The sequence below is a fragment of the Lactobacillus sp. ESL0261 genome, assembly GCF_003693025.1.
Classification (GTDB): Bacteria; Bacillota; Bacilli; order Lactobacillales; family Lactobacillaceae; genus Lactobacillus; species Lactobacillus kullabergensis.
The window spans coordinates 1-57671 of record NZ_REHN01000012.1 but is presented as its reverse complement, the minus strand read 5'-3'; the positions used below and the strand labels follow the sequence as shown (position 1 = coordinate 57671).

56 protein-coding genes, 1 pseudogene and 1 riboswitch (1 of these 58 running past the window's edge) are annotated in these 57671 nt (G+C 35.2%); of the genes and pseudogenes, 51 read left to right on the top strand and 6 right to left on the bottom strand.

Annotated elements, in window-relative coordinates:
* Together F5ESL0261_RS08185 and murQ are read left to right on the top strand one after the other, a co-directional pair.
* On the top strand, window positions 1-1493 hold the 3' portion of the coding sequence (locus F5ESL0261_RS08185; protein WP_122052850.1) for a glucose PTS transporter subunit IIA. 472 nt of this gene lie to the left of the window's left edge; 1493 of the gene's 1965 nt are visible here — the last part of the coding sequence; its start codon lies beyond the left edge, outside the window; its stop codon occupies window positions 1491-1493.
* Window positions 1494-1507: 14 nt separating this feature from the next.
* The gene (gene murQ, locus F5ESL0261_RS08180) at window positions 1508-2407 is read left to right on the top strand and encodes an N-acetylmuramic acid 6-phosphate etherase (protein WP_122052849.1); all 900 of its coding nucleotides are present in this window, start codon (window positions 1508-1510) and stop codon (window positions 2405-2407) included.
* A 214-nt stretch (window positions 2408-2621) separates the two neighbouring features.
* Here murQ and F5ESL0261_RS08175 read toward each other — a convergent pair whose 3' ends face one another.
* Together F5ESL0261_RS08175 and F5ESL0261_RS08170 are read right to left on the bottom strand one after the other, a co-directional pair.
* Entirely contained in the window at window positions 2622-3908 is a 1287-nt protein-coding gene (locus F5ESL0261_RS08175; RefSeq protein ID WP_046332549.1) for a PTS sugar transporter subunit IIC, read from the bottom strand.
* 15 nt (window positions 3909-3923) lie between these two features.
* Window positions 3924-5312, bottom strand: coding sequence for a glycoside hydrolase family 1 protein (locus tag F5ESL0261_RS08170; RefSeq protein WP_122052848.1), 1389 nt, complete (start codon window positions 5310-5312; stop codon window positions 3924-3926).
* 75 nt (window positions 5313-5387) lie between these two features.
* A riboswitch (purine riboswitch) is annotated at window positions 5388-5486 on the bottom strand.
* Between the two features lie 366 nt (window positions 5487-5852).
* Between F5ESL0261_RS08170 and F5ESL0261_RS08165 the strand changes: the two genes are divergently transcribed.
* From F5ESL0261_RS08165 to F5ESL0261_RS08120, 10 genes are all read left to right on the top strand, one after another.
* On the top strand, window positions 5853-6824 hold the full coding sequence (locus tag F5ESL0261_RS08165; protein WP_046332547.1) for a ribose-phosphate diphosphokinase: 972 nt from the start codon (window positions 5853-5855) through the stop codon (window positions 6822-6824).
* Window positions 6825-6988: 164 nt separating this feature from the next.
* Window positions 6989-8590, top strand: a complete 1602-nt coding sequence (locus tag F5ESL0261_RS08160; RefSeq protein WP_122052847.1) for an ABC transporter ATP-binding protein — start codon at window positions 6989-6991, stop codon at window positions 8588-8590.
* Entirely contained in the window at window positions 8580-10163 is a 1584-nt protein-coding gene (locus tag F5ESL0261_RS08155) for an ABC transporter ATP-binding protein (RefSeq protein ID WP_122052846.1), read from the top strand. Before F5ESL0261_RS08160 ends, F5ESL0261_RS08155 begins: the two co-directional genes overlap by 11 nt.
* Before the next feature lie 25 nt (window positions 10164-10188).
* Window positions 10189-11793, top strand: coding sequence for an ABC transporter ATP-binding protein (locus F5ESL0261_RS08150; RefSeq protein ID WP_122052845.1), 1605 nt, complete (start codon window positions 10189-10191; stop codon window positions 11791-11793).
* 153 nt (window positions 11794-11946) lie between these two features.
* The gene (locus tag F5ESL0261_RS08145) at window positions 11947-14490 is read left to right on the top strand and encodes a sigma 54-interacting transcriptional regulator (RefSeq protein ID WP_158595211.1); all 2544 of its coding nucleotides are present in this window, start codon (window positions 11947-11949) and stop codon (window positions 14488-14490) included.
* 135 nt (window positions 14491-14625) lie between these two features.
* Window positions 14626-15408, top strand: coding sequence for a ChbG/HpnK family deacetylase (locus F5ESL0261_RS08140; protein ID WP_158595210.1), 783 nt, complete (start codon window positions 14626-14628; stop codon window positions 15406-15408).
* A complete protein-coding gene (locus F5ESL0261_RS08135; RefSeq protein WP_046332541.1) occupies window positions 15408-15824 on the top strand; it encodes a PTS sugar transporter subunit IIA in 417 nt (138 codons plus the stop codon). Before F5ESL0261_RS08140 ends, F5ESL0261_RS08135 begins: the two co-directional genes overlap by 1 nt.
* A gap of 16 nt (window positions 15825-15840) precedes the next feature.
* On the top strand, window positions 15841-16338 hold the full coding sequence (locus tag F5ESL0261_RS08130; protein WP_045928547.1) for a PTS sugar transporter subunit IIB: 498 nt from the start codon (window positions 15841-15843) through the stop codon (window positions 16336-16338).
* Between the two features lie 2 nt (window positions 16339-16340).
* The gene (locus tag F5ESL0261_RS08125) at window positions 16341-17147 is read left to right on the top strand and encodes a PTS sugar transporter subunit IIC (RefSeq protein ID WP_122052842.1); all 807 of its coding nucleotides are present in this window, start codon (window positions 16341-16343) and stop codon (window positions 17145-17147) included.
* Window positions 17147-17959 (top strand): PTS system mannose/fructose/sorbose family transporter subunit IID, encoded by an 813-nt coding sequence (locus F5ESL0261_RS08120; RefSeq protein WP_045928545.1) that lies wholly within the window; start codon window positions 17147-17149, stop codon window positions 17957-17959. The genes F5ESL0261_RS08125 and F5ESL0261_RS08120 overlap by 1 nt, the downstream gene beginning before the upstream one ends.
* Before the next feature lie 62 nt (window positions 17960-18021).
* Here the strand turns inward: F5ESL0261_RS08120 and F5ESL0261_RS08115 are convergent, their stop codons facing one another.
* Window positions 18022-18735: a GntR family transcriptional regulator gene (locus tag F5ESL0261_RS08115; protein WP_122052841.1), complete on the bottom strand. Its 714-nt coding sequence runs from the start codon at window positions 18733-18735 to the stop codon at window positions 18022-18024.
* 288 nt (window positions 18736-19023) lie between these two features.
* Here F5ESL0261_RS08115 and F5ESL0261_RS08110 point away from each other — a divergent pair, with 288 nt between their 5' ends.
* Genes F5ESL0261_RS08110 through F5ESL0261_RS08085 form a run of 6 tightly spaced genes read left to right on the top strand, consistent with a single transcriptional unit; the run spans window position 19024 to window position 23251 of the window.
* Window positions 19024-19431, top strand: a complete 408-nt coding sequence (locus F5ESL0261_RS08110; RefSeq protein WP_046332537.1) for a PTS sugar transporter subunit IIA — start codon at window positions 19024-19026, stop codon at window positions 19429-19431.
* Window positions 19424-19912 (top strand): PTS sugar transporter subunit IIB, encoded by a 489-nt coding sequence (locus F5ESL0261_RS08105; RefSeq protein WP_045928542.1) that lies wholly within the window; start codon window positions 19424-19426, stop codon window positions 19910-19912. Before F5ESL0261_RS08110 ends, F5ESL0261_RS08105 begins: the two co-directional genes overlap by 8 nt.
* A gap of 19 nt (window positions 19913-19931) precedes the next feature.
* Window positions 19932-20678 (top strand): PTS sugar transporter subunit IIC, encoded by a 747-nt coding sequence (locus F5ESL0261_RS08100; RefSeq protein ID WP_052697106.1) that lies wholly within the window; start codon window positions 19932-19934, stop codon window positions 20676-20678.
* Entirely contained in the window at window positions 20678-21508 is an 831-nt protein-coding gene (locus F5ESL0261_RS08095; RefSeq protein ID WP_122052840.1) for a PTS system mannose/fructose/sorbose family transporter subunit IID, read from the top strand. The genes F5ESL0261_RS08100 and F5ESL0261_RS08095 overlap by 1 nt, the downstream gene beginning before the upstream one ends.
* A gap of 9 nt (window positions 21509-21517) precedes the next feature.
* The gene (locus F5ESL0261_RS08090) at window positions 21518-22150 is read left to right on the top strand and encodes a hypothetical protein (protein ID WP_122052839.1); all 633 of its coding nucleotides are present in this window, start codon (window positions 21518-21520) and stop codon (window positions 22148-22150) included.
* Between the two features lie 3 nt (window positions 22151-22153).
* A complete protein-coding gene (locus F5ESL0261_RS08085; protein WP_122052838.1) occupies window positions 22154-23251 on the top strand; it encodes an SIS domain-containing protein in 1098 nt (365 codons plus the stop codon).
* A gap of 74 nt (window positions 23252-23325) precedes the next feature.
* Here F5ESL0261_RS08085 and F5ESL0261_RS08080 read toward each other — a convergent pair whose 3' ends face one another.
* Window positions 23326-24150, bottom strand: a complete 825-nt coding sequence (locus F5ESL0261_RS08080) for a MurR/RpiR family transcriptional regulator (RefSeq protein WP_052726897.1) — start codon at window positions 24148-24150, stop codon at window positions 23326-23328.
* A gap of 212 nt (window positions 24151-24362) precedes the next feature.
* Between F5ESL0261_RS08080 and F5ESL0261_RS08075 the strand changes: the two genes are divergently transcribed.
* From F5ESL0261_RS08075 to F5ESL0261_RS08055, 5 genes are read left to right on the top strand one after another with little or no spacing between them, the layout of a single operon-like run.
* Complete coding sequence (locus F5ESL0261_RS08075; protein WP_122052837.1) at window positions 24363-25421, top strand: SIS domain-containing protein; 1059 nt, start codon at window positions 24363-24365, stop codon at window positions 25419-25421.
* Between the two features lie 2 nt (window positions 25422-25423).
* Window positions 25424-25858 (top strand): PTS sugar transporter subunit IIA, encoded by a 435-nt coding sequence (locus tag F5ESL0261_RS08070; RefSeq protein WP_122052836.1) that lies wholly within the window; start codon window positions 25424-25426, stop codon window positions 25856-25858.
* 22 nt (window positions 25859-25880) lie between these two features.
* A complete protein-coding gene (locus tag F5ESL0261_RS08065) occupies window positions 25881-26339 on the top strand; it encodes a PTS sugar transporter subunit IIB (RefSeq protein WP_046332531.1) in 459 nt (152 codons plus the stop codon).
* A gap of 17 nt (window positions 26340-26356) precedes the next feature.
* Complete coding sequence (locus F5ESL0261_RS08060) at window positions 26357-27148, top strand: PTS sugar transporter subunit IIC (protein WP_052697104.1); 792 nt, start codon at window positions 26357-26359, stop codon at window positions 27146-27148.
* Window positions 27138-27965 (top strand): PTS system mannose/fructose/sorbose family transporter subunit IID, encoded by an 828-nt coding sequence (locus tag F5ESL0261_RS08055; RefSeq protein WP_045928534.1) that lies wholly within the window; start codon window positions 27138-27140, stop codon window positions 27963-27965. Before F5ESL0261_RS08060 ends, F5ESL0261_RS08055 begins: the two co-directional genes overlap by 11 nt.
* Before the next feature lie 182 nt (window positions 27966-28147).
* Here the strand turns inward: F5ESL0261_RS08055 and F5ESL0261_RS08050 are convergent, their stop codons facing one another.
* Window positions 28148-29506, bottom strand: a complete 1359-nt coding sequence (locus tag F5ESL0261_RS08050) for an HD domain-containing protein (protein ID WP_122052835.1) — start codon at window positions 29504-29506, stop codon at window positions 28148-28150.
* Window positions 29507-29696: 190 nt separating this feature from the next.
* On the opposite strand from F5ESL0261_RS08050, the gene F5ESL0261_RS08045 reads away from it, so the two are divergent.
* Both F5ESL0261_RS08045 and F5ESL0261_RS08040 read left to right on the top strand, forming a co-directional pair.
* On the top strand, window positions 29697-30527 hold the full coding sequence (locus F5ESL0261_RS08045) for a helix-turn-helix domain-containing protein (protein ID WP_122052834.1): 831 nt from the start codon (window positions 29697-29699) through the stop codon (window positions 30525-30527).
* Window positions 30528-30868: 341 nt separating this feature from the next.
* Complete coding sequence (locus F5ESL0261_RS08040; protein WP_122052833.1) at window positions 30869-32701, top strand: FAD-binding protein; 1833 nt, start codon at window positions 30869-30871, stop codon at window positions 32699-32701.
* A 92-nt stretch (window positions 32702-32793) separates the two neighbouring features.
* Here the strand turns inward: F5ESL0261_RS08040 and F5ESL0261_RS08035 are convergent, their stop codons facing one another.
* Window positions 32794-33558 carry a biotin--[acetyl-CoA-carboxylase] ligase gene (locus F5ESL0261_RS08035; RefSeq protein ID WP_122052832.1) on the bottom strand — a complete coding sequence of 255 codons (765 nt, stop codon included), beginning with the start codon at window positions 33556-33558 and terminating at the stop codon, window positions 32794-32796.
* Between the two features lie 319 nt (window positions 33559-33877).
* Here F5ESL0261_RS08035 and F5ESL0261_RS08030 point away from each other — a divergent pair, with 319 nt between their 5' ends.
* The 26 genes and pseudogenes from F5ESL0261_RS08030 to F5ESL0261_RS07910 form a co-directional block, all read left to right on the top strand.
* Window positions 33878-34351, top strand: coding sequence for a MarR family winged helix-turn-helix transcriptional regulator (locus F5ESL0261_RS08030; RefSeq protein WP_122052831.1), 474 nt, complete (start codon window positions 33878-33880; stop codon window positions 34349-34351).
* A complete protein-coding gene (locus F5ESL0261_RS08025) occupies window positions 34351-35322 on the top strand; it encodes a beta-ketoacyl-ACP synthase III (protein WP_370448915.1) in 972 nt (323 codons plus the stop codon). The genes F5ESL0261_RS08030 and F5ESL0261_RS08025 overlap by 1 nt, the downstream gene beginning before the upstream one ends.
* A gap of 37 nt (window positions 35323-35359) precedes the next feature.
* Window positions 35360-35608 carry an acyl carrier protein gene (locus F5ESL0261_RS08020; RefSeq protein ID WP_122052829.1) on the top strand — a complete coding sequence of 83 codons (249 nt, stop codon included), beginning with the start codon at window positions 35360-35362 and terminating at the stop codon, window positions 35606-35608.
* 3 nt (window positions 35609-35611) lie between these two features.
* Window positions 35612-36574 carry an enoyl-[acyl-carrier-protein] reductase FabK gene (fabK, locus tag F5ESL0261_RS08015; protein ID WP_122052828.1) on the top strand — a complete coding sequence of 321 codons (963 nt, stop codon included), beginning with the start codon at window positions 35612-35614 and terminating at the stop codon, window positions 36572-36574.
* Window positions 36571-37503: an ACP S-malonyltransferase gene (locus F5ESL0261_RS08010; protein WP_122052827.1), complete on the top strand. Its 933-nt coding sequence runs from the start codon at window positions 36571-36573 to the stop codon at window positions 37501-37503. Before fabK ends, F5ESL0261_RS08010 begins: the two co-directional genes overlap by 4 nt.
* Window positions 37500-38234, top strand: a complete 735-nt coding sequence (gene fabG / locus F5ESL0261_RS08005; RefSeq protein ID WP_122052826.1) for a 3-oxoacyl-[acyl-carrier-protein] reductase — start codon at window positions 37500-37502, stop codon at window positions 38232-38234. Before F5ESL0261_RS08010 ends, fabG begins: the two co-directional genes overlap by 4 nt.
* Before the next feature lie 10 nt (window positions 38235-38244).
* On the top strand, window positions 38245-39477 hold the full coding sequence (gene fabF / locus F5ESL0261_RS08000; RefSeq protein WP_122052825.1) for a beta-ketoacyl-ACP synthase II: 1233 nt from the start codon (window positions 38245-38247) through the stop codon (window positions 39475-39477).
* On the top strand, window positions 39478-39939 hold the full coding sequence (accB, locus tag F5ESL0261_RS07995; RefSeq protein WP_122052824.1) for an acetyl-CoA carboxylase biotin carboxyl carrier protein: 462 nt from the start codon (window positions 39478-39480) through the stop codon (window positions 39937-39939). It abuts the gene before it with no gap.
* Window positions 39940-39950: 11 nt separating this feature from the next.
* On the top strand, window positions 39951-40397 hold the full coding sequence (fabZ, locus tag F5ESL0261_RS07990) for a 3-hydroxyacyl-ACP dehydratase FabZ (protein WP_122052823.1): 447 nt from the start codon (window positions 39951-39953) through the stop codon (window positions 40395-40397).
* Window positions 40398-40408: 11 nt separating this feature from the next.
* Window positions 40409-41806, top strand: a complete 1398-nt coding sequence (locus F5ESL0261_RS07985) for an acetyl/propionyl/methylcrotonyl-CoA carboxylase subunit alpha (protein WP_122052822.1) — start codon at window positions 40409-40411, stop codon at window positions 41804-41806.
* Window positions 41796-42650, top strand: a complete 855-nt coding sequence (locus tag F5ESL0261_RS07980; protein WP_122052821.1) for an acetyl-CoA carboxylase carboxyltransferase subunit beta — start codon at window positions 41796-41798, stop codon at window positions 42648-42650. The genes F5ESL0261_RS07985 and F5ESL0261_RS07980 overlap by 11 nt, the downstream gene beginning before the upstream one ends.
* The gene (accA, locus tag F5ESL0261_RS07975; protein WP_122052820.1) at window positions 42640-43410 is read left to right on the top strand and encodes a carboxyltransferase subunit alpha; all 771 of its coding nucleotides are present in this window, start codon (window positions 42640-42642) and stop codon (window positions 43408-43410) included. Before F5ESL0261_RS07980 ends, accA begins: the two co-directional genes overlap by 11 nt.
* A 102-nt stretch (window positions 43411-43512) precedes the next feature.
* Window positions 43513-44127 carry a hypothetical protein gene (locus F5ESL0261_RS10215; protein ID WP_233560915.1) on the top strand — a complete coding sequence of 205 codons (615 nt, stop codon included), beginning with the start codon at window positions 43513-43515 and terminating at the stop codon, window positions 44125-44127.
* Between the two features lie 48 nt (window positions 44128-44175).
* Entirely contained in the window at window positions 44176-44703 is a 528-nt protein-coding gene (locus tag F5ESL0261_RS10210) for an MFS transporter (protein WP_233560914.1), read from the top strand.
* 121 nt (window positions 44704-44824) lie between these two features.
* A complete protein-coding gene (locus F5ESL0261_RS07965) occupies window positions 44825-45229 on the top strand; it encodes a DUF1934 domain-containing protein (protein ID WP_122052819.1) in 405 nt (134 codons plus the stop codon).
* 46 nt (window positions 45230-45275) lie between these two features.
* A complete protein-coding gene (rpoE, locus tag F5ESL0261_RS07960) occupies window positions 45276-45830 on the top strand; it encodes a DNA-directed RNA polymerase subunit delta (RefSeq protein ID WP_122052818.1) in 555 nt (184 codons plus the stop codon).
* Window positions 45831-45955: 125 nt separating this feature from the next.
* The gene (locus tag F5ESL0261_RS07955; RefSeq protein ID WP_109586668.1) at window positions 45956-47575 is read left to right on the top strand and encodes a CTP synthase; all 1620 of its coding nucleotides are present in this window, start codon (window positions 45956-45958) and stop codon (window positions 47573-47575) included.
* A gap of 129 nt (window positions 47576-47704) precedes the next feature.
* Window positions 47705-48979, top strand: coding sequence for a UDP-N-acetylglucosamine 1-carboxyvinyltransferase (locus tag F5ESL0261_RS07950; RefSeq protein WP_122052817.1), 1275 nt, complete (start codon window positions 47705-47707; stop codon window positions 48977-48979).
* A gap of 305 nt (window positions 48980-49284) precedes the next feature.
* Entirely contained in the window at window positions 49285-52023 is a 2739-nt protein-coding gene (locus F5ESL0261_RS07945; RefSeq protein WP_122052816.1) for a sigma 54-interacting transcriptional regulator, read from the top strand.
* A 146-nt stretch (window positions 52024-52169) separates the two neighbouring features.
* Window positions 52170-52946: a PTS sugar transporter subunit IIC gene (locus F5ESL0261_RS07940; protein ID WP_045928514.1), complete on the top strand. Its 777-nt coding sequence runs from the start codon at window positions 52170-52172 to the stop codon at window positions 52944-52946.
* Window positions 52933-53733 (top strand): PTS system mannose/fructose/sorbose family transporter subunit IID, encoded by an 801-nt coding sequence (locus F5ESL0261_RS07935; protein ID WP_122052815.1) that lies wholly within the window; start codon window positions 52933-52935, stop codon window positions 53731-53733. The genes F5ESL0261_RS07940 and F5ESL0261_RS07935 overlap by 14 nt, the downstream gene beginning before the upstream one ends.
* Before the next feature lie 20 nt (window positions 53734-53753).
* Window positions 53754-54230, top strand: coding sequence for a PTS sugar transporter subunit IIB (locus F5ESL0261_RS07930; protein WP_122052814.1), 477 nt, complete (start codon window positions 53754-53756; stop codon window positions 54228-54230).
* Window positions 54231-54257: 27 nt separating this feature from the next.
* Window positions 54258-54677 (top strand): PTS sugar transporter subunit IIA, encoded by a 420-nt coding sequence (locus tag F5ESL0261_RS07925; protein WP_122052813.1) that lies wholly within the window; start codon window positions 54258-54260, stop codon window positions 54675-54677.
* A gap of 54 nt (window positions 54678-54731) precedes the next feature.
* The gene (locus tag F5ESL0261_RS07920; RefSeq protein ID WP_122052812.1) at window positions 54732-56093 is read left to right on the top strand and encodes a glycoside hydrolase family 32 protein; all 1362 of its coding nucleotides are present in this window, start codon (window positions 54732-54734) and stop codon (window positions 56091-56093) included.
* A 10-nt stretch (window positions 56094-56103) separates the two neighbouring features.
* Window positions 56104-56976, top strand: a complete 873-nt coding sequence (scrK, locus tag F5ESL0261_RS07915; RefSeq protein WP_122052811.1) for a fructokinase ScrK — start codon at window positions 56104-56106, stop codon at window positions 56974-56976.
* 76 nt (window positions 56977-57052) lie between these two features.
* Window positions 57053-57671, top strand: a pseudogene (locus F5ESL0261_RS07910) (IS3 family transposase); the annotation flags it as partial.

Sequence of the window (57671 nt, the reverse complement as noted above, 5' to 3'; positions counted from 1 at the left end):
TTTTAAGAAATATGTTGACAGCCAAAATGCTGCCGGCAAGCTGGAACCTGGGCATCACCGTTTTAGGTGTGATTGCCAATGGACTATTTGCCTACTTAAATATCTATGTTGGTATTAATGCTGCTAAAGAATTCAAAGCTACACCTGGACTTGGTGGTATCATCGGTGGTGTAGTAATGCTGCCTGGTGTGGTAGCTCCTATGGTAATACCAAATATTTTTAATGGTCAGCCGTTAGCTGCCGGACAGGGTGGTATCATCGGAGTTTTACTTGCAGTATGGCTACTGTCATATGTTGAAAAATTCTTCCACAAATATATGGCTGATTCAGTTGATATCATCTTCACGCCATTTTTAACTTTATTAGTAATGGGTCTAATTACTATTTTTATCATTATGCCTTTTGCTGGTTGGGTTTCAAACTCACTCATTGGCGGAATTAACTGGGTCTTAAAGGTTGGTGGACCTGTTGCCGGTTTTATTTTAGGTGCAGTGTTCTTACCAATGGTTATGTTTGGCTTGCATCAAATTTTAACGCCAATTCATTTGCAAATGATTCAAAAGATGGGTTATACGCCGTTATTGCCTATTTTAGCAATGGCGGGTGCCGGACAAGTAGGTACTGCAATTGCTTTATGGGTTAAATGTCGTAAGAACAAAGAATTAACTAAACTAATTAAGGGGGCTTTGCCCGTCGGAATTTTAGGAGTAGGTGAGCCACTAATTTATGGTGTTTCTCTTCCTTTAGGTCGTCCCTTTATTACTGCATGTTTAGGTGGTGGTATTGGTGGTGCCGTTTTAGGAGCCTTCGGCAATGTCGGCTCAATCGCTATTGGTACATCTGGTATTGCTTTAATTCCGTTAATTGCCCACAATAAAGCATTAAATTATTGTATTGGTTTATTAGCGGCTTATATTGGCGGTTTTATTCTAACTTATTTCTTTGGTGTACCTAAGAGCGCTGTAGTTGCTAAAAATGAAGATGGCTCTTTTGTTAACCCCGAGAATAATGAAACAAGTCACGAAAGTGTTGAAGTTAATTTAGCCAGTCCTGTGAATGGTGAATTGGAAGAATTATCTGCAGTAAAAGATGATGTTTTTGCTCAAAAAATGCTGGGAGACGGCTTTGCTGTAATTCCTGATAATGATGGTAAAATTGTTGCTCCAGTTGATGGACGTATTTTAACAATTATGGATACGAAACATGCAATTACAATGGAATCGGATCAAGGTCCATTAGAATTAGTCTTGCATTTTGGAATTGACACTGTTGAATTAAAGGGTGCTCCATTTGAAATAAAAGTAAAAAGTGGACAGTATGTCAAACGCGGCGACGTTATTGGTCAAATGGATGTTCCAGCTGTCAAAGCTGCGGGTAAACCAACAGATATTATGGTCATGATTAACAATATGGAGGATGTCGCAAGTATTTCTCCTATTACTACAGGCCAGGTTACTGCCAATCAGATGGTTGCCACTGTAAAAACTAAATAACTAACGGATAGAAAATGAAAATTAAAAACTTAGAAACTGAAGCGCGAAATCCTGCAACAACGCACATTGATACGATGTCTACATTGGATATGGTCAAAACAATTAATGCTGAAGATCAAAAAGTAGCTCTTGCTGTAGCAGGAGAGAGCGATCAAATTGCTAAAGCAATTGATCAGGCTTCCACAAGATACTCTGCTGGAGGACGCTTAATCTATATTGGTGCTGGAACTAGTGGACGATTAGGTGTGCTTGATGCAGCTGAACTAGTTCCGACCTACGGTATTAAGCCAGAAAGAGCAATTGGCTTGATTGCAGGTGGCAAAAAAGCTATGTTTGCTGCTGTAGAGGGTGCAGAAGATTCCATCACAATGGGAGAAGCCGACCTGAAAAATCTTAAATTAACGGCAAATGACATTGTTATTGGCTTAGCTGCCAGTGGCCGAACTCCTTATGTTATTGGTGGGTTAAAATATGCCGCTAAAGTTCAAGCTCTAACTATAGCCGTAGCTTGTGTGCCAAATTCAGTGATAGGTCAAATCGCTGAAATTGCAATTAATGCTGTAGTTGGCCCTGAAGTGATAACTGGCTCAACTCGTATGAAAGCCGGTACTGCTCAAAAAATGATTTTAAATATGATCTCAACCGGTGTAATGATCAGACAAGGCAAAGTTTATCAAAATGTGATGGTTGATGTGCAACCGACTAATGATAAGTTAGTCGATCGTGCTTGCCGTATTATTAGTGAAACGGCAGCAATATCTCCTGCTAAGGCTCTGCGTTTCTTAAGAAAAGCTGGTAATGATGTTGCTCTTGCAATAATAATGGCTAAAACTGGTAAAAATAAACAGGAAGCTGCTCAATTGTTAACTGAACATCATGGTATTGTCAGTGAAGTTTTAGAGACTTCGAATTAAAATTTCGGTTAAGTGCTCCTTAATAATTAAACCTTTAATTATTAAGGAGCACTTTTTCTATACTAAATAATATAAAAAGAAAATCTTAATTATTAACTCAAGGAAAACATCTTTAAATAAAAAGAACTAATTTCGCTTGCATATTGGAAATTAGTCCTCAATAAAACTTAATAACTTTTTTTAATTGGATAAGAAATTAGCTCTAAACATGTTACTAACTGTTTTCTTCTTTTAATAAGCTTCTTTCGTAAATTTTCATGAATGGGTAATACATTAAGCCATCAATTACAATCAATAATATTACTAATATTGGAGCTCGCCAATCCATAGTTGATAAAAATGCTCCAATTGGCGCTGGCATTTGCCATGAAAATAGTGCAAATGTCTTTTTCACAAGTCCAAATGACATTGAAAGGTAGCTTAAGATAGCGTTAACCGTGGAAGTAAAAATAAAGGGAATGAAAAAGATTGGGTTTAGCATCAACGGGGTACCAAATATCATAGGCTCAGAAATTCCAAATAGTGCTGGAATCAAACCCACTCTACCCACTGTTTTTAGTTGCTTAGATTTTGAAAATGACATTATAATCGCTAAAGCTAAGACAGAACCGCAGCCACCGATAATAACAAAGTAAACCCAAAAAGGAGTAGTAAAAATTCTTGGCAGTGCTTTGCCTGCTAACTTAGCGCTAGCATTGATAGAGAGATTACCATCACGAATTGGTCCCAGAATACCAGCGAGAGCAGCATCGTGAATACCGAAAAACCAAAAGAGTTGTACTAAAATAGTTAAAAAGATTGTTGCTGGCAAGCTGTCTGCAACCTTAAAACTTGGTGATAAGAAGCTGTAAATGGCTTTAACTGCTGTAGTATGGTTTGCTTGACAAATTATAAAAATAATTGCGTCTACTGCTAAAATAACTAGTGCTGGAACAAATGAAGCAAAGCTTTCTGATAAAGCTGATGGTACTCCTTTAGGCATCTTAATTCGACCAAAATCGTGCTTACGCATGGCGTGGTACGCTTCCGTTGTTAGAATAGCAATCAAAATGGCAATGATAATTCCCCGGCCATCCCAATAGCTAATGTCTGCAAAATTTCCAGTAAAGCCGAGTTTTTTAGGATCAAAAACTAACATAAAAAATCCGGCTAAAGAAAACATGATAGGTGATAAAGGATTTTCTTTGTAATGCTGGCATAAAAAGTAGGTAATACCAACGCAAATAAAAACAGACATTGCGCTCATCGAAACGGAACTTAGCCAAGTAAGTATTAAAGCATTTTTTTGGGCAAAGTGAGCCCAAGCTATTAATAAGCCATTACTATGTTTGGTAACAGGTGGCGCAGCACCGATTATGACAAAAATTGAACCAAACAATGTGATTGGTAGAAGTGTCATAAAAGTATCTCTAATAGCTGCAAGATGACGTTGATTGGCCATTTTATTAGCAAATGGTGTAATGTGTTTATCCATCCAAGAAGTAATTTTTGTAGTTTCCATGTTCAATCTCCTACTTTAGTATTCCCTACGTTCAACCAATTTACCATTTGAATTAATAATTTTTTTGTACCAAAAGTAGGAAGCTTTTGGCTTACGCTTTAATGTTGAAAAATCAACGGCCACTAAGCCATAACGTTTTTCGACCCCGTTCATCCATGAATACAGATCAAATGGGGACCAGGTAAAGTAACCTCTGACATCAGCTCCTTTGTCTTGTGCATTCATCAAAGCATTTATATGATCATTCATAAAGGAAATGCGGTAGTCATCCTTGACTTCACTTACATTAATATTTTCATGAAAGCCAACACCATTTTCTGTCACATAGATAGGCAAATGATATTTTTGGTACGCACGAATTAAGCCATCCTCTAACCCTTTGGGATATATTTCAGTGTCCCATTCAGTGTATTCACTATTTGGATCCATTACCTGTTCAAACCAATTTTTTATTCTCATTTGAGTCGAGCCTTTTTTACCGGAATTATTAAATACCATTTTCGTTTCACCGGAGGTATATGGTTTTACTAATGTACGGGCGTAATAATTTAAACCTAAAAAATCAACTGTATTTTCCGCTATTGTTTTTAGAAGGTCTGGCTTCATGAAAGAAATATCATTAGTCTCACTAAGTTTAGCTAGCAAATCAATGGGGAAACTACCTAGTGCAGCGGTATCTAAAACCCAGTTGTTAGCATAATTATCAGCATTCCGCATAGCGATTTTAGTTTCAATCGTATCATCTATGCCATCAATTGGTGAATAACTATGAACAATACCTATTTGTCCCTGAAATTTTCCCTGACGAAATTTTTGAATAGCTAATGCACTGGCATACATCACGTTAAAGCCACAAGTGATCGTGTGTTGCAAATCATGTTCAGCCGGCGGATAGTTGCCAATCAAATAGCCATTGACAGTAAACCATTTGGGTTCGTTAAAAGTTGTCCAGAGTTTAACTTTATCGCCAAAAGCTTTAAAACAAACTTCAGCGTAGTGGGAAAAAGCACGGCTGGTATCAAGATTGAGCCAGCCACCAACCTCTTGCCAGTACTGTGGCAGATCCCAGTGATAAAGTGTCACAAAAGGCGTTATGCCATTTTTAAGGCAACAATTAATTAGTTTATTGTAAAACTCAATTCCTTTCGGATTAATGTCCCCGGCACGATTTTTGATAATGCGGGGCCAAGACAAAGAAAAACGGTATGCATTTTGACCACCATCCTTCATCATTTTGATATCTTCTTCAAAATGATGATAATGATCGCTAGCAACATCACCGTTTTCTAAATTATTTTCATGTAAATAATGATCCCACATGGATTCTGCCTTATCGTCAACATTCCAAGCTCCTTCGCACTGATAGGATGCTGTTGCGCCTCCCCAAAGGAAATTACTATTCATATTTGCCTCCACTTCATAAGTAAAACACAAAAAAGTCTTTTTCTAGTGCATAGAAAAAGACGAAAGAACGTAAAAGTTCTCTTTACCTTTATCTATAGTACGTAATTTACGGTTCACGTGTAGAAACTGCCGACCATATCTCGACATTATATAGATAGATTTTTGTTTACGTTTTGAATTTTAGCAAAGTAAAAGAACTTCTTCAATGCCTTTTTGATTCAGAAAAATAATATCAGCATGGCTAAATGGGCAATAAAGCAATATTCATATAGCTAAGATAAGTGATAAAATATTTTTAATTTACAAGCGCAAAAAATGCCTAAACGCTGAACTCGATGTGGATACTTTTTTCAGAATAGTAATCATTTTAATTTTAGTATTACTGAAGTTTACTTTAAAACTTCAGTAATTTACTACACAAACTAAGATTCAGGGCTTGAATGTCGTTCGTTAAAGTTGAATAATAATATAGGAAGTAACTTTTTCAGACAACTTTTGGTAAAATAATAAGTTGTTAACAATTTTAATACGGAGGAAATTATGTCTTATAAAGACAATATGATGTTGTTTGCCCTCAATTCCAATGTTCCGCTGGCGGAAAAAATTGCACAGCGGGTGGGGGTACCCCTGAGTAAGTCCAGTGTTCAACGCTTTAGCGATGGTGAAATTCAAATTAACATTGACGAATCTGTCCGGGGTAAAGATGTCTATTTGATTCAGTCAACCAGTGTACCGGTTAATGATAACCTAATGGAATTATTAATCATGATTGATGCTGTGCGCCGTGCCAGTGCTCAAACAATTAATATCGTGATTCCTTATTATGGTTATGCTCGCCAAGATCGTAAGACTAGACCACGTGAACCAATCACTGCTAAGTTAGTTGCTGATATGCTGCAAGAAGCTGGAGCTACCAGGGTCTTGTCACTTGATTTACATGCACCACAAATTCAAGGATTCTTTGATATCCCTGTTGACAACTTAATGGGTGCACCACTACTTGCTGATTACTTTTTGAGAAACAATTTGCAAAAAGATGCTGTTGTCGTTTCACCTGATCATGGTGGCGTAACGCGTGCCCGCAAGTTAGCAGAGTTCTTAAAGACGCCAATTGCCATTGTTGATAAACGCCGTCCTCGCGCGAATGTTTCTGAAGTAATGAATATCATTGGCAATGTCAAGGGTAAGCGTGCAATCATTATTGATGACATGATTGATACTGCGGGTACGATTACTCTAGCTGCCCAAGCTTTAATAGATGCTGGGGCAACTGAAGTTTATGCCAGTGCTACGCATGCAGTTTTATCAGGACCTGCTATTCAAAGATTGAATGATTCTCCGATTAAAAATCTGGTTCTAACTGATTCTATTAATCAACCAGTAGAAAAGAAATTGGAAAAAACTCTTCTGGTATCTGTTGGTCCGCTTATTGGGGATGCAATTAAATGCATTCAGAAGCATGAACCACTTAGTCCATTGTTTAACACCAGATATGAAAAAGATAAACATTAATTGAATACAGAATTTACTAAGATCTGCTTAACTTAAGCAGATCTTTTAGTTTGGCAGAATTACCACTTAGCTTGTTTTATTGACCCCTTAGTTAAATTCTATTGCATTTAAAATAAAATTAAAGTTTAATAAAAACATACCAAAGATGAAAGGATAAAAGAGCAATGTCACTTAAAAATCTTTTTAAAGCCAATATTTTTCGGGGTGTTTTTATTTTAATAATTTTCTTATGTTATGCCGTTTGTGGAACATTGGCAACATACCTTTTTAAATATGCGATCAATGATTTAACCAAAGGCAATTGGGATAGATTTGTATTTTGGTTAGTCATTGATTTTACTGTCTCAATCCTTACTGTTTTGTCCTTACCACTGGGAACCTTTTTATTTAATAAGCAAGTTCAAGAATGCTTACATAATATTCGTTCTCAAATAATGCGGCGGTATTACAATTCTGGCGGTTATAAGGTATCAGAAATACAAAATGAGTTAGGCAATAATCTCAAGATTTTAACAGACGATTATGCTACGCCTTGGATTCAAATTTGGACCAACTTGTTAAGTCTTATCTTCGCAATTGGTACATTGATAACTCTTCACTGGTCATTAATTTTATTTGTTGCTGTAGCGGCAATTATTGTGTTGACTCTACCTAAAATTATGACAAAAAAGTTATCTAATTCCACAGCCGCAGCAGCCAAGAAAAACGCACAGCTTTTAAATACAATTGAAAATTGGTTTTCTGGTTTAAGTGAATTGCGCAGATACAGTGCAAGTGGCCGATTAGATAGAGCGCTTGGTCAAGATAGTCGGAAACTGGCAGAAGCCAATGTTTATAGAAAAAAAGTACAAGGGATCTCGATTAGTATTAACGGCTTAGGTAATGCTATTGGTCAAATTGGGTCAAGTTTATTCAGTGGACTACTATTTTTTAATCATATAATCACTTTGGGTGATTGGTTTATAACAGGTAGCTTTGCTTCGACCATTTTTAATGGTCTCTGGGAAGTTATCAACGCAATGACGCAAATGAGATCAACCAAAAAGTTACGTCAGGAAATTGCTGATTTAACAAAACCAATACCTGAAAAAAAGCCTGGAACGGTTGTTTATGGTGTTGAATGTCACAATTTGAAAGTGCAATATCAAAATGGAGAAAGTATATCTTATCCTGATTTTACTATTAAGAAAGGCGATAAGGTCTTACTTTCAGGAGATTCAGGCACAGGTAAGTCAACTCTATTCAAAGTCCTGCTGGGACAACTTAAGCCCAAAACTGGTGAGGTCTACTTTACTGCTCAAGACGGGACTAAAATTCCGCCTCAGCAAGCTCGACTAGGTTACATAGCACAAGATGCAACGCTCTTTCCTGATACTATTGCAAATAATATTACGATGTTTAACAGTAAACTGGTTGGCAAACTAAAAGAAGCTGTCAAAAAAGTTCAATTAGTGCCAGATTTAGCCAAGTTTCCAAATCAAATTAATACAACGGTCGATTTAGATCAAGGCAATTTATCAGGTGGACAAAGACAAAAAGTAGTTTTAGCCAGGGCCGAAATTCATGATGAACCATTTTTATTACTTGATGAAGCAACTAGTGCAGTTGATAGTAAATCTACCAGTGAAATTATTGGCAATTTGCTCGATACCGATAAAACACTTTTAATGATTGCACATAACTTCAGTCCTGAACTGAAAAACAAGTTTGATTATCAAATAAATTTAAAATCAAATAAAAAATCAGGTAATCAAAATGACAATTAAAGAATTTTATAGGATAAATCCTTTACGCTTTATTTTTTTACTTTTAATCAATATTGGTTTATATGCACTGCCAATTCTTGGCACTGCATTCAGTATTATAGAAACTACGGCAATTCAACAAGGCAATTTTAAAATATTTTTAATTGTTAATGTATGTGCTTTTGTATGTTTAATGGCAGATTATCTACTGCAAGGGCTGTCACAATATATTTTGTCTCAGCAGGAAGAGCAATATAATGTTGCAATCAGGGATAAAACCACTAAACATTTTTATGCAGATCAAAAAGACCATGCAGTAGCACAAGTTCAAAACCGGTTAACGAATGATATAGTTCAAAGTCAGCAAAATTATATTACTCCTTTTTTTAGCTTAATTGGAGGAGTAGTCATTATAGTTTCTACCATTATATTATTGGTTTCATTACATTGGAGTTTGCTTGTTTCCATATCAATAATGGTACTAATCTCCTTAATTTTGCCAAAGCTGTTGGAGAAGCCCTTACAAAATTCAATGATTCAAGTTTCTAAGACCAACCAAAAATATCTAGATTGCTTGGAGAAATGGCTTAATGGACTTGCAGAAATACAACGCTATTTTAGTGGTGCAAAATTATTTAAGGTAACGAGTAAAGCTGCTAAAAATTTAGAAGATGCTAATGTTAAACAGAATGGTGTTATGCAACTACTAACCGTAATAAATGGCCTAGTATCGGCTATTTTCTCTTTGATTTTATTTTCATTAGCTGGTTATTTGTTTCAACAAAAACTAGTTGTGTTTGGTGCCATTACCGGAGTGGGCAACTGCCAATCATATTTGAGACAGGGAATTCAGATTATAGTAACCTCTTATGGGAAAATGAAGGGGTCCGAAACTCTAAATAAAGAAATTGCTAAAACAGCGACACCAGTAAAAAAGGTGAAAACTGCAAAAAAGGTAAGACCAGTCGCTATTAGCACTCACAATCTTAATTTAAAATTTCCCAATGGTGAAAGGTTGCAGTTTCCTGATATTAATATTGAACAAGGTGAAAAAATACTGTTGACTGGAGATTCAGGAGCTGGCAAATCAACATTGTTTAAACTTATTTTAGGACAAATCAAGCCAAGTTCTGGACAAATCATATTTAAAGATAAAGATGGTTCAAGGATTAATCCAGATATGAGTAAAATTGGCTATATTCCGCAAGACCCTGTGCTTTTTCCGGTAACTATTGCTGATAACATGACTATGTTTTCCGATAAATTAAAAAGTGTACTGCCACAATTAGTTGAAAAAGTTCAACTTGCTGGCGATATTGCCAAGTTTGATGATGGTTTAGAACAAAAAATCGATTTAAACAAATTGAATATTTCTGGTGGTCAAAGACAAAAGATTGTTCTAGTACGAGCTTTAGTCCATCAAAGTGAAATTTTTTTGATTGATGAAGGAACCAGTGCTATTGACCAGCAAGCGACAATGCAAATTTTGCGGGAAATCACATCGAGTTCTGCTACAGTAATCTTTATTGCACACAGCTTTAATGATCAAATGAAAGAAATGTTTGACAGAGAAATTCACTTAACGAAAACATAAAGCAATAAAAAGGAGGTAAGATATTATGACAATTAAGGACTTTTATAAGCAAAAACCTTTACGCTTCATGATACTAATTTTGATTACCGTTTTAGAGTGGACTTTACCAATTGTAACTACACAAATACTTATGCTTGAAACCACAGCAATTCAGCAACAGAAATTCCAACAGTTTTTAATTATAAATGTCATTTCATTTATGCCTTTCCTATTTCAATATATAATACAAGGACTGCATGCGTTCCTTCTATCAAAACAACAAGAGGAATTTAATTTTCATATCAGAAAAAGATCTGTATCTCACTTTTATGCGGATCAAAAAGAGCATTCTGTTGCCCAGATTCAAAATCGATTAACAAATGACCTGAATCAGAGCCAAGAAAATTATTTTGCACCATTTTTTAGTCTAATTGGTGGTTTTATTAATTTAGTATCTGTAGTTGTTCTGCTTATTTCATTACACTGGAGTTTACTTCTGACAATTATTTTGATGGTGGCTATTTCGTTAGTGTTACCAAAATTATTAGAAAAGCCACTACAAAATTCAATGACCAAGATATCAAAGAGTAATAATCAATATCTCGATTGCTTAGAAAAGTGGCTTAATGGCCTTGAAGAACTACAACGTTATTTTGCCGGAGGAAAACTATTTAAAGTAACTAATGATGCAGCTAAAGAGCTAGAAGATGCTTATGTCAAGCAAAATGGGGTTTCGCAATTACTAAGTATAATTAATGGATTGGTATCAGTTTCTTTTTCATTAATTTTATTCTTACTAGCGGGTTATTTGTTCCAAGCTAAAATAGTAGCATTTGGTGCAATCACTGGAGTAGGCAATTGTAATTTCTACTTAAGGCAAAGTATTCAAATCATAGTTAGTCGCTATGGACAAATAAAGGGCTCCAAAACTTTAAATCAGGAGATTGCTCAAACGGCTGCGCCAGTTAAAAAAGAGCAAGCTGAAGAAGTAGCAGCTCCAGCATCACTTAGTACCCATGATCTTAGTTTGCAATTTCCTAATGGTGAAAGCCTAATTTTTCCAGACATTAATATTAAGTCAGGTGAAAAAGTGCTTCTGACTGGTGATTCTGGAGCTGGGAAATCAACCTTGTTTAAACTCATTCTAGGAGAAATCAAACCAACTTCAGGGCAAATTATTTTTAAAGACAAAGATGGTGCTGTGGTTAACCCAGATATGAGTAAAATTGGCTATATTCCCCAAGATCCTGTACTTTTTCCGGTAAGTATTGCTGACAACATGACGATGTTTGTAGACAAATTAAAGAGCGCTTTACCGTCACTAGTTGAAAAAGTACAATTAGCAGGTGATATTGCCAAATTTGATGAAGGATTAAATCAAAAAATCGATTTGAACAAGTTAAATATCTCGGGAGGACAAAGACAAAAAATTGTTCTGGTGCGGGCTTTAGTTCATCAAAGTGAAATAATTTTGATTGATGAAGGAACTAGTGCGATTGATCAACAAGCGACCATGCAAATTTTGCATGAAGTGAAGTCCACTCCTGCTACCGTTATTTTTATCGCTCACAGTTTTAATGAACAAATGAAACAGCTATTCGACAGAGAAATTCATTTGGTCAAAAATGTTAATTCAAATAGCAAAAGGTAGATTATTATAAATGGCAAATCAGTATCTATTATTTCAATATTGATTTGCCTTTTTCTAGTATCTGTGTAATAGTGAATTCAATATCAATGAACATTCCAAAAATATAAATATTATTACCTGTATATGGTAGTTAAACATTTGAGGAGTGGTTACATGAGAACAATTGACAAAGTTTATCAGGTATTAGCGAATAATACTTCTAAAAAATATACAACAACACAAGTTGCTCAAGAGTTAGAACTAACAAGAGGAGATGTTAGTACTTATCTGACAAAATTATTTCAAAGAGGGAAAATTAATAAAACTGGCACCAGACCATTTTATTGGCAAGCAAAAAATGATAGCGGCAAATTTAAGAAAATGATAGGTGCTGATGGCAGTTTAAAAAAATTAATTGCCAAATGTCAGGAAACAATATTATATCCTCCTAATGGAATGCCACTTTTATTTACCGGTCCTAGTGGAGTAGGAAAATCTTTCCTAGCACGACTAATTTTTGAGGAAGCTAAAAGAAAAAAAGTTATTTCAGCAAAAGCAAAATTTGTGGTTTTAAATGCCGCTGATTATGCTAATAATGCGGAGATCTTATCTTCAGCTCTTTTCGGATATAAAAAAGGTGCGTTTACAGGTGCCGATCACGATAGTCTTGGGTTAGTTGATCAAGCTGATCAAGGCTATCTATTCTTAGACGAAGTGCATCGCTTAAATTTTGAAAGCCAAGAAAAATTATTTTCCTTGATGGATTCCGGTCAGTTTTATCCTTTAGGAGAGAACAAAAAGCCTCATCGAGTACAAGTTCGATTTTTATTTGCAACTACAGAAAATGTAGATAATATTCTTTTAAAAACTTTTCTACGGAGAATCCCGCTACAAATATACATGCCTAAATATATTGACAGGCCACTTAACGAACGTTTACAGATTGTATTACAAGCTTTTGTGAAAGAAGCTCAGACAGTACATCGGCAATTAAAAGTTGAACAAAATATATTAAATAAGCTTTTGCAAAAAGATCTTCCGGGTAATATTGGTTCAATTCAAAATGAAATTAAGCATCTTTGTGCCTCTGCTTTTGCCGAGAATCCTGTTGAAGACCCTATAATAATAGGTCAACCAAACGAAGCACTTCGCTTAATTTCTTCTGACTCAGATGTGATAAGTTTTGGACGAGATATAATCGATTTTGTACCAAAAATTAAAAAGGTAATTTCAGAGATTAAACTATTTCTGCAACAAGAAAAAACTGCTGCAGAAATAAATATTATGATTTTTGATATTCTAAATGATTGGTTTAAATTGACCTCAGTAAATAATGCGGGCAATTTGAAGCGAAACTTCATCCAAAAAATAGGCTCAAAATATGGTGTAAAGTTCGATGTTGCAAAAATTGATTGGCAAAAAAGCTCGCAGATAATCGAATTAATTACATTGGTTTATGATCAATTTGATGATGAATATGCTAGTTTGATTAATTTATTACGTATGAAATTTTCCCGCAGTATATATTTATTTAATCAGTTTATGCAATCTGTTTTGCTAGATAAAAAAATAAAAGATTTTACTTATATATTATTTTTTCCTTTATTTGGTTCAATTTCTCCCAAAATAGAGGAAATTAATTATAATGCAATTTTACTTGCACATGGGAAAAAGACCGCAACAAGCATCCAAGCAGTGGTGAATTCTCTTTGTGGTAATTATATTTTTGAAGCTTTTGACATGCCTATCGACAGCTCAATTAAGCAAATTAATAGCAAAGTTCAAGAATATTTAGATCAACAAGGAAAAAACACTGTCGGAACAATTGTTTTATTTGATATGGGCTCTTTGAATCAAATGTTTAAAGAAATCAAATCAATTTCAAACAAAGAACTTTTGGTTATAAATAATATCACGACTGCTATGGCTCTTGATGTGGGCTTGAGAATTCAGCAAAAACAAAAGTTCAAGGAGATTGCAAAGGCTAGTACAATATATGGAGAAACGACAGGTTCACAATATTATCAAGGCTTTTCAGATCAGAAAAATGTTATTGTTGCATGTATGTCTGGAGATGGCGTTTCTCGCGAAATCAAAAAAATCATGGACAATACATTGTCGGGTAAGTTAAAAATTATTACCGTTGATTATAAAAAATTACGTCATCTGCTTGATCAAGAAGATAGGCTCTTCTTTAGCAATACGGAATTCGTATTAACAACTACAGAAATTAGGAATAAAATTCCCATTGAGATTATTGATATATATGATGTTTTGGATAAAAGTGGTGCCTTGCATTTGACAACGCTTTTAGAAAATAGTGGTGAAAAATTAACCCAGATTAAAGTTATGATTGAACAATTCATACGATTTTTCTCAATTGCGGGAATACGTGAAAGATTACAAATTCTAAATCCAGACGTTGTAATTGAAGAAGTCCAGTATATTACTAAACGTTATGAAAAATATTATAATATTGAACTTGATGAAAAAACTCGATTAAATTTGTATACTCACATCTCATTAATGATTGAGAGAATGGTTTTAACAAAGAGAGAGTCTAAAGATCTCGTTAGTATTAATTCTGAAACTGAAAAAGAAAAAGAATTTTTCTCTATTTCAAAAAATATTTTTAAGAGTGTAGAAATTAAGTACAACATCATTATAGAAGATTATGAGATTAGCCTGATTTATCAATTATTGTCACCATTTATATAAAGGATAGTGCTGAATATAAGTTCAGCACTATCCTTTTTTTATGCTAAAAAAGGCTTTCTATCAAAGATGGCATAATTTTTGCTAATAGTTAAGTGTTCATTGATATTATCAACTTGAAGGATGTGTTTTATAAAAATGAAATTAATTATTAGGGCAGATGACTTTGGATTTTCTGAAGGAGTTAATTATGGAGAGCTTGCTGTCTTAAAAACAGGATTAGTCAAGAGCATTGGCTTAATGGTTAATATGCCGGGAACAAAACAAGCTTTGCATATAATTAATAAATTCCCAGAAGTATGTCTTGGGCTTCATGCAAATTTGGTGGTTGGCAGACCTAGTGCTGATCCTAATATTGTTGGGAGCCTATTACAGGAAAATGGTGATTTTATTAGCTCTAAGACATACCGCAGGTTATTAAAGGAAGGTAAGGAAGTCTTTACTGATGAAGCTGCTGTCAGAATTGAAGTCGAAGCACAAATTAGCAGATTTTATCAATTGACGGGAAAATTGCCTGAGTATATAGATACTCATGCTGTTCATTCTGATCATCTTTATTCTGTAGTCAGGAAGTTAGCTAAAAAATACAACATGGTATTTTTAGCAACTGATCCCAAATTTAGTGCAAATTTGTCTGCTAATCCTACAAGATTATCCAGTTCTGCTAGTTTTTATCAACAAGGTGGGAATCCAGATAATTGTATTAATCTGATCGGTAATGAGATGGTAAAAAATAAAAACAAATTTTCATATATTGTGATTCATCCTGGATATTTGGATGACATAGTTATGGCTAAATCTTCATTCACACAAATCAGAACTCATGATGTAGCAATGATAAAATCAAAAAATACTAAAAAATGGCTTGAAGATCATCAAGTGCAACTTCTTTCCCATAGAGCTTTGAAAGAGGTGAAATAATGACTAAGTTTTTGTTTGTGACACACGGTCATATGGCCACTGGAGTTAAAAGCACGTTGGAAATTATAACTGGAAATTGTTCTAAATTGACTGCAATAGATGCATATGTAGATTCAAAAAACGTTGTTGTAGCTGTCAAAGAGTATTTTGATCAGCTCCTAGATGATGAACAATTGATAATGTTAAGCGACATTGAAAATGGCAGTGCAAATCAGCTACTTTATAAGTATTTGTCCAGACCAAAAACATTTTTGATAACTGGAGTCAACTTACCACTGTTATTACAAATAATACTTAATGATAATCCAGAATTAACGGAAAATGATTTAAAGAAAGCTATCGATGAAGCTAAAAATTCCATTAAATTGTTCAAAGACTATGGTACTGATGATGACGATGAAGGCAGTTTTTTTTAGAAAGAGGTAGATCAAATTGATTAAATTTGTGAGATTGGATGAAAGACTAATTCATGGCCAAGTAGCTGTAAAGTGGATTAAGCAGTTTAATATTACTCATGTAATAGTAGCAAAAGATTCGCTAGTAAAAGATAACTTAATGAAAAAGACGCTCAAAATGGCAGCTCCTGAAGGAACTAAGGTAGCTGTTCAAAGTATTGCTGGTACTGCAAAGATGTTGCAAAATCCTAAAGCAGACAATGCCAACATAATGTTAATTGTTGATAATCCAGCGGATGCTTTAGAATTGATCAGACAAATTCCCCAAATAAAGGAAATAAACGTTGGCAATTATGGCAGGAACTCAATCAATCATGAACCTGATGAGCGAAAACAATTGACAAAAAATATTTATGTAAATGGTAAAGAACGCCGAGAATTTAAAAAATTAGTCGAAACTGGTAGATTTATTTATTTTCAAACTGTACCTGAGGATAAAAAAGAAGATTTAAAAGATATCTTGGGAGGAAAATAATTATGGAAGTATCAATTGCATTATTAGCTACGCTTTCCTATTTTATCGGGAATGCGATTGATCGTTGCATGGGTTGGCAAACATTTGAACGGCCAATAGTTGCTGGAACTTTAACTGGTATTCTATTAGGCGATCCTGAAACTGGAATTTTAATGGGAGCCTCATTAGAAGCTATTTTTATGGGGATGTCACCCATTGGTGGAGCAATCCCAGCGGATCCTTTTCCCACAGCTGTGATTTGTGTGGCATACACGATTGCCACAGGTTCAAAAATGGGTGTGGCAATTGGTTTATCAATACCGATTGGTGCTCTAATGCAGACTGTAAAAACGTTATGGGCTCCGGTTTTAGCTTCTATGTCAGCCTACTGGGAAAAGCTAGCTATAACAGGTAATGTTAAAAAGTTTAGAAGATTATCAATTCTGCAATCAATTTTTGGGGATCGTTTACCCATATTTTTTGTGTTATTTTTTAGTATTGCATTTGGAACGAAAGGTTTACAAAGTCTTTTCGCAATGCTTCCAGATTGGGTAATGAGAGGATTTACTGCTGGTGCTGGAATGATGACAGCAATTGGTTTTGCAATCTTAGTTAATATGATTTGGGATAATAAAATTGGTATTTTCTTAGTTTTTGGCTTTGTCTTAGCGAAGTACTTAAAACTTACAGCTCTGCCAATAGCAATCATAGTAGCTACAATTGCTATGGTTTATTTCTTGGTTATGAGTAATACTATTTCGAACAAAAAAGAAACTGTTGAGACTAAACCTGATGCTAAAAACGAAGATGAAGAGGAGGACTTTTTCTGATGAGTAAAATTAATGCACATGATAAAAAAGTTTTGAAAAAAATGTTTTGGGGTTCAGGTCTCGCTTTTTCTGGATTTAATGTTGTTAAAATGCAAGGTAATGGCTTTACTAATACTATGGGACCTGCTCTTGAGGATTTATTTCCTGATGATGCTAAGTCTCGTGGTGAGGCATTAGCGCGAGCCAATGGTGTATTTAATACTAATAATACAATGTTTGGTCTGTTGGGCGGATTAACTTATGCATTAGAGAAAGATCGAGTCAAGAATAATAATGTAACAACGGATACAATCGAAAGTTTAAAAGTATCATTAATGGGACCAACTGCAGCAGTTGGTGATTCATTCATTTTTAATTGCTTACGTGTAATAATTGCCGGGATTGCGATTAGTATTGCTAAAACGGGATCGATCTTCGGACCACTTTTATTTATTGTGTTATTTGGTGGATTGGAATTAATGATTCGTTGGTATTTATTAGTAGCCGGTTACCAGTATGGTACTACTTTTATTGATAAAGTATTTAATTCTGGATTGCTTAAAATAATTACAACTGCTTCATCAATGCTTGGCTTATCTATGGTAGGTGCAATGGTGGCTACCACAGTTAATGTTCCTTTAAGTTTATCATTTAAGTTTGGCAAAGAAACTTTAAAATTAAGTAGTATTTTTGATCAAATTATGCCAGGATTATTGTCTTTAATTCTTCTTTTTACAATTATGTATTTAATGAAAAAAGGTTTTAAACCAATGACATTGGTTTTGGGATTACTAGTGGTATCAATTGTTCTAGCCTTTTTAGGGATTTTTTAATTTTACAATATCTTATTATACAAAGTGCTTAGCTTTACGTATGGTCGTAAAGTTAAGCACTTTTATTGTTGAGCTTCATTAAAGCGGTAGGTATAAAGATCTGGATTGTAGTAAGAAATAAAAACTCCAAGCGGCACCCGTTGATCTTGTGAGGTAATAGTATCTGTATTTGCCAATGTCATTAATAAGAAATCAACATCTAAATTCAGCAATTTTTGTTGTTTTTTGGTTGCCTTGACAGCTTTGATTTCAACAAAATTTTGGATTACCGGTAATTTTAATTTCTTTAAATATGAATATAGAGAACCAGTTATAAGATTTAAATCTATATTCTTAATGAGATTTGCACAAATAAAATCCTGAGTTAGAGCAATTGGTTTGTTATCACCAGTTCTTAATCTCTCAGTATGATGAAATTTATCAATCGGTGTTGAAAATTCCCCTGCCGAAGGCACTTCGCTAGCATCAGCTAAGTTATAAGAAAGCAGGGTCGAACCAGGAGTCATTCTTTGTTGCTTAATGATATCACTAAGGCTGATGTTATCCGTAAGCAGACGTAAAACACTTTTTTCTTTTACAAATGTTCCTCGTCCAGCGATTCGAGTAACGTATCCCTGTTTTTCTAAATTTTTCATCGCTTTGTTAACGGTCATTCTGCTATAGCCGTATTTTTTACTAATTTGTATTTCAGGTGGCAACTTGTCTCCAGATTTAAGCGTACCCCTGTTAATTTTTTCTATGAAGTAGTCTTCTACTTTTTCATATTTAGATTTCACTTGTTTATCCTTAGTAATTTATATTTTTGAATTTATTTTTCTAATATTAATTATAGATAATTTGTATAGTTTTTAGCAAAATAAAAAATATTTTTTGCTTAAATGTATATACTTTAAATAAATTAATAAAGGTATAAATATTTTTCTTTGAAATTATCCTATTCTTAAAGGATTATAAACAAAAAATATAAAAAAGTACTTGTAAAAATGTATATACAGTAGTATATTTAACATAGTTTTAATGTTTACGCTAACATTTTAATCAAAAAAGTGAAAGGAAGAATGTAAATGAGTCAATTTATCATAGCTACTCATAGTTATTTAGCCGATGGCTATAAGAATTCAATTAATTTCTTTAATAGCACAATTACTAACGTTCATTTTATTAACGCATATGTTGATGAACAAAAAAATTTTGCAGAAGAATTAAAAAGTTTATTGGATAAATTTAAATCAGAGCAAGTAATAATTTTGACTGATATGCCGGGAGGAAGTGTTAATAAAGAAGCGCTCAATTTAATAAAAGATTATGACTGTAAAGTGGTTAGTGGCATTAACCTTTCACTAGTGTTGGAACTAGTAATGAATACAGATAATAAAATATCTGATGAGACTATTAAAACAGCTGTGGATCAGGCACGTAACCAAATTGTCTTTATAAATGATTTATTAAAAGGGGATGACCTAGATGATTAGTTTGTTGAGAGCTGATGATCGGCTTGTTCATGGTCTAGTTGCAGTATCTTGGACGAATCAATTGCATCCAGATATTTTATTAGTGGCTAACGACCATGCAGCAAATGATGCGATGACCAAGATGACAATGAAACTTGCTAAACCTGCTGGTGTTACTTTAGGAATTAAAGACTTAAAAACTTCTGCCAAAATTTTAAATAGTTCTAAATACGCCAATAAAAAAATCTTTGTTGTAACAATCAATGTACAAGACGCATTTGAATTGAAACAGCAGGTTTCTGGAATCAATAAAGTAAATATTGGAACAGCTGGAATTCACTATGAAAATGCAGTTTCTGTTTTGCCACAGATAAAAATGACTGCAGAAGAATTTAAATATGCCAAGCAATTGAACGATCAAGGAGTAGAAGTTTTTGCACAGGTAACTCCCACTGCTGAGAGTTTAAATTACTCAGGTATTGCAAAAGCTTTTAATAAATAATTTAAAGAGGAAGAAGATTATGATACAAGCATTTTTAGTTGCTCTGGTAGGAGCAACTGTTTATATGGAGAGTCGCCTTGGCGGTCAGCATATGTTGGATAGGCCAATCATAATAGGTCCTATTGTTGGATTAGTTATGGGGGACTTTACCACTGGCTTAATTTTAGGAGGACAACTTGAGCTAGTGTGGATGGGACTGGTTGGAATTGGAACTACAACTCCGCCGGATGTTGTAGTTGGTTCAGCTTTAGCTACAGCTTTGGCAATAAAGACAGGTACGAACTGGCAAACAACATTGACTCTGGCTATCCCAATAGCATTAATTGCACAGATTATTGCCATTGCAATAGGCAGTTTTAATGCAATTTTCACACATTATGCTGACAGACAAATAGAAAAGAAAAATTGGAAAGGAATTGCAATTGGACAATGGTCGGGAACAGCTATGTTGTTCTTATCTAAATTTGTACCAATAATTGTTGGCTATTTAGTTGGTGCACCGGTTATTAAGGTCATTGTGCGTTCAATTCCTAAAGTAATTCAAGATGGTTTAACTCAGTCAGGGAACTTACTTCCAGCATTGGGTATTGCTATGTTAATGCAACTTACATATGACAAAAAGTATGCACCATTTCTTTTCCTAGGATTTGGCTTGGTAGCATTTTTGAAAGTACCAATGATTGGTATAGCTTTATTCGGGCTGATAATTGCCTATGTTTACTATCAATTCAAACCTAGTGAAAATAATGAGGAGGACTTACTGTAATGGATAATTCAGTAACGCAAAAACCAGAAAAGAAATTAACTAAAAAGGATTTACGCAAAGTTATGTGGCGTCATTATCAGCTTCTTGGTTCTTTTAATTATGAAAGGCAAATGTCTCTAGGCTATGCTTGGGCAATGACCCCAGTTATTAAAAGACTATATGGCGATAATGAAGACGAAATGCAAAAAGGTTTTAAAAGGCACTTGGAATTTTTCAATTGCTCAACTTCGACTTCTCCCTTAATTTTGGGAATAAGTTGTGCTATGGAAGAACAGAATGCCAATTCTGAAGATTTTGACGCTAGTTCAATTAATTCTGTTAAAACTGCTTTGATGGGACCTTTAGCCGGAATTGGTGACTCAATGTTTTGGGGAACTCTTCGGGTAATTGCTGTCGGTGTAGGAGCACCTCTTGCAATTAAAGGGAGTATTTTAGGTCCAATTCTTTATTTCTTAATCAACGTAATACCAAGTGAATTGCTTCGCTGGTTCGGATTTAAATTAGCTTATGAAGGTGGTAACAAATTCCTTGCAGAAGCAAGTGAAAGTGGCACTCTGCAAAAATTAACAGAGGCAGCGAAAATTTTAGGTCTAGTGGTTGTTGGAGCGATGATTGCTTCAATGGTAATTATCAAAGTACCGTTAGTTATGAAATTTGGCGGGACTAAAATCGGTTTGCAAAAAACTTTAGATTCTCTAATGCCTGATTTACTGCCATTATTGCTAACCTTTGGTTGCTACGGATTATTGCAGAAGAAAGTTAACGGAACAGTGATCTTAATAGGGTTAATTATCTTGGAAATTTTAGCAGTTTCAGTTGGTTTATTATAAAAGCAAATCATGAAAAATATATTGATCGCATTGCTGCTATTTGCAGTCTTTATACTTGGCTGGCTTTCCGAAACCAGATTACGTAAAAAAATGTTAACCAAGTTATTGTCTTTTGAAAGAAAAGGACAAAAAAGCAAATATTTTCAATTGCTTGAAGCTCCAGTAGCAAAAATTTGCTTATCCGCTAGATCACGTGAACTTCTAAAGTTAGATTATTTCTTGACGTATGGAGATATAGCAAATGTTAAAAAGATTGTATCAAAATTTATCAAAAAGCCTTCTGATTTAACTAAGAATAATAACTTATTAATTCGATTAATGCGCAGTTATGTTCTTTTCTTAGAAAAAAACGATCAGAAATCCATACTTAAATTGGAAAACTATTTGAAAGTAAATTGTAAGACAGCAGAAATAGAGAAAGAAATAGATCAATTACATAGAGTTTACCTTGAACCAGATCAAAATTTACTGGCAGAATTAAATAATCAGCTCAAAGTTGCTAACGAACCACAACAGAAGTTAATAATTTATGATCGCTTAATTAAAGCAAGTGAGTCTCTGGGATTAAATAAGCAAGCCAAAGAATATTTATTAGAAATGAAAAAGGTTGCAAATAAAACAATTAAATTGGAGGAATTTTAGAATATGACTAAATTAACAATGATGGGACATATCAAAGATACAGCGAGAGTTTTACAAAGAGCTATCGATGAACGAAAAGATTATGGTCAAGACTTTAATGATTTTTGGCTAAAAAATAATTTTAAAAAAGTTATCTTTACTGGCTCTGGTACTTCATATAATGCTATGCGAGTAATACGCAACATTTTTGTTAAACTTCTTAAAGTTGAAGGCGTAGCAGTCGAACCAACAGTTTTTACTTATTCCGAAAGTATAAATCCCAGCAGTGTTTTTAGAAATAATCAGGTTTTAGTCGTAGGATTGTCTCAGCACGGTGACAGTATTTCTACTTGCGGAGCATTACAACATGCAGCAAAATGTGGTTTTTCAACACTAGGAATTTCAGAACAATTAGGATCAGCAATTACAAAAATTGCTGACCATTACGTTCATCTTGTTTGTGAAGAAGAACAAATCGGACCGGAAACAAGAGGCTATACAGAAACTTTACTTCAGTTTTATATGTTAGCTGTTGAGATTGCATACCAATCTCGTTTAATTGGAAAAGAAAAATATGATCAACTTGTTAACGACGCACAGGAATTGGTAAATAATTTTCCAACTGTTGTTAACGAAAGTGTAGCTTGGTATGAAAAGCAGCAAGAAGAGCTTGTTGAAATGCAAAAGGCTTCAATTGCAGGATTCGGTTATAACTTCCCGACAGCGCTTGAGGCTCGCTTGAAGTTTTTTGAAACTTTTGGTCGTCCCACAAGTGCATATGAGCAGGAAGAACAACTTCATGGTCCGCTTCGTGCTTATCATGATGATAACTTTATTTTTCTTATTGGAGGAAACAAGGGATCAGAATTTAAACGGATGATTGATATAGCAGCGTATTATCGCCGTGCGTATACTAAGCATGTCTTCGTTGTTTCAGGTGAAGATTTTGAAACTACCAGGAGAGACTTAAAATTAAGCGTTAAAACTTCTCCGCTATTATCTCCAATCATTTATGTAGTGCCATTCCAAGTTTTGTCTGCTAAGCTTTCTGAGAAAGTTGGGATAGATACAAGTGTTAGTCCAGTAACAGATAATTCAATTTCGGGTCACATGAACGTTTAGGTATAAAGTATTTTTAACACTTAATAAAAGGATTCAACTTCAGTTGAATCCTTTTTTATTGTGTTATATTTCGCTTAGTTTTGTGTGTATTTACAGTTAGCTAGATAATTTCTACTGAACATACAGGAATAGATAGTATTTAAAATGTATTCGATTGAAACATGTGAAGAAAAATTGGAAAAGCTGACTTTACTATTCTCTTTATTAGGAATTAAAAAAATTTGATCGGCTAAGGACGCCAAATGACTATGTTCATTACTTGTAATTGCTATAATTGGAGTTCTGTTAAGGAAAAATTTTTGTGCACATTCTAAAACTTTTTTTGTTTCGCCGCTATACGATAATATGATAGCTACGTCTTTTTTAGTTGAGAGATTTGTTAGCCTAATTTGGTCATCTTCTAACTGTGTCATTTTGATATAAAAATTTATTAACAGCAGCTTGGTTTTAAAATCACACAAACGAATATAGTTATCACCAACACCAACTGCAAAAACACTGTTTGCATTAATAATTTGATCAACTGCAGTTTGTAATTTAGAAGAAGAGAGCAAATTAAAGGTTGCTTTGATGGTTTCAATAGAAAGTTGGCTTATTTTTTTTGCTATTACCAGGTCAGTATCATTTTTTCTAAACGGCATATTAACATCAACGTTATTTATATCGTTGATTTCTTTATCTATGCATTGAATTAGGCTAATTTTAAAGTCCTTAAAGCCTTTGTAATTGCACTTTTTGCAGAACCTGATAATTGATGAGGTAGATGTATGTGTTGCCTGGGCTAGATTGTAAATGGACATATTAATTACTTGTTCTGGCTTTTCAATTATAAATTTGATAATTTCTTCATCATTATTAGTTGTATTTTTAATTCGAACTAAATCTTCTAAAGACTCCATAGTATTAATCCTCCGTTCAACAACGTAACAAAGTTTCAATAAATGCTTCAGTATCAAAAGATTATTGAAAACAAAGTTCCAATTTTCATAAAACGCTTTCAAACGTTTAGCTTATATTATAAAGTAAACATGAAGGTTGCAACTGAAAACTTTAATGATGAGTACTCAAGATCTTATAAAACATTACGGTTTTTACGAAAGGAATAAGAAGTATGAATGGTATTATTGAAAATTTAGAAGAAACACCAGAACAATTATTAAAACTTTTAGATGATAGTCAAAAATTATTTGAACATGTCGTTTCTCGTAAAATAAAAAAGATAATGATTACTGGCTCAGGTACCAGTTATCATTCTGGAGAACAAATGCAGCAATTAATGAGACAAAAAAGTGGTCTGCCGGTTGATGCATATTACCCATTTAAGTTAACAGATGAAATATTTAATGCACAAAAAGATAATTCACACACTTTATTTATAGGAGTTTCCCAAGAGGGAGGCAGCTTGACAACCTTTAATGCAATGAATATGGCTAAAAAACATGGCTGTATTATAGCGTCAATGTCAGGAACCGAAGATGCTTATATCAATAAAGTCGCCGACGAAAAGCTAACTGTCGCAGTGGGAAAGGAAACCGTAGGTCCAAAAACTAAAGGCTATTACACTACAAAATTAAATTTGCTTTTACTGTCAGAATATATTGGCATAGATAATGGTCATATATCTAGAAGTGATTTTGATGAAGATGTTAAGGAACTGAAAACCACATTAGAGCAATTCCCAAACTCATTGAAAAGAGCAATTAATTGGGTAGAAGAAAATAAAAAGGATCTAGCACATGCACATGATATCAGAATTAGTGGTCCTGCATCATTATATGGGGATGTATTAGAATCTACTTTAAAAATTCTGGAGGCGTGTCGGTTACCAATAACTGGATATGAATTTAATGAATTTATACATGGTGTTTACAATGCGATAAATAGTCAATCAACGCTTTTCTTCATTGATAACGGTTCAGAAGGGAAGTTAAACCGAATTATAAAAATTTTGAGTGAGTGGACTAATAAAATATACATTGTTGATGGCTCTAATGTTAGTGACCAGCAAAAGTTTGGTTATGATATTAAAGTTCCAAGACAATTTGAGACATTTATTTATCCTATTCTGTTTCAAGTCATAGCTGCTTTAGTACCCGGGGAAAATGGCATTGATCCTTGTATACCAAAAGATCCAGATTTTCATCAAAAAATGGGTAGTCAGGGTAATTAAACATGAATGATCCCAAAATTGAATATGTAATAGCTACTCATAGCAAGTTGGCTATAGGTTTATTATCTACAATAGAATTTATTGCAGGTAAGCAAAAAAATATAACTTGCTTTACAGCTTACGTGGATCATTGCCTTGATTTTGAAAATAAGATTGATGACTATATTTCAAACTCTAAGGCTGATTATATAATTATTACTACTGATATTTTTGGCGGCAGCGTGAATAACCATCTTTTAGAATTAACTAAAAGTGATGCCAGAATTCATCTGATTTGCGGTGTTAATTTGCCACTAATTTTGTCTTTGATAGTAAATGTTAAAGGAAAAGAAATAGATAATGAAATAAAAATATCTGTTAGTGAAGCACAAAAGGGAATAATTTATTGCAATGCTTTGGTTAACCAAAATGGTTCAAATGAGCTAGACGAATTTTGAAACACAAAGGAGCTGATATGTAATGATACAAATGGTTAGAGTCGATTACCGTTTACTGCATGGTCAGGTGGCTGTTTCTTGGACATCAAGCCTAGGTATAAACGCAATTTTATTAGTTAGTGAAACTTTGAAGAAAGATAAAATCAGAATGCAGAGTATAGCTTTAGCGAAACCCAGTGGGGTAAAGGTTGTTGCTAAATCAACTTCTGAAGCAATTGCTCAACTGAAAAGTGGAAAAACGGATAAGTATTCACTATTAATTATTTGTGAAACTGTTAAAATAGCGGAAAAAATTATTGAGTCAACTGGATTTAATAGTTTGAATTTAGGAAACGTACCTTTTAGAAAAGGCACGATGAAGTTTAGCAATAGTGTTTATTTAAATGATGAAGAAACAAAAATCTTAAAAGACATGAAGAATAAGGGAACAAATATTTTTTCACAAATGATACCTGATGATACAAAACATCAATTTAAATAGAGTGGATGGGGATAGAGTTGATTGTAAAAACAATATTAATTTTTTTGTTAACCTTTTTGGGTTACAGCGAATGGTTTTTGGGTACTAGTTATGTTCAAAGACCGATTGTACTTGGTCCATTAGTAGGATTAGCAATGGGAGATCTCACTTCAGGAATAATTATGGGGGCAACCCTTGAATTGGCCATGATTGGTTCAATTTCAGTTGGAGCTTATAATCCCCCAGATCCTGTTGCCGGTACAGTATTAGGAGTTGCCCTGGCGATTCAAAGTCATGCTAGTGTGGGTGCTGCGCTAACTATGGGTATTCCAATTGCAACCGTGATGTTGGCGTTGAATACAGCATTGGGACAACCAGTAATGCTGATTTTTATTCACAAATGTGATAGAGATGCGGCACAGGCAAATACGCGGAAATTTACAGTAGACATGTTAATTTCAGGATGGGCCCAAAGCTGGCCAGGTCTGGTTTTTATACCTTTAGCTTTTTATTTTGGTTCGGGCGCAGTTGAGAAGATGCTGAATTTCATACCTGATTTTGTACAATCAGGTATGAATATAGCGGCAGGAATACTACCTGCATTAGGTTTTGCAATGCTTCTGAAAATGATTGTAAACAAGAAAAATCTGTTGTTTTTCTTCTTTGGATTTTTCATTATTGCCTTTACAAAGTTTACTGTAACGGAAGTTGCAATATTTTCATTCATTATAGTTGCATTCATGTTATTTTACATCCCAGAGAATGAAGAGAATCTATCTAGTAAAGTAAGCAGTTCAGAAACGGATGGTGACGGTTTTGATGAATTTTAAACCACAATATAATAGAATAGTTAAAAAGAATGATTTGCAAAAAATCTTTTGGAGAAGCATACCATTAAACCATTCTTGGAATTATGAGAGAATGGCAAATGTGGGCTTTGCATGGGCACTAATGCCTCTATTGAAAAAATTATACCCGAAGAAAAAAGATTTTTCTCAAGCGTTAACACGCCATCTGGAACTATATAATGTAACGCAATATATATCAACTTTTCCTATGGGAATTGCAGCAGCAATGGAGGAAGAAAACTCACTGAATTCAGACTTTGATGAAAGCTCAATTTCAAACGTCAAAACCGCATTAATGGGTCCTCTTAGTGGAATTGGTGACAGCTTTTTCTGGGGAACAGTTCGTGTTATAGCTACTGGAATAAGTTTACCTTTGGCTTTACAAGGAAATGTTTTAGGACCAATTCTCTTCTTTCTAATTTTTAATTCAGTACATTACTTATTTAGATACTATGGAACTTTTTTAGGATATGGTTTAGGAACTAACGTAATTTCTGAAGTTGAGCAATCTGGTCTAATGGGAAAACTTACGAAATATGCTTCAATAGTAGGTATGATAGTTGTTGGCGCTATGACCATGGATATGGTAAAAGTTAAGTTTGTTTCTAAAATAGGTAGCACTAAAGCTGGTGGATCAACTGTTCAGTCACTACTTGATGGTATTTTTCCTGGTATTTCAGTGTTGATTGTTTTTGGCTTAACTTATTGGCTACTAAAAAAGAAATTAAATCCCCTATGGATCATGTTAATTATGCTGTTAGTCAGCATTGCAGGAGCTTATTTTAAAGTTCTAGGCTGATTAGCAAAAGATATCATTTTAAAATCTAGTCATAGAATTGTAAAAAATTAGTTCAAAATTAGTTATGTACTGTGCCCTAAGAGTTGTCCAACTTTTGGGAACACATCAGAATTGGAAACCTTTTTTAATCAATATAAACCCCGAATTGTTCAATTCGGGGTTTTCCTGTCTAATAATTTATTTTATTTTTTTGGCTTTCTCAAGTACCTTAAGGCACCATTTTTAACATAGCGCTGAAATTTTTGATATAACGGATCAAAAATCTGGGGCTCATCACTATTTGACATCATAATTTTAGGGAAGAAAAAGCGTTCATCGCCTTGCAATTTCCCATTCAATGAACGTACAAGAGGGCTTAAATGTGATAATTCAATTAATTGTCCATCGTCTTGCATGATTTCAATTTGACTGTTAGCATTTTTACCAGTTGGCTTATAAGCATCATAAGGTTCATCGAAAGCTGAATTGGTATCAGTGTAATAATTTGGATCAAACCCAGCTTGTTTGATTAAATCTTTTAATTTTGGCAACAGATTTTTGGTTTCTTGATTGATACATACACTGGCTAAAGGCTTTCTGAAGAGATAACGCATTGCTAAATCGGAGAGAATCGGATCATTAGCTTTTGTCCACATTGAAAAATTGGTTTCCATTACGCCATCATCTAGCTTCAAGTAATCATCAAGTGTCCAGTCATTAGCCAGAAATTTTGCTAAACTAGGAGTTACCGGCAAATTACCTTGCTTGTAAATGATTTTCGCTCTTTCAAGTAAATGCTGCAAAATAACTTCCATTGAGCGCCCGACTCTGTGGAAATAAACCTGTTGATACATTTGATAACGAGAAACAATGTAATCTTCAACGGCATGCATTCCTGCCATAGTAAAACAAATTCCCTCACTGTATGGACGAATTTCTTGCAAAATCCTGGATAAATCGAATTTCCCATAAGTAACCCCAGTGAAATAGGCATCGCGCTGCAGGTAGTCCATTCTGTCAGCGTCTGCTTGACTAGAGATCATTTTGACTACTTGTGGATTGGGATAAGTTTTGGCAATGACGCTTGCTACAAGACTCGGAAAATTCGGTGAAACTGTTTGCAAGACTTCGTTAACTTCGGTACTGGGGTCAGTGATAATCTTTTGCCCAATTTTTTCATGATTAGTGCCAAAAAGGTGTTCAAAGGTATGTGAATACGGACCATGTCCAATATCATGTAAGAGACCAGCACATTCTACTAAAAGCCTGTTGCTATCATCCCAAAGTCCATCGCCTGAACGTTGCGATGGGTATTTTTTTGCAAAAATATTACAAATTCTGCGGGTTAATTCATAAACTCCTAGATTATGCTCGAATCTAGTATGCGTTGCACCTGGAAAAACATAGGCAATAGGACCAAGTTGCTTAATCCTGCGCATTCTTTGAAATTCCTTGGTTTTCAGGATATCAAGTATAACTTTGTCTTCAATGTGGATGTATTCGTGAACTGGATCTCTTAAAACTACTTCTTTTTTAAGTTTAGTGTTATGAAAATTTGGCATGTCGAATCCCCTAAAGCTGTTATATTAAACTGTTATTAATAACTTAAATTATAACAAACTTAGACTCTTTAGTTTAACATCATTGTTCTTTTAGCTTATTTTATTAAAATTAAATAATAAGTTTTGCCAGCTTTATCAAATGTGCTCATAATTATGAAGTCATATATAGCATAAAAAGATAGGAGATTAAATGAACTATATAGGTAAAAAATTAAAAAGTTTACGTCAAGAATTAGGATTGACCCAAACAGAAATGGCAGCTGGTGTTATTTCTGTTTCATTTTACTCGAAGGTCGAAAGAGGACTAAATGATATTGGAGTAAATGACTTTTTAGACATTCTGCAAGAGCATAATGTTGATCCAAAAGATTTTTTTAATGACTTTAAAAGTAAAAAAGCAAATAAAGAAAAACTGGTTTCATTGGTAAATAGATTTGTTACTGTATCAACAGAAGATAATGAAAGTGAAATAAAAAATATAATTAAATCATTTGAGAAGATTAAACCTCAAACACCTTTCATTAAATTTATAATTTTATTAGCTCGGTTGATTGCAGAAACTCATAACGAAACTGCAATGAAAAAATTAACTAACAAACAAAGAAATACTATAAAAAATATTATTTTTAAAGAAAGCTACAACGATGACGAATATTATCGTATTTTACTAATTGCAAACTTGATTCAAGTATATAATGTGGATGAAGCAACTTTTTTTGTTAAAAGTATTTTAAGAAGATATCACGATATTACAAAAGTTGATAAAAAAACTGAGATTGCATTAAGTGTTTTACTAATTAATTACGTTGACTGGTGCTTCAAGAAGAAAGAATTCAAGTTATGCAAAGAATCATTAGATTATATAAAACAACTACCAGATGACATTGAATTAGCGTTCCCTAAGATATTAGGACTTTACTTTGATGAATTAATTCATGGAAATAAAGAAAAAGCTGAAGTTGTAAAAAAAGTTTTATATGAATCAGGATATAAAGTTATGGTAAAAAGAATGGAAAAATAATTTCAAATATGAAAACTTCCATACTACTGTCAATATAAGTTATAAAATAGATGTAATTATAAAGTTTAAAATTATATGAAAGGGGGGAATTACTATGACTGATCTTTTAAGGGGATTAATTATTATAATGCCTTATCCGTAAAGAAAAAATGAATAAAATTGAAAGTTAATTTCGTCGCAGTTTTGATGAAATTAGCTTTTTTTATTCTGCATTTTGCGAAATAGGATTTAAGTAAGGTTAAGAATTTTTTTAGATTATTTAGTTACCTTATTCACAAAGATACCATTATGAATTATAATTAAGTTGTCTATATCAGAGCTTTTTATATGGAGGCTTAATAATGAATAATGAACACAGTTTTAAATGGGATGCTGTTTATGATGTAATAGTTTTAGGATTTGGTGGAGCTGGTGCCACAGCTGCCAGGTTTGCGGCAGATAGCGGTGCTAAAGTTTTATTAGTCGACAGTGCTCCAGAAGGCCATGAGGGTGGTAATACACGCTATGCTGGCCAAATGGTAGGAGCCGGTACGGATTATGAAGCTTTAAAAAAGTACCATGAAAACTTAGCGGCACCTTTGCAACCAGATAAAGAACCCTTCCACAATTTAATTGAAGGAATGGCTAATATGAGTGACTATTTTGAAAAATATTTAGGTGTTAAACCAGTAAGCATGAAAAAATTGTTGGCTGGTACTCCTTCAACCAAATATGTGACTGAATATCCTGAATTGCCTTGTGCTGATTCGTATGATGATTACTTAGTTCATAATGGCACAAGTGATGCTGCCTTGTGGAAACTGTTACGTCAAAAAGTATTAGATCGTTCAGAAAAAATTACTGTTTGGTACAGCAGTCCAGCTAAACATTTAGTTCAAGATGGAGCTTCAAGAATTGTTTTAGGTGCTCAAATTGAACGAGATCATGTCTTACGCAACATTAAAGCAAATAACGGCGTGGTTTTGGCTGTCGGTGGTTTTGAAAATAATAAGGAAATGATCCAGACATTTTTGCAGTCTTCTTATTTGTCACCAATTGGCTCTCTGTACAATAAGGGTGATGGCATTAAAATGCTGGAAGAAGTAAATGCGCAGTTGTGGAATATGCGATCATTTGAATCTCTAGGTCAATTCCATGGTCTTTCACCAAGGCAAAAAGAAGGCATTCGGTCGACATATGCTTTAAATGTCTTTTGGTCAGAAATAGCAAAAGGCAGTGCAATCGTTGTTGGTGAAGATGGTAGTCGTTACTTCAATGAAGCAGAACTAAATCGGCATGGTCATATTTATAATCATGGTGATTGGGTAGTGCCATTGAATCAAAACCATCCGTATATGATTTTTGACCAGGAAAAATATGAAGAACTTCTAAATGAACCAGATGATGGTCTTAAAGTGCCTCATTTCTTGGATAATATTATTAAGGCTAATTCAATTGCTGATTTGGCTTCAGCAATTGGCAAGGATCCAGAAGTTTTGTCTCAAACAATTTCAGAGTTCAATTTTATGGCGCAACAAGGAAAAGACTATGCTTATCACCGCGATCCTGCTACTCTGCGTGCGTTTAGTCAAAATGGGCCATTTTATGCAATTGCCTTGAGACAAAATATGCTTAATACTCAAGGTGGCGGCCGGCGTGACGGTCATGCTCAAGTACTAGATCCAAATGGGACTCCAATCCCACATTTATTTGAGGCAGGAGAATTAGGTTCACCATTTGTTAATAAATATACTACTGGTGGTAATATTGCAGATTGTTTAATTTCTGGTAAAATCGCCGGCGAAAATGCTGCTGTTGCTAAACAGGATATGTCTAGAATCGGTACCGCGGATCTAAATAGTGCACCAATTAATGATAATTTTGTTGTTTCAAGTGATGAAGGCGATCAAAAATTCAAAGTTGGCCCTAATCAATATTTAGGATATAGTAATCAAGGCATGGGTGATGGCGTGGTTGTCAGAACCACCTTGGATGAATCAGGCAAGATTGCGGATGTCGAAATTTTGAAGCAAACTGAAAGTGATGACTACGGCTCAAAAGCGGTTAAAGAGTTACCTCAAAAAATGGTTGAGCAAAACACCTACGATGTCGATGCCGTTTCTGGAGCATCAGAAACCAGCAGAGCAATAAAAGAAGCTGTCAAAGACTCCCTGAGTAAAGCAAAGAAGAAGTAAAAGCTCTTTTTACTATACTAAAAGCTATAAACGATTATGAAATTTTAATAAGTATTTTTCAGAAGACGAAGAACTTCGTCTTTTTTTGTTTGCTAAAAATTTCGTACTTTTGTGACCTCGCCAGCATTAAAACTTTTTAAGCCTGCTGCAGTTTTTAAAACTAAATTTGCCTGCTGTGTTATATCTGTCACTTTTCCTAATACTCTTTGTTTGCCTAAAGTCAGGACAACATCATGATTCATTAATGCAAGCTTCTTTTTGTAATCAGGCAGAAAATTGACTTGATCAAATTGAGGAATAAATTCTAATAAATTTTCTGTAATTTGAGCGATAAATTGACAAATTTGCTTTTCACTGGGCATTTTTGTTAGTAAGTTGCCAGCCGTCTTTAATTCATTATGCAAATGATTTTGATAAAGATTACAGCCAATGCCAATAACCGCAACTTGGGGCTGTGGTACTTCAACCAGGATACCCGCTATTTTTTTACCTTTGAAAAGCAGATCATTCACCCATTTGAATTGAGTCTCTAAAAGAAATATTTCTTTAATGGCCAAATACAGTTCCCATGCAATACCAGTAGTTAATAATCCTTGATTCTGCCAGTTCAATTGCGGCACTTCGATAACTAGTGATAGATAAATGCCACCTTTTTGTGAAATAAAGTGCCGACTTTGTTTACCATAGCCAGATGTTTGTTCGTCACTTCCGTATAGCACGGGACCTGAATATCCCTTAGCTGCTAGTTTTTGTTTTGCATACAAGTTTGTGGAATCGATGCTTTCCCACCAATTAATTTCTAGTTGAAATTTGTTCAACAATATTTTGAGATATTCTTGTTTTTTTGAACTATTCATTAATAACCTATCCTTATACCTAATTAAATTTGTAAAAATACTTTGATATTCAAACTATTTATTTTTAGAGTTTTTTAAAAAATACTTGCCTTGATAAGGCAAATAAACTAATATTGCAAAAAGGAGTTTGACATTTAGTAAATAATACCATATCATACTCTAATAATTTATTTTGAATATAAAAGTATTTAAAGGAGATGCTAAATGTTGGTATAAAGCGAGATTATTTGAAATAAAAATTTAAATTATAGCTTTATATATATTTATAAATTAGTACCAAGAGTTTATTAGTACAGATTATAAAGTTGAGTAAGAGGTGATGCTATTGGAGACAAGTTTAAAACGCATCAATAATCTTTTGTCTACGGTTTATTCAGATATCATGAAAGTCGAAGAACGCGAATTACGTAAAAGCGAATTTAAAGACATTTCACTAAGAGAATTGCATGCGATCGACGCTATTACCATGTATGAACATAAGACTAGTTCCCAAGTCGCAAGGGAGTTGATGGTGACGGCAGGTTCGCTGTCAACAATGGTCAATAATTTGGTGCGAAAGGGCTATGTCATGCGAATAAATGGTGAAGATGACAGGAGGATAATCCGACTGGGCTTAACTAGTCGGGGACGTTTAATTTATCGGGCGCACGATTCATTTCACCGCCATATGGTAAAAAAGTTTATTGCAGGCTTTGATAATGAGCAGGTGGCCATTATTGAACGTGCTCTATTGAACCTGCGTGCTTTTCTTGAGTTTCCGGCCCGAATTGACAATAAAAGGAGCGAAAACTGATGAGCTTAAGAATTAGTCAAACTGCTCATTATGTTCCCTCTAAGGTAATTACCAATGATGACTTAGCGCAGATAATGACTACCTCAGATGAATGGATATCTTCAAGAACTGGTATCAAACAAAGGCATGTAGTTCAAAATGAACAAACTTCTGATTTGGCTTTAACTGTTGCTCAACTGCTTTTGCAAAGCGCGGATCTCAAACCTGAACAACTAGATTTTATTATTGTGGCAACTATGTCGCCTGATTATTTGACACCTTCAACAGCAGCAATTGTGCAGGGCAAACTGCACGCTGATCAGGCATTGGCATTTGATATTAATGCGGCGTGTTCTGGGTTTATCTATGCTTTAGCGATCGCGGATAAATTGCTAGCTGGCCCCTATCAACGAGGATTAGTTATCGGAGCAGAAGTTTTGTCCAAGTTGATAGATTGGCAAGAGCGCTCAACTGCTGTTCTCTTTGGGGATGGCAGTGGGGGAGTGTTAGTTGAAAAAAGTTCTCAAACAGAAGGAATAATTGCTGAAGATTTAGCAGCTTTTGGAAATCTGGGAGCAAAATTAACTGCCGGGTACCAACCTTTATGTTCACCCTATAGCTCGGATAACATTGCAAAACACAAGAAATACTTTGAGATGGACGGTAGAGCTGTTTATGACTTTGCTACTCATGAAGTACCTAATTCGATTAGGCGGGTTTTAGTTAAAGCAAACTGGAAAAAAGATGATGTGCAGTGGTTTTTGCTCCATCAAGCAAATGGACGCATTATATCTGCGATAGCAAAGCACCTAAATATTCCTGAAGAAAAATTTTTGGAAAATATTGCCAAATATGGCAATACTTCTGCTGCTAGTGTGCCAATACTGCTGGATGAAGCAGTTAATTCTGGCATCATTAAGCGCAATCAAAAACTGATTTTAAGCGGCTTTGGCGGTGGTCTGACGGCTGCCAGCATTGCCTTAAATTTTTAAAAACAATAAAGATAATTTATTTAGAAAGAGAAATCAAATGACTGAAGAAGAAATTTTTAACAAAGTAAAAGAAATTATCGTTGCACAAACCGGAGAAGACGAAAGTGCTGTCACAGCCCAATCAAAAATAAAAGAGGATTTAAATGCTGACAGTCTGGACGTGTTTGAAGTGATTAATGAATTAGAAGATGAATTTGACATCAAGATTGAAAGTGAAGAGGGTATTGAAACAGTTCAGGATTTAGTCGATTTTGTTAAAAAACAACTGGCAGCGAAAGAAGGTTAACAAATGGAATTAAGTCCATTTATGAAAGAACTGGGTCTTAAATACCCAATTTTTCAAGGAGGTATGGCCTGGGTTGCAGATGGCAAGCTGGCAGCTGCTGTTTCAAATGCTGGTGGCTTAGGAATTATTGGGTCGGGCAATGCACCTGGAAATGTAGTGGCTGATGAGATTGAATCAGCTAAATCACTGACAAAAAAGCCATTTGGTGTAAATGTGATGTTGCTTTCACCTTATGCAGATGAAGTGGTTAATGTTATTTTGGCAAATAAAGACAGTGTTGCAGTTGTGACTACTGGAGCTGGCAATCCGGCAAAATACATAGAAAAGTTAAAAGATGCTGGTATTAAAGTAATCCCAGTTGTTGGTTCCGTTGCCTTGGCCAGAATGATGGAACGTGTAGGTGTTGACGCTGTTGTGGCCGAAGGGATGGAATCAGGTGGTCATATCGGAAAATTAACAACAATGGCCCTGGTACCACAAGTTGTAGATGCAGTTAAAATTCCCGTAATTGCAGCTGGAGGAATAGGCGACGGTCGCGGTATGGCTGCTGCATTCATGTTGGGTGCTGAGGGCGTGCAAATGGGCACTCGCTTTTTAGTAGCAACTGAATCAAAGATACATCCTAATTATAAAAAAGCTGTTTTACATGCCAAAGATGCCAGTACCCTAGTTACTGGTGAATATGCAGGCCATCCTTCACGGGTTTTAAAAAATAAGATGGCTAAAACGTATATTGGAATTGAAAAGGAAGAGGCGTTAAAGCCGCATCCTGATTATGACAAGTTGGAAGAATTAGGAACCGGTAGTTTGCGAAGGGCGGTAATTGAAGGCGATTCTGAAACAGGATCTTTCATGGCAGGTGAAATCGCCGGCATGGTAAAAAAGGAACAAACTGCTGCTGAAATTTTGGCTGACGTATATAGTCAGGCGGATAAATTACTAAATGGGGGAAAGATAAGCAAATGATCTGTTTACTATTTAGTGGTCAGGGTGCTCAAAAAACCGGTCTGACTTATGATTTATACCAAACCGAACCGCACTACCGTAAAATCATTGCTAAAGCAAGCGATATATTGCAATTAGATCTCGCGGAATTATTATTTGATGCAGAAAAGGCAAATGAGCTGGCACAAACGCGTTATGCCCAACCTGCTATTTTGACAATGAGTTACGGTTTGTACCAAATTCTTTGCGAAAATGCTGATTTTAAAAAATTAGGTATCGGACTTAGCCTGGGGGAATATAGCGGTCTTGCTTGTGCCAATTACTTGGAATTCAATTCAGCACTTCGCTTAATAAAAAAGCGCGGTGAACTTATGCAAGAAGCAAGCAGTCAAAATCCCGGAGTTATGGTAGCAGTCATGAAGAGTTCTATAGCAAGCGTTGAATTAGCCATAAAGGATGCCCAAAAAAAAGGTCTGATTGGGATAGCAAATGTTAATACTCCTAATCAAATTGTTGTTGGTGGTGAAAAAGATGCAGTTCAAAATTTGCGTGAACAACTTGAAAAAGATGGTGCGCGTGTAGTTCCACTAAAAGTAAGCGGTGCTTTTCACACACCATTAATGAAATCAATTCAAGGAGCTTTGAAAACTGAATTGCAAAAAGTTGATTGGCATAATGGTACTTTCCCAATTTATAGCACTACGACCCAAAAAGAGTTTGCACCTGACAACCTTGTTTCGACTTTGACGGAGCAGCTAGTTTCGACTACCTATTTTGCAAAAACTTTGGCTCAGCATAGTCAAGATATAACTGCGGTTGTTGAATTAGGACCAGGTAAAACTTTACTTTCTTTTGCACGAAAGATTCTTAAAGGAGTTCCAACCTATCAAACAGATAGCGTGGCCAATATGCAAGAAACGATTTCTGCTTTAAAGGAGTTTAATTCATGAAGTTAAAAGATAGTGTGGTCTTGGTCACTGGTAGTTCACGCGGTATTGGCCTGGCAATTGCTCAAGCTTTTGCCAAACAGGGAGCAAAAATAGTTTTAAATGCCCGCAAACCAATTAGTTCAGAAGTCATCGACCAGTTTGAAAAAGATCATGTTGAAGTAATGGATATTAGCGCAGATGTTACCAAAGAAGAAGATGTGAAAGAAATGATTGCCAAAATTATCAATCATTTTGAACATCTAGATGTTGTGGTCAATAATGCCGGTATTGTCAAAGACGGACTGCTCAATCGCATGTCTAAAGCAGACTTTCTAAGTGTAGTTAACACCAATTTGATTGGCACCTTTAATGTCATTAAACAGTCACTGAGACCGATGTATAAGCAAAGAAAAGGCTGTTTTATTAACTTATCGAGTGTAGTTGGTTTAACAGGTAACATTGGTCAGGCTAATTATGCCGCTAGTAAAGCAGGAATTATTGGTTTAACTAAATCTGTTGCTAAAGAAGCAGCATTACGCAATTTGCGCTGTAACGCCATTGCTCCAGGAATGATTGACACACAAATGACTAGAAATCTTAGTGAAAAAATTCAGCAGCAATTACTTAAGGAAATTCCGCTGAAACGATTAGGCCAAATTGAAGAAATAGCACAAACCGCAGTTTTTTTAGCCCAAAATGACTATATTACTGGTCAGACAATAATGGTAGACGGCGGATTGACAATGCAGTAAGGAGTAAGTAATGACAAGAGTAGTAGTTACAGGTTTGGGTGCCTTAACACCTATTGGTAATGACGTTGCCAGTTTTGAAGCTGGGCTCAATAGTCAAAAAGTTGGTTTTGAGCCAATTACTTATTTTGATGCTGATTCAAGTGGGGTCACTCTGGCTGGGCAACTGGACAATTTTGACCCATTGCTTTTTTTAACTAAAAAAGATACTAAACGCATGGATGCATTCACACTATACGCTATGTATTCAACAGCACAAGCCATGGAACAAGCAGGAATTGATGAAAAAAATACCAATAGTGAACGTTTTGGCGTAATTTGGAGCACAGGAATTGGCGGACTAACTACCATCCAGGAACAAGTTATTAAATGGCACGAAAAAGGTCTGGATCGAGTATCGCCAATGTTTATTCCTACTTCAATTGCTAACATGGCAGCAGGCAATATTTCTATTCGCTATCATGCTCAAGGAATCAGTACTACAATTGTGACTGCCTGTGCTTCGAGTACAAATGCAATTGGTGAAGCTTTCAGACAGATAAAAGATGGCTATGCTGATGTCATGATTGCTGGTGGCTCAGAGGCCGCAATCAATGAAAGTGGAATAGCTGGTTTTGCTGCAATTTCAACATTGTCCACGACAACGGATCTTGAAAAAGCAAGTATTCCCTTTGATCAAAATCGTAACGGTTTTGTGATGGGAGAAGGTTCAGGTTCTCTTGTTTTAGAATCGCTAGAACATGCTCAAAGTCGTGGCGCACATATTTTAGGTGAAATTGTCGGTTATGGGACTAGTTCCGATGCACACCATATTACATCTCCTGATCCTAGTGGCAGCCAGGCTGCAAGAGCTATGGAACTGGCTCTTAGTGAAGCTCAAGTAAGCCCTGAGCAAGTGGGCTATATCAATGCTCATGGAACAAGTACCAAAGCAAATGATTGGGCTGAGTCTAAAGCAATTAATCAGGTTTTTGGTCAGAATAGCAATGTCCTTGTTTCAAGTACTAAAAGCATGACAGGTCATTTACTAGGAGCAGCAGGAGCTATTGAAGCTATTGCCACAATTTTGGCACTTAATTCAGGATTATTACCGATAAATGTAGGAGTAACCCAGCAAGACCCTGAGTGCAAAGTTAATTTGGTCAATAAACAAAATTGTCAACAAAAAATAGATTATGCCATCAGCAATTCATTTGGTTTTGGTGGACATAATGCGGTGATTGCATTAAAAAGGTGGGATGATTAAATGACTTTTGAAGAAATTGAAAAATTGATCGCAGAAATTAATCAAAGTGATATCACCAAACTGGATTTAGATTTTAAGGGTGGTCATATTAAGATTGACAAAAGTCAAGTTGCTGCACCAGTAGAATTAGGAGAAGAAAGTCCTGTAGGCCAATCGTCTGTTAAAACACTGCAGGAAACTAATCATCAAGAACTTAGCAATTTAGATACATCTAAGCAGAAAACTTTAAAAATTAAGGCACCACTTGTTGGCATAGTTTATTTACAAGCAAGTCCAGAAAAACCTCAATATAAAAAGCCGGGTGATCATGTCAATAAAGGTGATGTGGTTTGCGTTATTGAAGCAATGAAAATGATGACTGAAATTAAAAGCGATTTTACAGGGACTATTGATAAAATTTTAGTTACAAATGAACAAGTAGTTGAATATGATCAACCACTGATAACGGTTATTCCAGAATGAAGGAAGCAAATATGAGTGAACCAAAAAAGTTACATACTTTAGATAGTGTGCAGATTCAGGCTGTTTTGCCTCACCGCTTCCCAATGCTGTTAATTGATCAGGTCTTAGATTATGAGCCCGGTAAATATGCTGTTGCTCAAAAAAATACCACAATTAATGAAAGCTATTTTCAGGGACATTTTCCGAGTAATCCAGTAATGCCGGGTGTTTTGATAACTGAGGCTTTGGCGCAAACTGGTGCAGTTGCATTGTTGACGATGCCGGAATTTAAAGGAAAAACTGTCTATTTTGGAGGTATCAAGAATGCTCGCTTTAGAACAATGGTTAAGCCGGGAGATACTCTGAATTTAGAAGTTAAGCTGGATAAGCTGCGTGGAAATGCCGGGATTGGTGAGGCAAAAGCAACTGTTAAAGATAAAGTTGCCTGTACTGCCCAGTTAATATTTGCAATTCAGTAAAGTGTGACATTATGTTTAAAAAAATTTTGATAGCGAATCGTGGAGAAATTGCTATAAGGATAATTCGAGCTTTACGCGAAATGGGAATTAAGTCAGTTGCTGTTTATTCAACGGCTGATAAACATGCCCAACATGTGAAAGAAGCTGATGAGGCAATATGTATTGGTTCTCCCCAACCAGCCGATTCGTATTTAAATATGCAAAATATTATCAGTGCCGCTGTACTAACAGAAGCAGATGCAATTCATCCAGGATACGGTTTTTTATCTGAAAGTCCTGAATTTGCTCAAATGTGTGAAGAATGCCACCTGGTTTTTATTGGTCCCAAGTCAAAAACCATTTCTTTAATGGGAAATAAGGCTAACGCTCGGGAAATGATGCGCAAGAATAATATACCTGTTATTCCTGGAAGTGATGGGATTGTTAAAAATGCTGCGGCTGCAATAAAAATTGCCAATAAAGTGGGCTACCCCGTAATGCTCAAAGCCGTTGCCGGTGGTGGCGGAAAAGGAATAAGACGTGTGACTCAAGCTGCTGACTTAACAGAAGCATTCAACCAGGCACAAGAAGAAGCCAGAATTTCTTTTGGAGACGACAGAATGTATCTGGAAAAAATTATTTCCCCGGCCAAACACGTCGAAGTACAGATCATGGCAGATAAAACAGGACATGTGGTGGCACTTCCCGAAAGAGACTGCTCAATGCAACGTCACCAGCAAAAAGTAATTGAAGAAACGCCTTGTTCACAAATCAGTGCAAAAGAAAGAGACTATTTGCAACAGATAACTGTTAAAGCAATAAAGGCAATAAATTATGAAAATGTCGGTACTATCGAATTTTTAATGGATCCTGCTCATCATTTCTATTTTATGGAGATGAATACCAGGATTCAGGTTGAACATTCAATTACAGAAGAAGTTGCTCATGTCGATCTCGTTAAAGAACAGGTTAATATTGCTGCAGGCAAAGATTTGAGCATATCTCAAGAAGATGTGCATGTCCATGGTGCTGCAATTGAAGCCCGCATTAATGCAGAGGATCCTAGTAAAAATTTTTGTCCCCAAGCTGGTAAGATCGTAAAAATGGTATTGCCTAGTGGTCTGGGTATTAGGATTGAAAGTGGGGTTAACAGTGGAGATACCGTTTCACCATTTTACGATTCGATGATTGTTAAAATTATTGCACATGCAACTAATAGGCAAATGGCAATTAAGCGTTTGCTTGAAGCTCTTAAAGAATTTGAAATTAAAGGTTTAGTTACTAACCGTGATTTTTTAATTGCTTTACTGCAAGATAAAAAATTTCAGACCGGTACATATTTAACAACGTATATAGATCAAGAATTTTTACCCAATTATCTTAAGCGACTAGGACATAATGAAAAGGAAGCGCAGGTTAATGGCAATTAGATTTGCAAGTCATCCCCACAGTGCATTAAAAAAGTATCAGGAAAATGTTCCTAAAGGCATTTTTAGAATTTGCCCTAAATGTGGCAATAAATTTTATTTTCATCGTGCTGGTAAATATCAGCTGTGCCCTAATTGTGGCTACGGTTTTCGAGTGACTGCCAGAGCACGCTTAAAGATGCTGACAAAAGACTTTACGGAATGGGATGCAGATTTAGCGACTACTGATCCCCTTGATTTTCCAGATTATCAGGCTACAATTAAAAAAATGCAGTCCAAAACTAAACTTAAAGATGCAGTTTTAACCGGTAAAGCCAATATTGCTGGTTACGAAACTGCTTTGGGTATTATGGATCCGGTGTTTATAATGGGCAGTCTAGGAACAGCCACTGGTGAGCGAATAACTCGCTTGTTTGAAAAAGCAACCACAAAGAAATTACCTGTTGTTTTGTTCACTGCCTCAGGTGGTGCCAGAATGCAAGAGGGAATTCATTCATTAATGCAAATGGCTAAAATCTCACAGGCAGTTAATGACCATCGCGCAGCACATTTGCTTTATGTCAGCGTAATTATGGATCCAACAACTGGTGGTGTCACTGCCAGTTTTGCTTCGCAGGCAGACATTATTTTAGCTGAACCTAAAGCTTTATTAGGTTTTGCCGGACGCAGAGTAATTGAACAGACTATTAATAAGAAACTGCCACCAGATTTTCAGACAGTTGAGCATGCCTACCAAAACGGCTTTATTGATAGTATTGTTCCTCGTGATGAACAGGTAGCCAAACTTGGTCAGATACTTAAAATTTTTGCTGCAGAAAAATGGGAGGGTCAAGTTCATGGCGAGTGATAAAATTTTAGCCATTATGGATGGGGCAAGAAGTGACCATAAAAGTAACATGCATCGTCTGGTAATTCAACTGTTTCCAGATTTTTTTGAAATGCACGGAGACCGCACAAGTAGTGATGATGCAGCCATAATAGCGGGTTTTGCAACCATAAAAGATATGAGTGTCTGCGTCATTGCAACTAATAAGGGACAAGAATTAAAAGAACGAATGGCAACTAATTTTGGCAGCCCCTTACCCCAAGGTTATCGTAAAGCACTGCGGGTAATGAAAACAGCTGCTAAAATGAGTGTTCCTATTGTCACTCTTATTAATACTCCTGGTGCATATCCAGGAGCAGAGGCAGAGAAAAACGGCCAGGGGCAGATTATTGCTGCTAATATTAGTGAAATGCTGCAGTTAAGGGTACCAATTCTAACTATTATTATTGGTGAGGCCGGCTCAGGTGGAGCGTTGGCCTTGGCCTGCAGTGATGAAGTCTGGATGCTGGAACACAGTATGTATACAGTTTTGTCACCTGAAGGATTTGCCTCAATTATGTGGAAGGACGCCAAACTGGCTACAAAAGCTGCGGAAATAATGCACATTGAACCGGAATGGTTAAAGAAACAGGGCATAGTAGAACGGGTTTTGCCTGAACAAGTTTTAGAAAACCAAGCACAGGGATTAAAAGAAATAATTGAGCAAAGGCTAAAAAAATTTCAAACTGAAAATTTGGCAGATTTATTAGATAAAAGACATGCCAGATACCGCAAGTTCTAAAAGAATTTAACCTAATCAATAAAAAATATATTGCTTTAAATATTTAATTAGTTTTTAATTAAAATAGAATTTTAACAGAACTAGCGCGAAACGAGAAAAATTATGTTAGAGAAAAAACCATACTTATTGTCACGCTTAGTTAGTGGCTTGGGCAACTCGCTTTATGGCATGGTTTTTATTTGGTGGATCCAAATTCAAACCAAAAGTTCAACTATGGTTGGCATTACTAATGCTATTTTCACAGTAACTGCTGCTCTTTCTATTTTTTACGGTCCTTTTATTGACAGTCACTCTTTTAAGAAAACCAGCATCTATTCTATGGTGATACAGGTAGTCTTATTGTTTGTGCTTACAGCTGTGATTATTTGTTTTAGCCAAAGTTATATTTTAGCTATTATTATTGCTGGATTACTATCAATTTGTGATGAATTTTTTAACCCTGCTGATCGCGCTATTTTAAAAGAATCTCTTCTGGATGAAACAGAAATGACCAGTATTATTTCCAAGATTAATATCGTGGATCAACTGGTAAATGTTGGTGGCATTGCACTTTCTGGTTCATTACTGGCTTTTATGGCAAGCGGAGACATTATTTTAGCTTGTGCCTGCTTGAGTTTACTGGGGCTTTTATTGTTAATTGCAGCTCTGAGAAAAATACCTGTTCATAATGCATTTAAAGAAAAAGAAAGCCAGGCAGAAGGCCTAACTAAATATTGACAAAAGATTTTCAGTGGCTACAGTTACATTAAGGAAAATGTCTTTTTATTGCACTATCTTTGGTCTGGCTTGCTTTATTCGTTTGCACAACCTGCAATGATTTTAATTTTACCTCGTATAGCCGCAAAAGCGGGACAGCCGGCACTTTATAGCACTTTCTACATATGCATACTGGCGGGAATAATACTGGGAGCCTTAATAGCCGGCAAAATGAAAGCAAGAATTATAACAGTTGGCTGGGCCTGGACTATTAGCGCCATACCGCTTATTTTGATGTTATTTTCTTTAAAAAACATGGTACTTCTTTGTATATTACTTTTTCTTTTTGGTCCTGCTACCAGTATTCATAACGTTCTTGCAGAATCTGTCATTCAGACTTCCACAGCAGATAATTATTTGGGGCGGGTTTTAACCACAATCAGAACTTTTGCCAATATTGGTGGACCCGTTTCGTCAGTTGTTTCTGGCATAATTCTTGATCATGTTGGTGAAAAATTTATTATTGTTCTTTGTGCGAGCTTAATTATCATAGGCGGCACAAATATTTTGCTGGCAATACCCAAAAAAACTAATTAAAGTAATTATTGGCGTTAAAAAATAATTTGTTTTATAATATTTTTTGCTAAAATTAAGAAGGACATTACGACATATTTGCTAATCTGGAAGGTTGGCTTTTTTATTTCAAAGAATCAAATATATGACTAAAGTAAAAATTGATTTTACTAGCAAAATAATCCAAGGCAAAGAAAGTGAAACTTTCAAGAAAAAAGCTGATGGCGAATTAATTGAATCTGCAGGTAATACCAGAGTTTTCTATTTGGAAGATGGCAAAATTCCCGTTAAAATATTAATTAAAGACGATAATGTGATTATTAGGCGGGGAACTGACAGAAATAACTACTCACAACTCCATTTTGTCGTTGGTGAGCGCAAAGACTGTCGCTATGTTGCTCAAGGCTATCAAATGGATCTCCAAAGTACGACTGAATTTATTAAATTTTTCCCTAAAAGTGATGGTTCAAGCGAACTTCAGATTGAATATAACCTTTATAGTGGTCTATACTTAATAGGTAACTATGCCGTCACATTGATTTTTACTTGAACGCCTAGTAAAATAAGAAAGACTGTTTAAGAGAGAGGAATACATTGTGGGATTAAACGACTTTAAAAATAAAAATCGCAATGAATTATCAATGATTGAAGTTGCTCGCGCAATTTTAGAAGATAACAATAAGAGAATGGCTTTTGCTGATATTGTTAATGCAGTGCAAAAGTACTTAGGCGTCAGCGATGAAGAAATAAGGGAACGTTTGCCCCAATTCTACACTGACATGAATACCGATGGTGAATTCATTTCTATGGGTGAAAATGTGTGGGCTCTTCGTTCATGGTTCCCGTATGAATCTGTAGATGAAGAGGTTAATCACCCTGAAGATGAGGATGAAGAAGATACTCGGACACACCATAAAAAAGTTAATGCCTTTTTAGCAAGTGCTACAGGTAGCGATGATATCATTGACTATGATAATGATGATCCGGAAGACGAAGACTTGGATGCCACTGCTGATGACGAGCCGGATGATTTTGATGATGACGATGAATATGTCAATACCGATGATGACGATGATGAAGACTTGCCAGATGGCATTGAGGGTCAGTTGTCTGAATTGAGTGATGATGACGACGAAGATGACGATGAATAATTTTCTTGACTTTGTCTCCCAAAATAGATAGTATTTTATTTGGGCACGTTATGTGCGTTTAAGCTCCCGTATGGGAGCTTTTTTATTTTTGATTATTCTTATTTTTTGCAAAGGAGTTTGGGCTAATGACAAAATATATCTTCGTTACTGGCGGTGTCGTTTCTTCACTAGGTAAGGGCATCACTGCCTCTAGCTTAGGTCGATTACTAAAAAACCGCGGTTTAAAGGTGACAATGCAAAAGTTTGATCCGTATATTAACATTGACCCCGGAACAATGAATCCTTATCAACATGGGGAAGTGTTTGTCACTGATGATGGTACTGAGGCGGACCTTGATTTAGGACACTACGAAAGAATCGTTGACGTACGCACCAGCAAATATTCGAATGTTACTACCGGTAAAATTTATAAAGAAGTACTGGAAAAAGAGCGACGCGGGGACTATCACGGAGCTACTGTTCAGGTCATTCCCCATATCACAGACATGATTAAGCAAAAAATTATGCGTGCTGGTCTGACCACTGATTCAGACGTTGTTATTTCAGAAATTGGTGGTACAGTTGGCGATATTGAATCAACTCCTTTTATGGAAGCCATCAGACAGATGCGGCGTGAGGTAGGCGAAGAAAATGTCATGTATATTCACTGTACGTTAGTACCTTATTTACATGCGGCACAAGAAATGAAAACTAAGCCGACGCAACATTCTGTCGCTGAACTGCGCAGTATTGGTATTCAGCCCAATATGTTGGTTTTACGGGCAGAAATGCCAATTGATCAGGAGCATAAGGATAAAATTTCCAATTTTACTGATGTGCCAGTTGATCGTATTATTGAATCAATTAATGCGCCATCGCTTTTCGACTTGCCGTTAGCTTTCCAAAAACAAGGGATGGATCAAAAAGTGTGTGACTTCCTACATCTCAAGAGCCCTAAGGATGAAGCTGATATGGCTGAATGGCAAAGGCTTGATGAAAGAGTTAAAAACTTGCAGCACACTACCACGATTACTCTTGTTGGCAAGTATGTTGAACTTGAGGATGCCTATATTTCCGTTACAGACGCCTTGAAGCATGCTGGTTACGCCTACAATACTGATGTCAAAATTAATAAGGTGCAGGCAGAAGACGTGACTGAAGATAATATTGCCGATTTTATGAAAGATTCTGATGGTTTAATCGTTCCCGGTGGCTTTGGCTCCCGCGGCTTTGAAGGAATGATTACCGCAATTAAATATGCCCGTGAAAATGATATTCCGTTTTTAGGAGTTTGCCTGGGAATGCAAATGGCAACAGTCGAGTTTGCCCGTGATGTTTTGGGATATAAGGACGCTAATACCACCGAAGCAGATCCTAAGACTAAGCATAATGTAATTGACATTATGGCTGACAAACGTGATGAAGAAAATATTGGCGGAACTTTGCGTTTAGGTCTTTATCCAGCAACCTTGAAGAAGGGGACAAAGACTGCTGCAGCTTATGATAATCAAGATGTCATTCAGGAGCGTCACCGTCACCGTTACGAGTTTAATAATGAATATCGTGAAGCATTTGAAAAAGCAGGAATGACTTTTGCCGGAGTTTCACCAGATAATCATTTAGTTGAAATTATTGAATTGACTAAAAATAAATTCTTTATTGCTGCTCAATATCATCCCGAATTTTTGAGCAGGCCACAAAGACCTGAGGGACTTTACAAAGCATTTATTGGTGCTGCAAGTGGTCTTCCTGAAGAAAAGCTTTAATTGGCATATTTAGATAATACAAAAACTAGTTTTTTGGGCTGGGGAAGACGAAGGTCTTCTCTTGTTTTTTCTGTTAAATTCCTATAACATTATTATGACTAAACGAAATAGAAAAGGATTTTTTCGCCAATGAAGCAAATGATAATTCATGGTGGAAAGCCCCTGCAGGGTGATGTCTGGATTGGTGGTGCCAAAAACTCGACTGTTGCATTGATTCCGGCATCAATTTTGTCGCGTACACCTGTAACTTTGGAAGGCGTTCCAAGGATTGCAGATGTTGACAACTTAATGGATCTGCTAAGTGAAATGAGTGTCGCAAGTGATTTTCAAAATACGACATTGCGTATCAATCCAGAGCACATTAAGATGAGCCCATTGCCAAGTGGTAAAATCAAGAGTTTGCGCGCATCTTATTATTTTATGGGTGCTCTTCTTGGTCGTTTTGGTAAGGCTGTTGTGGGCTTCCCTGGTGGAGATGATATTGGTCCCCGCCCCATTGATCAGCATATTAAAGGATTTGAAGCCCTAGGTGCATGTGTAAAAAATGAGAATGATCAAATAAAAATTACTTCACCTGCAGATGGTCTGCATGGTGCTAAAATTCATTTGGCAATGCCTTCAGTAGGTGCCACAATGAATATAATTATGGCATCTGTAACTGCCAAAGGACAAACTATTATTGATAATGCTGCTAAAGAACCTGAAATAATTGATTTAGCTACATTTTTAAATAATATGGGTGCAGTTATCAGAGGTGCCGGAACTGATTCTATTAGGATTGAGGGTGTTGAGCGTCTTGAAGCTAAGACTCCCCATACTATTATTCCTGATCGAATTGAAGCAGGCACTTATATTTCTCTTGCTGGTTGTATTGGCAACGGCATCTGCATTCATAATATTATTGAAGAGCATCTTGATTCTTACTTAGCTAAAGTAGAAGAAATGGGTGTGGTAATTGATGCAACAGAGGATTCGCTTTATGTTTATCCTGCTGGTGATTTAAAAATGACCCAAATTCGTACTTCATCTTATCCGGGATTTGCGACAGATTTGCAGCAGCCGGTAACGCCGCTTTTGCTTTCTGCTAAGTCTGGTGAAGGTGTCATCATTGACCAAATTTACCCCAAAAGAATTGGACACATTGAGCAATTACGCAAAATGGGTGCAGATATTAAAGTTGAAGACAATATTATTTTGGTTCATCCTACTGCTAAACTTCATGGTACTACGGTTTCTGCTGGCGAAATTCGCGCAGGAGCCTGTTTAATGATAGCGGGTTTGATGGCGGATGGAAAAACCGTTATCAACAATGCTGGCAATATTTTACGAGGCTATGACCGCGTGCAGGAAAAACTCCGCCTACTTGGTGCGGATGTAAAAATTCAGGATGTGCCTGAAAAGTAATAATCTGGTGAGCTATCAAATAAGAATATTTTATAAATAAAAGATTTGGGATTTTGGATTCTCAAGTCTTTTTTGCTTTCACACTAATTTTGTTTTTTCACACAACAATTTTTTATAAAAAAAGTGATTTTCAGTATTATAAGCATGGAACCATTAATAGTAGGTATCGGGCACAACTTATTTATTTTTACTAGTTTTTCACAGTAATAAAGAGTGAAAAAACTTCTGAAGTATTGATAAAGATAGGTTACAATGGCAATAAAAGTAAATGTAGAATAGCTCAAAATTTGACAGTAGGAGTTAACATGTTAAAAGATGAAATACTAAGTTATTTGGATGCTAAAACAAAAAAAATTGACTTAGAAAGGTTGAATAAAGATTTTACGGCTGGTGGCATTGCCGAAGCTATACAAGCAAAGCGTAATACTGTAAGCTTATATTTAAATCAGCTGACAAAAGAGCAAAAATTAATCAAAATCACAACACGACCTGTACATTTCATTCATAAAGAAAGATTCGAAAAGAATAATTTCCATTTAAAAAGTAATATCTACCACTCTATTTCAGATATTGAACGGGAAAAAGACAAGCAGGATATTTTAAAAGATTTTACCCAAATAAATCCTAGCCTGAAAGAAAGTATAGAACGGGTACGGGCGGCTATTCTCTATCCAAATGGTGGGCTACCACTACTGATCACGGGTGAAAGTGGAACAGGAAAAAGTTATTTAGTTAGTCTAATCAATCAATTTTGTCGAACACAAAAGATTATTATGGCTAATGCTCCATTTATTATTGTTAATTGTGCTCAGTACGCTGATAATCCAGAATTATTAACAAGTAATTTATTTGGTTATAAAAAAGGTGCTTTTACAGGAGCAGATTTTGATCATGATGGAGCTTTTGTAGAAGCTGACGGTGGGATTCTCTTTTTAGATGAAGTCCATAGACTGGGATCAAAGGGACAAGAAAAATTGTTTACTTATCTTGATCAGGGGGTTGTGTATCCAGTTGGAGAAACTAAAAGAGGTAAGAAGGTTAATGTGCGCTTATGTTTTGCAACTACTGAAGACTTAGACGACAATTTTTTAGCTACATTTATGCGTAGAATTCCAGTAAAAATTACGTTACCGCCATTAAGTCAAAGAAGTAGAGAAGAACGACAAAATCTAGTTTTTACTTTACTTAAAAATGAGCAGAAAAAAATTGGCAAATCTCTGAAAATTAGCAATCAGGTATTAAAAAAGCTTTCTTCCTATGAACCGTCAGGAAACATTGGCGATTTAAAGAATGCAATTAAATTAACGATTGCAAGAGCAAATGCAGAAAATAAAAAAGAAAAAGACATATCAATTACTGCTTCATTTTTACCTGATGAGGTTTTAAGTAATAGTAAAAGTGATTCCTATCATTTTCAAAATAAGTCAATTGTTATTTCTGCCAATACCGAGTTAAAAGATTTGATTGCTCGCAACTCATCAGAAAAGAAGATTTTTGTTAATAGCTTACAAAGAATACTAACAATTTATATGCAAAGTAAGCATAATTTGCATCAATGCGAGTCAAAGTTAAAACAAGTAGTTTACCAGCTTTTTGACACGCTTCTTTTTGAAAAGGATAATAGAAAACAAATTCCCCTTTTATCATATATTATTGAAGGGGTTAAAAGAGTATTTGATCAGTTAACGAATGCATACCAATTAAAAATTAGCGGTAACGCCATCTACGCCGTTAGTTATTACCTATTTGAACGTCAAAAAATACAATTGACCATTGATGAATGCAATGATTTACAAACCCTGCTTGAACTTAATAAAAATGTTCAACAAAGGTATTCAGATGTCTATTTATATGTTTCACGGTTAGTGACTTTGATTAAGGATAACCTGGATATTGAGTTAAATGAAATAGACTATATTTTTCTAACAATTTACCTGAACAAATTGGAAATAATTACTAAAACTGGTTTAATTAAAGCTATTGTAATTGCACATGGTTACGCAACTGCAGGTAGTATTGCAAATGTTGTCAATAGGTTACTTAATACACACACCTTAGACGCGTTTGACATGCCAATTAATGTTAGTACTCAACAAATAGCTAACCAAATAATTGATTACAGTGAGAATAATGACATTTCACATGGATTAATTATATTGGTTGATATGGGATCACTGAAGAAAATTGAAAAACTTTTTCCCCGTCAGATAAATGCTCCTATTTTACTGATGAATAATGTTTCTACTCCGTTAGCTTTGGAAGTAGGGGAAAGTATTTTAAAGAAGCGCAGTTTTAAAGAAATTAGTGAACATGCAAGAAAAATAAGTCAACTAGATATTAAATTAACCTATCCGGCAAGAAATAAAATTAAAGTAATATTGACTACTTGCTATTCAGGGATAGGGACTGCTACGCATGTCGCCCGACTGCTGGAGCGCTGCCTGCCCACTACGAAAAAAATTAAAATTATTGCTTATGATTTTCAAGCATTGCAAGATGCTCATAAAGTACAGGTAATAAAAAGAATGTATGATGTAGTTGGAATAATTGGAACGGAAAATCCACATATTGCAGGAATTAATTTCATTTTCTTGGAAAAAATATTGTCTGATAAGGGGACTGCAGAATTAAAAAACTGGTTTGCTGGTTCTTTTTCTAATGCTGAAATTGACACTATATCAAATAATTTAGTAAAAAATTTTTCTTTAGAACAGACAATCAACATGGTTACTATTTTAGATGCGCCGAAAGTTATTGAAAACATTACAATTTTTATTCAAGAACTTGAAAGGCAATTTTCATTAATCCTGTCAAATCAAAAAAAATTTACTTTATATGTTCATGTTAGTTACTTAATTGAACGATTAGTCAGGAAAGAAAAGAATAATTTAAATCCAGAGTTTGAAGAACAATTTGTAAAAAAACATAATCAAGATATAGATAAAATTAATTCTGCCTTCAGTGTGATAAAGGAAAATTATAGTGTGAAAATACCTAGATCAGAGTTAATTTATGTTGATCAAATAATTTTTAATAAGCAGTAGAGAAGCCGATTAAAGGCTTTTTTTATTTTTTTGAAATCATTTGGCATAATATTTGCTAATAAAAAATTGGAAAACAAAATTGAGCTGAATCAATTAAAAATGAAAGATTGTTTTAGCAATGATTTTACTTTTAAGGAGGAAATAAAGTGAATGTACAGTTTTGGCAGATAGCATTAATAGTGTTATATGGCTTCTTTATTAATTATGATAAAAATGGACCAATGATTGGGACTTCTCAACCGGTAGTGGCCGGATTTTTAGTTGGACTCATTTTAGGGGATATACCTACTGGTCTTTATATTGGTGGTACCTTGCAATTAATGACTTTAGGTATTTCGAGTTTTGGTGGAGCTTCAGTACCAGATTACCAAACAGCAGCTTTAATTGGTACTTATATTGCCATTACTACAGGTCAAAAGGGTGCCATTGGTATAACACTGGCGATTCCTGTTGCTATGTTGATGGTTGAATTGGATGTATTAAAATGGACAGTCAATATTTACTTTCAAAATAAAGCTGAAAAATACGCAGATGAAGAAAAATACGGCAAAATTGAGTTAATGCAAATTTGTGGTTTACTTACCACAATGATGGCCTCAGGATTACCAGTTTTGTTAACAGTTATTGCAGGTCCTTCGTTAGTTAAATCGATTATTGCTTTTATTCCTCAATGGGTAACAGGTGGATTAACAGTTGCTGGTAACTTGCTTCCTGCTTTGGGTATTGGATTGTTACTGCGCTATTTACCAGTAAAAAGTTATTTTGGTTATTTAATTATTGGCTTCATTGCAGCCGTTTACTTAAAAATGACAGTTTTAGGTATCGCTCTTGCTGGAGCAGCTGTTGCGTTAATCCTTTATAAGAGAAATAGTGAGGAACAAGCTAATATTCAAAATACTGGAGGTATGAATGATGACGAGTAAAGCAGTAAGTAAAAAAACTAAAAATAGAGTTCTATTTAGGTGGATTTTAAATGGTGGCGCATCCTTAAACTATGAAAAAATGATGGGTCTATCTTATACGTATTCAATGCTTCCTTTTCTGAAAGAAAACTATAAAGGAGATCCAAAAGGGTTAAAAGAATCTGTTAAGACTCATCTACAGTTTTTTAACACAAATCCATACCTGGCACCATATGTATTGGGAATGAATATAGAAATTGAGGAAAAAGAAAAAGAAAAAAGTTTAAGCACAGTTATGGGTCTAAAAACTGGCTTGATGGGACCTTTGGCTGGATTAGGAGACAGCGTTTTTGTCGTCATTCCGTGGACAATTTTTGGAGCCATAGCTGCCAATATGGCATTAAATGGAAGTCCAGTAGGTATTTTTCTTTGGTTCATTGTAACTTGGCTTCTTCGTGGCTTGGGTATACCTTTGTTTAAAGCTGGAATGAAATCTGGTACAAGTCTTTTGGCTTCTATTGAAACTAAAATGAAGTTAATAACTGAAAGTGTTTCTATTTTAGGCTTAATGGTAGTCGGCGGATTAATTCCTACTGTTGTAAAACCGAATTTGGCACTTAAATTTAAACAAGGCTCACTGTCAATGACAGGTAACCAAATTTTTGATCAAATTATGCCAGGGCTATTACCAGCAGCTTTAGTATTTGGTGTATATTATTTATTGAGTAAAAAGGTAAAACCAATATATATAATATTAATTATTATTGCACTTTCAATAATCTTGTATGTATTAGGTATAATGAAATAAATTTAGAAAGAGTTTATGTGATGGAAGGTATTATTCATATCAGAATTGATGACCGATTAATTCACGGCCAGGTTGCTACTTTATGGACTAATGAATTGGGAGTTACTAGAATAATGGTGATTAATAATCAAGTAGCAAATAATGAGGTACAGAAAACGATGCTCAGAATGGCGGCTCCGTCAAACGTTTCTACTTCTCTAATAACTGAAGAAAAGGCTGTAAATAATATTCAGAGTGGCAAATATAAAGGTCAAAGAGTATTAGTGATTGTTAAAGATCCAGAGACAATACTCAGATTAATGGATAAAGGCTTAGATATTAAAAAGGTGAATGTGGGTAATATGTCTACACGAGATAATACACACCATATTAAACCAAGTGTTAGTATTACGTCTGATGAAGAAAAAGCATTCCGTACTCTTTTGGAACGTGGTGTTGAGATTACAGCCGTAATGGTACCCACGGATAAATTAGTTTATTTAAAAGACATAATTTAGATATTAATAAATGAGGAGAGAAGAGAATTGTATAACATTGTCATAGCATCACACGGACCATTTGCTGAAGCGATGAAAAATTCAGTAAAGCTTTTCTTTCCTGATGAGAGAAAAATAACAACTGTGAGTATAGGCGAAAAAGGCTTAACTAGTTTTCAAACTGACTTAGATAAAATATTTAATAGTATCGAAGGCCAAAGTACACTTTTTTTAGTTGATTTATCATATGGCACGCCTTTTAACGAGATTGCAAAAAGAATATTCCTTGTCAAAAATGACTCTGATATAATAGCAGGAGCTAATATGCCAACGTTGATAGAAGCTATAAATTTGCGTAATCAGGGTTACTCATTACAAGAAGTTATTCCCAGACTAATGAATATAAGTAAATTACAAACATACTCAGAGAAATTGAAAAAAATACAAAATAATCCAGAAGACGAGTAAAAAAGAAGTAGTAAGCAGATGTCTTACTACTTTTGTTAGTTTGAAGGAACTGAAATGAATTTAATCGATAAAGCAAATGAGACACTAAAAAGTAATTCACATAAGTATAAATATCATCTTGCACCAAATTCTGGTTGGTCTAATGATCCAAATGGATTAATTTACTATAAAGGCAGCTATCATGTTTTCATGCAAAATGATCCTTTTAGTACCACTGCTAATAAAATCTTTTGGGGTCATTTTGTGTCTAAAGATTTGGTTCATTGGCAGCAAGTTAAGTTTGCTTTGGCTCCAGATCAAAAATATGATAGGGATGGCTGTTATTCAGGAAGTGCAATTGTATTTCAAAATAAACTTTTTTTATTTTATGCTGGACACAGAAATGAAAAAAATACTTATGTCGAGTCGATCTGTGTAGCAGAAAGCCAGGATGGAATTAATTTTACTAAGAGCAAAAATAACCCCATTATTAGTAGAGATTCCACTATTAATACAAAAAGATTTAGAGATCCAAAGATTATTTTTAAAAACAATTATTTCTATATAATTGTTGGAGGTGAAAGCACTGATCAAATTGGACAATTGCTTCTATATCAAGGAAATAATATATATGGTCCATGGAAATATTTGAAAAGAATTTCAAATAAAAGGAGCGAGCAGGGAAATATGTTAGAGTGTCCAGATTATTTTGACATTTCAGGAAAACATATTCTTCTTTGTTCGCCCAAAGGAATGAAAACAAGTGAAAAGCACGGTTTTGGATCTTTTTATTATTTCAATAATTTTAAATTTAATAATGAATTTTTGCCAACACCACAAAATCTGGACTATGGTTATGATTTTTATGCCCCGCAGACATTGTTTGATCCTGTAAAAAAACGCAGATTATTAATTGGCTGGTCAGGTTTACCGACTGAACAGGAAAAGGAAAGACAAAATAATTTTATTAGTATAGGTGCGTTAACACTTCTTCGAGAATTAACAATAAAGAATGAAAAATTGTTTCAAAAGCCAGTAAATGAATATAAAAAATTGAGGTATAACAAAAAAGAATTTACAGCTGAAACTAGCATATGTACTAATTTTTCTGAATTTACTTTTAAACAGGTTCCAAGTGAATTCAATTTTGAACTTTCTTCAAATTCAGCTAGTTATAAACTGAAAGTTGAAAATAATATTTTATTTTTAAAGGTTAAAGATCGTATTCGTAAGCATAATCAAAAAATAAACGATTTGAAAAAAATTAGTAATTTAGATCTATATATAGATAAGGACTTAATCGAACTATATCTGAATGATGGAGAATTTGTTTTTACTAGTAAATGTGAATTTGAGTCTTCAAAAATAAAAGTAGATTTTGATAGTAAGGATAAAGTGGTAGGATTTAGTTATCAAATAAATTCGATTTATAGATAAGGAGATATAAATGTTACTAGGATCAATTGAGGCCGGTGGTACAAAATTTGTATGTGCGGTCGGCAATGAGAATTATCAAATTAAGGATCAAACAACTTTTCCCACTACGACACCAGAGGAAACCTTACAAAAAACGGTAGATTATTTTAAGCAGTTTGAAGTTGATGCAATTGGAATTGCGTCTTTTGGACCAATTGAGGTGCGGAAAACGGCACCTAATTATGGCTTTATAACTGATACACCCAAAGAAGGCTGGAGCAATACTGACTTTGTCGGATTTTTGACTAAAACAATTAAGGTTCCAGTTTTCTTTACCACTGACGTTAATGGTTCTGCTTTTGGTGAATATGTAATGTCGCAGCTATCTAATGAAGATGTTGATTCACTCGTTTACTACACGATTGGCACTGGTGTCGGTGGCGGAGCTATTATTAACGGCAAGTTGGTAGGCTCTTTAGGTCATCCCGAAATGGGACACGTTAAAGTTAAGCGCCATCCAGATGACTTGGATTTTGCTGGAGTTTGTCCTTTTCATAAAGATTGCTTGGAAGGTTTGGTTTCAGGTCCTACATTTGAAGCACGTCTTAATAAATCTGGAAAAGATGTGCCGCTTACCGATCCTGTGTGGGATATTATGAGCTACTATGTAGCACAGGCTGTCTTGCAAGTTACCTTGATCTTACGCCCGGACAAAATTGTCTTTGGCGGCGGCGTTACCAGTGAAAAGTTTCTAGAAAAAGTACGGCGTGATTTTGCGACATTACTAAATAATTATGTGCACGTGCCACCATTAGAGCAATACATTACCATGCCAGAAATCAGTAATAATGGTTCTGCGACTGTTGGTGACTTTGCTTTGGCAAAAAGATTATTACGAGAATAACTCTAAAAAATAAAAAGTGCTCTTAAGCGAGATTGATATGACCCCCGAATTTAGGACAAATTTGGGGGTCATTTTTATGTCTAAATTATCTAAACAAGATAAAGCTGAAATCTATCATCTTTGGCACGATTATCAAATCAGCCCTGCTGAGCTAAGTCAGCGTTATCGGGTTGGCAAGACTAATATTAATTACTTGTTAGCTTTAATTGGCCGTCACGGTCTAGCTGTTTTAGATCAGCCTTTCACTGCTTATACAAGTAATTTTAAGGAGCAGGCCCTTAGGCGAATCATAGTTGAACTTGAGCCTGCCCGTCGAGTGTCTATTGACTTGGGCTTAAAAAGTAGTGGCATGTTGTCTAACTGGCTGCGCGAATACCGTAAAAATGGGTATAATATCGTTAACAAGCAGAGAGGACGACCGCCCCATGACCAAAAGAGAACAGCTGATCAAACAGGAAAACCATCGGCTCAAGCAAGAGAACGAACGCTTACGCCAGCAGAACTTGAAGCTGAAAATCGAGAACGAATTCGTAAAAAAATTGAGCGTCTTAGTCGACCAGCGGACCAGGAACCGCAAGCCGCGGAAATAGCCCAGGCAGTTACCCAACTAAGGCGCGAGCTTAAAGTCAGCGTAACTTTTATTCTTGATGCCATTAATGCCAATCCTGACCTGCCCCATCTATCCCGCAGTAATT

Coding starts and splice junctions, on each gene's coding strand:
- F5ESL0261_RS08135 (WP_046332541.1), top strand. CDS start 15,408: ATGACTAAGTTTTTGTTTGTGACACACGGTCATATGGCCACTGGAGTT.
- F5ESL0261_RS08065 (WP_046332531.1), top strand. CDS start 25,881: ATGATACAAATGGTTAGAGTCGATTACCGTTTACTGCATGGTCAGGTG.
- F5ESL0261_RS08085 (WP_122052838.1), top strand. CDS start 22,154: ATGACTAAATTAACAATGATGGGACATATCAAAGATACAGCGAGAGTT.
- fabF (WP_122052825.1), top strand. CDS start 38,245: ATGACAAGAGTAGTAGTTACAGGTTTGGGTGCCTTAACACCTATTGGT.
- F5ESL0261_RS08035 (WP_122052832.1), bottom strand. CDS start 33,558: ATGAATAGTTCAAAAAAACAAGAATATCTCAAAATATTGTTGAACAAA.
- scrK (WP_122052811.1), top strand. CDS start 56,104: ATGTTACTAGGATCAATTGAGGCCGGTGGTACAAAATTTGTATGTGCG.
- F5ESL0261_RS08105 (WP_045928542.1), top strand. CDS start 19,424: ATGATTAGTTTGTTGAGAGCTGATGATCGGCTTGTTCATGGTCTAGTT.
- F5ESL0261_RS08050 (WP_122052835.1), bottom strand. CDS start 29,506: ATGCCAAATTTTCATAACACTAAACTTAAAAAAGAAGTAGTTTTAAGA.
- F5ESL0261_RS08045 (WP_122052834.1), top strand. CDS start 29,697: ATGAACTATATAGGTAAAAAATTAAAAAGTTTACGTCAAGAATTAGGA.
- F5ESL0261_RS08150 (WP_122052845.1), top strand. CDS start 10,189: ATGACAATTAAGGACTTTTATAAGCAAAAACCTTTACGCTTCATGATA.
- F5ESL0261_RS08080 (WP_052726897.1), bottom strand. CDS start 24,150: ATGGAGTCTTTAGAAGATTTAGTTCGAATTAAAAATACAACTAATAAT.
- F5ESL0261_RS07965 (WP_122052819.1), top strand. CDS start 44,825: ATGACTAAAGTAAAAATTGATTTTACTAGCAAAATAATCCAAGGCAAA.
- F5ESL0261_RS08155 (WP_122052846.1), top strand. CDS start 8,580: ATGACAATTAAAGAATTTTATAGGATAAATCCTTTACGCTTTATTTTT.
- F5ESL0261_RS08145 (WP_158595211.1), top strand. CDS start 11,947: ATGAGAACAATTGACAAAGTTTATCAGGTATTAGCGAATAATACTTCT.
- F5ESL0261_RS07920 (WP_122052812.1), top strand. CDS start 54,732: ATGAATTTAATCGATAAAGCAAATGAGACACTAAAAAGTAATTCACAT.
- F5ESL0261_RS08100 (WP_052697106.1), top strand. CDS start 19,932: ATGATACAAGCATTTTTAGTTGCTCTGGTAGGAGCAACTGTTTATATG.
- fabG (WP_122052826.1), top strand. CDS start 37,500: ATGAAGTTAAAAGATAGTGTGGTCTTGGTCACTGGTAGTTCACGCGGT.
- F5ESL0261_RS07980 (WP_122052821.1), top strand. CDS start 41,796: ATGGCAATTAGATTTGCAAGTCATCCCCACAGTGCATTAAAAAAGTAT.
- murQ (WP_122052849.1), top strand. CDS start 1,508: ATGAAAATTAAAAACTTAGAAACTGAAGCGCGAAATCCTGCAACAACG.
- accB (WP_122052824.1), top strand. CDS start 39,478: ATGACTTTTGAAGAAATTGAAAAATTGATCGCAGAAATTAATCAAAGT.
- F5ESL0261_RS08040 (WP_122052833.1), top strand. CDS start 30,869: ATGAATAATGAACACAGTTTTAAATGGGATGCTGTTTATGATGTAATA.
- F5ESL0261_RS07950 (WP_122052817.1), top strand. CDS start 47,705: ATGAAGCAAATGATAATTCATGGTGGAAAGCCCCTGCAGGGTGATGTC.
- F5ESL0261_RS08030 (WP_122052831.1), top strand. CDS start 33,878: ATGCTATTGGAGACAAGTTTAAAACGCATCAATAATCTTTTGTCTACG.
- F5ESL0261_RS07955 (WP_109586668.1), top strand. CDS start 45,956: ATGACAAAATATATCTTCGTTACTGGCGGTGTCGTTTCTTCACTAGGT.
- F5ESL0261_RS08090 (WP_122052839.1), top strand. CDS start 21,518: ATGAAAAATATATTGATCGCATTGCTGCTATTTGCAGTCTTTATACTT.
- F5ESL0261_RS08025 (WP_370448915.1), top strand. CDS start 34,351: ATGAGCTTAAGAATTAGTCAAACTGCTCATTATGTTCCCTCTAAGGTA.
- F5ESL0261_RS08120 (WP_045928545.1), top strand. CDS start 17,147: ATGAGTAAAATTAATGCACATGATAAAAAAGTTTTGAAAAAAATGTTT.
- F5ESL0261_RS08095 (WP_122052840.1), top strand. CDS start 20,678: ATGGATAATTCAGTAACGCAAAAACCAGAAAAGAAATTAACTAAAAAG.
- F5ESL0261_RS08020 (WP_122052829.1), top strand. CDS start 35,360: ATGACTGAAGAAGAAATTTTTAACAAAGTAAAAGAAATTATCGTTGCA.
- F5ESL0261_RS07935 (WP_122052815.1), top strand. CDS start 52,933: ATGATGACGAGTAAAGCAGTAAGTAAAAAAACTAAAAATAGAGTTCTA.
- F5ESL0261_RS08055 (WP_045928534.1), top strand. CDS start 27,138: ATGAATTTTAAACCACAATATAATAGAATAGTTAAAAAGAATGATTTG.
- F5ESL0261_RS08165 (WP_046332547.1), top strand. CDS start 5,853: ATGTCTTATAAAGACAATATGATGTTGTTTGCCCTCAATTCCAATGTT.
- F5ESL0261_RS08110 (WP_046332537.1), top strand. CDS start 19,024: ATGAGTCAATTTATCATAGCTACTCATAGTTATTTAGCCGATGGCTAT.
- F5ESL0261_RS08010 (WP_122052827.1), top strand. CDS start 36,571: ATGATCTGTTTACTATTTAGTGGTCAGGGTGCTCAAAAAACCGGTCTG.
- F5ESL0261_RS08140 (WP_158595210.1), top strand. CDS start 14,626: ATGAAATTAATTATTAGGGCAGATGACTTTGGATTTTCTGAAGGAGTT.
- F5ESL0261_RS08070 (WP_122052836.1), top strand. CDS start 25,424: ATGAATGATCCCAAAATTGAATATGTAATAGCTACTCATAGCAAGTTG.
- fabZ (WP_122052823.1), top strand. CDS start 39,951: ATGAGTGAACCAAAAAAGTTACATACTTTAGATAGTGTGCAGATTCAG.
- accA (WP_122052820.1), top strand. CDS start 42,640: ATGGCGAGTGATAAAATTTTAGCCATTATGGATGGGGCAAGAAGTGAC.
- F5ESL0261_RS07945 (WP_122052816.1), top strand. CDS start 49,285: ATGTTAAAAGATGAAATACTAAGTTATTTGGATGCTAAAACAAAAAAA.
- F5ESL0261_RS08160 (WP_122052847.1), top strand. CDS start 6,989: ATGTCACTTAAAAATCTTTTTAAAGCCAATATTTTTCGGGGTGTTTTT.
- F5ESL0261_RS08125 (WP_122052842.1), top strand. CDS start 16,341: ATGGAAGTATCAATTGCATTATTAGCTACGCTTTCCTATTTTATCGGG.
- F5ESL0261_RS10215 (WP_233560915.1), top strand. CDS start 43,513: ATGTTAGAGAAAAAACCATACTTATTGTCACGCTTAGTTAGTGGCTTG.
- F5ESL0261_RS07985 (WP_122052822.1), top strand. CDS start 40,409: ATGTTTAAAAAAATTTTGATAGCGAATCGTGGAGAAATTGCTATAAGG.
- F5ESL0261_RS07930 (WP_122052814.1), top strand. CDS start 53,754: ATGGAAGGTATTATTCATATCAGAATTGATGACCGATTAATTCACGGC.
- fabK (WP_122052828.1), top strand. CDS start 35,612: ATGGAATTAAGTCCATTTATGAAAGAACTGGGTCTTAAATACCCAATT.
- F5ESL0261_RS08170 (WP_122052848.1), bottom strand. CDS start 5,312: ATGAATAGTAATTTCCTTTGGGGAGGCGCAACAGCATCCTATCAGTGC.
- F5ESL0261_RS08175 (WP_046332549.1), bottom strand. CDS start 3,908: ATGGAAACTACAAAAATTACTTCTTGGATGGATAAACACATTACACCA.
- F5ESL0261_RS08075 (WP_122052837.1), top strand. CDS start 24,363: ATGAATGGTATTATTGAAAATTTAGAAGAAACACCAGAACAATTATTA.